The organism is Vibrio ichthyoenteri ATCC 700023 (assembly GCF_000222605.1).
Lineage (GTDB): Bacteria > Pseudomonadota > Gammaproteobacteria > Enterobacterales > Vibrionaceae > Vibrio > Vibrio ichthyoenteri.
Genome location: NZ_AFWF01000222.1, coordinates 1 through 57,671, shown reverse-complemented (window position 1 = coordinate 57,671; position 57,671 = coordinate 1). Strand labels below are relative to the sequence as shown.

General features: G+C 45.2%; 49 protein-coding genes and 2 pseudogenes (1 of these 51 running past the window's edge). 20 read left to right on the top strand and 31 right to left on the bottom strand.

The features are described from left to right. The 10 genes from mnmG to RH85_RS16225 all read right to left on the bottom strand — a co-directional run. Positions 1 to 101: the 5' portion of a tRNA uridine-5-carboxymethylaminomethyl(34) synthesis enzyme MnmG gene (gene mnmG, locus RH85_RS16265; RefSeq protein ID WP_006713794.1), read on the bottom strand. It extends 1,795 nt beyond the left edge of the window; only the first 101 of its 1,896 coding nucleotides appear in the window; the start codon lies at positions 99 to 101; its stop codon lies off the left edge, out of view. Between the two features lie 472 nt (positions 102 to 573). Continuing rightward, positions 574 to 1,008: an FMN-binding protein MioC gene (gene mioC, locus RH85_RS16260; protein WP_006713793.1), complete on the bottom strand. Its 435-nt coding sequence runs from the start codon at positions 1,006 to 1,008 to the stop codon at positions 574 to 576. 83 nt (positions 1,009 to 1,091) lie between these two features. Then, the gene (gene mnmE / locus RH85_RS16255; RefSeq protein ID WP_006713792.1) at positions 1,092 to 2,453 is read right to left on the bottom strand and encodes a tRNA uridine-5-carboxymethylaminomethyl(34) synthesis GTPase MnmE; all 1,362 of its coding nucleotides are present in this window, start codon (positions 2,451 to 2,453) and stop codon (positions 1,092 to 1,094) included. Between the two features lie 118 nt (positions 2,454 to 2,571). Continuing rightward, the gene (yidC, locus tag RH85_RS16250) at positions 2,572 to 4,191 is read right to left on the bottom strand and encodes a membrane protein insertase YidC (protein ID WP_006713791.1); all 1,620 of its coding nucleotides are present in this window, start codon (positions 4,189 to 4,191) and stop codon (positions 2,572 to 2,574) included. A 2-nt stretch (positions 4,192 to 4,193) separates the two neighbouring features. Beyond that, positions 4,194 to 4,451 carry a membrane protein insertion efficiency factor YidD gene (gene yidD, locus RH85_RS22425; RefSeq protein ID WP_006713790.1) on the bottom strand — a complete coding sequence of 86 codons (258 nt, stop codon included), beginning with the start codon at positions 4,449 to 4,451 and terminating at the stop codon, positions 4,194 to 4,196. Further along, positions 4,418 to 4,741 (bottom strand): ribonuclease P protein component, encoded by a 324-nt coding sequence (gene rnpA / locus RH85_RS16245; RefSeq protein WP_231893138.1) that lies wholly within the window; start codon positions 4,739 to 4,741, stop codon positions 4,418 to 4,420. Before rnpA ends, yidD begins: the two co-directional genes overlap by 34 nt. 46 nt (positions 4,742 to 4,787) lie before the next feature. After that, positions 4,788 to 4,922, bottom strand: a complete 135-nt coding sequence (gene rpmH / locus RH85_RS16240) for a 50S ribosomal protein L34 (protein WP_005378825.1) — start codon at positions 4,920 to 4,922, stop codon at positions 4,788 to 4,790. Positions 4,923 to 5,149: 227 nt separating this feature from the next. Then, positions 5,150 to 5,887, bottom strand: coding sequence for an amino acid ABC transporter ATP-binding protein (locus tag RH85_RS16235; RefSeq protein WP_006713789.1), 738 nt, complete (start codon positions 5,885 to 5,887; stop codon positions 5,150 to 5,152). Further along, positions 5,884 to 6,555: an amino acid ABC transporter permease gene (locus RH85_RS16230; protein WP_006713788.1), complete on the bottom strand. Its 672-nt coding sequence runs from the start codon at positions 6,553 to 6,555 to the stop codon at positions 5,884 to 5,886. The genes RH85_RS16235 and RH85_RS16230 overlap by 4 nt, the downstream gene beginning before the upstream one ends. Before the next feature lie 77 nt (positions 6,556 to 6,632). After that, positions 6,633 to 7,391 carry an amino acid ABC transporter substrate-binding protein gene (locus RH85_RS16225; RefSeq protein WP_006713787.1) on the bottom strand — a complete coding sequence of 253 codons (759 nt, stop codon included), beginning with the start codon at positions 7,389 to 7,391 and terminating at the stop codon, positions 6,633 to 6,635. Between the two features lie 425 nt (positions 7,392 to 7,816). Here RH85_RS16225 and dnaA point away from each other — a divergent pair, with 425 nt between their 5' ends. From dnaA to RH85_RS16200, 5 genes are all read left to right on the top strand, one after another. Further along, positions 7,817 to 9,223 (top strand): chromosomal replication initiator protein DnaA, encoded by a 1,407-nt coding sequence (gene dnaA, locus RH85_RS16220; protein WP_006713785.1) that lies wholly within the window; start codon positions 7,817 to 7,819, stop codon positions 9,221 to 9,223. An 86-nt stretch (positions 9,224 to 9,309) separates the two neighbouring features. After that, complete coding sequence (gene dnaN, locus RH85_RS16215; RefSeq protein WP_005597301.1) at positions 9,310 to 10,410, top strand: DNA polymerase III subunit beta; 1,101 nt, start codon at positions 9,310 to 9,312, stop codon at positions 10,408 to 10,410. Position 10,411: 1 nt separating this feature from the next. Then, positions 10,412 to 11,491 (top strand): DNA replication/repair protein RecF, encoded by a 1,080-nt coding sequence (recF, locus tag RH85_RS16210; RefSeq protein WP_006713784.1) that lies wholly within the window; start codon positions 10,412 to 10,414, stop codon positions 11,489 to 11,491. Positions 11,492 to 11,508: 17 nt separating this feature from the next. Next, entirely contained in the window at positions 11,509 to 13,929 is a 2,421-nt protein-coding gene (gene gyrB / locus RH85_RS16205) for a DNA topoisomerase (ATP-hydrolyzing) subunit B (protein ID WP_006713783.1), read from the top strand. Positions 13,930 to 14,296: 367 nt separating this feature from the next. After that, complete coding sequence (locus RH85_RS16200) at positions 14,297 to 14,734, top strand: Hsp20 family protein (protein WP_005597308.1); 438 nt, start codon at positions 14,297 to 14,299, stop codon at positions 14,732 to 14,734. A gap of 107 nt (positions 14,735 to 14,841) precedes the next feature. On the opposite strand, the gene RH85_RS16195 is transcribed toward RH85_RS16200, so the two are convergent. From RH85_RS16195 to glyQ, 3 genes are all read right to left on the bottom strand, one after another. Beyond that, complete coding sequence (locus RH85_RS16195; RefSeq protein WP_006713782.1) at positions 14,842 to 16,092, bottom strand: valine--pyruvate transaminase; 1,251 nt, start codon at positions 16,090 to 16,092, stop codon at positions 14,842 to 14,844. Positions 16,093 to 16,302: 210 nt separating this feature from the next. Next, a complete protein-coding gene (gene glyS / locus RH85_RS16190) occupies positions 16,303 to 18,369 on the bottom strand; it encodes a glycine--tRNA ligase subunit beta (RefSeq protein ID WP_006713781.1) in 2,067 nt (688 codons plus the stop codon). 3 nt (positions 18,370 to 18,372) lie between these two features. Continuing rightward, positions 18,373 to 19,311 carry a glycine--tRNA ligase subunit alpha gene (gene glyQ, locus RH85_RS16185; RefSeq protein ID WP_006713780.1) on the bottom strand — a complete coding sequence of 313 codons (939 nt, stop codon included), beginning with the start codon at positions 19,309 to 19,311 and terminating at the stop codon, positions 18,373 to 18,375. A 437-nt stretch (positions 19,312 to 19,748) separates the two neighbouring features. Between glyQ and RH85_RS16180 the strand changes: the two genes are divergently transcribed. From RH85_RS16180 to RH85_RS16170, 3 genes are all read left to right on the top strand, one after another. Then, a complete protein-coding gene (locus tag RH85_RS16180; RefSeq protein ID WP_006713779.1) occupies positions 19,749 to 20,306 on the top strand; it encodes a TMEM165/GDT1 family protein in 558 nt (185 codons plus the stop codon). 326 nt (positions 20,307 to 20,632) lie between these two features. Beyond that, complete coding sequence (locus RH85_RS16175) at positions 20,633 to 22,306, top strand: ABC transporter substrate-binding protein (RefSeq protein WP_006713778.1); 1,674 nt, start codon at positions 20,633 to 20,635, stop codon at positions 22,304 to 22,306. 228 nt (positions 22,307 to 22,534) lie between these two features. Next, entirely contained in the window at positions 22,535 to 22,795 is a 261-nt protein-coding gene (locus tag RH85_RS16170; protein ID WP_006713777.1) for a hypothetical protein, read from the top strand. Between the two features lie 72 nt (positions 22,796 to 22,867). Here RH85_RS16170 and tusA read toward each other — a convergent pair whose 3' ends face one another. Continuing rightward, positions 22,868 to 23,116: a sulfurtransferase TusA gene (tusA, locus tag RH85_RS16165; protein ID WP_006713776.1), complete on the bottom strand. Its 249-nt coding sequence runs from the start codon at positions 23,114 to 23,116 to the stop codon at positions 22,868 to 22,870. Between the two features lie 481 nt (positions 23,117 to 23,597). Here tusA and RH85_RS16160 point away from each other — a divergent pair, with 481 nt between their 5' ends. Further along, on the top strand, positions 23,598 to 24,539 hold the full coding sequence (locus tag RH85_RS16160; RefSeq protein ID WP_006713775.1) for a LysR family transcriptional regulator: 942 nt from the start codon (positions 23,598 to 23,600) through the stop codon (positions 24,537 to 24,539). A gap of 115 nt (positions 24,540 to 24,654) precedes the next feature. On the opposite strand, the gene acuI is transcribed toward RH85_RS16160, so the two are convergent. The 6 genes from acuI to ilvG form a co-directional block, all read right to left on the bottom strand. Then, a complete protein-coding gene (gene acuI / locus RH85_RS16155; protein WP_006713774.1) occupies positions 24,655 to 25,635 on the bottom strand; it encodes an acrylyl-CoA reductase (NADPH) in 981 nt (326 codons plus the stop codon). 215 nt (positions 25,636 to 25,850) lie between these two features. After that, positions 25,851 to 27,413, bottom strand: coding sequence for a threonine ammonia-lyase, biosynthetic (gene ilvA / locus RH85_RS16150; RefSeq protein WP_006713773.1), 1,563 nt, complete (start codon positions 27,411 to 27,413; stop codon positions 25,851 to 25,853). Between the two features lie 3 nt (positions 27,414 to 27,416). Next, complete coding sequence (gene ilvD / locus RH85_RS16145; RefSeq protein ID WP_006713772.1) at positions 27,417 to 29,258, bottom strand: dihydroxy-acid dehydratase; 1,842 nt, start codon at positions 29,256 to 29,258, stop codon at positions 27,417 to 27,419. Between the two features lie 15 nt (positions 29,259 to 29,273). Next, positions 29,274 to 30,218, bottom strand: a complete 945-nt coding sequence (ilvE, locus tag RH85_RS16140) for a branched-chain-amino-acid transaminase (protein WP_006713771.1) — start codon at positions 30,216 to 30,218, stop codon at positions 29,274 to 29,276. Positions 30,219 to 30,231: 13 nt separating this feature from the next. After that, the gene (gene ilvM, locus RH85_RS16135; protein ID WP_005597332.1) at positions 30,232 to 30,516 is read right to left on the bottom strand and encodes an acetolactate synthase 2 small subunit; all 285 of its coding nucleotides are present in this window, start codon (positions 30,514 to 30,516) and stop codon (positions 30,232 to 30,234) included. A gap of 1 nt (position 30,517) precedes the next feature. Then, a complete protein-coding gene (gene ilvG, locus RH85_RS16130; RefSeq protein ID WP_006713770.1) occupies positions 30,518 to 32,164 on the bottom strand; it encodes an acetolactate synthase 2 catalytic subunit in 1,647 nt (548 codons plus the stop codon). A gap of 502 nt (positions 32,165 to 32,666) precedes the next feature. On the opposite strand from ilvG, the pseudogene RH85_RS16125 reads away from it, so the two are divergent. From RH85_RS16125 to RH85_RS16090, 8 genes and pseudogenes are all read left to right on the top strand, one after another. Beyond that, a pseudogene (locus RH85_RS16125) lies at positions 32,667 to 33,569 on the top strand (YifB family Mg chelatase-like AAA ATPase); the annotation flags it as partial. A 147-nt stretch (positions 33,570 to 33,716) separates the two neighbouring features. Beyond that, positions 33,717 to 36,059, top strand: a complete 2,343-nt coding sequence (locus RH85_RS16120) for a hypothetical protein (RefSeq protein WP_006713768.1) — start codon at positions 33,717 to 33,719, stop codon at positions 36,057 to 36,059. Beyond that, positions 36,053 to 38,464: a hypothetical protein gene (locus tag RH85_RS16115; RefSeq protein WP_006713767.1), complete on the top strand. Its 2,412-nt coding sequence runs from the start codon at positions 36,053 to 36,055 to the stop codon at positions 38,462 to 38,464. Before RH85_RS16120 ends, RH85_RS16115 begins: the two co-directional genes overlap by 7 nt. A gap of 10 nt (positions 38,465 to 38,474) precedes the next feature. Then, positions 38,475 to 39,005 (top strand): hypothetical protein, encoded by a 531-nt coding sequence (locus RH85_RS16110; RefSeq protein ID WP_006713766.1) that lies wholly within the window; start codon positions 38,475 to 38,477, stop codon positions 39,003 to 39,005. Then, the gene (locus RH85_RS16105; RefSeq protein ID WP_006713765.1) at positions 39,005 to 40,372 is read left to right on the top strand and encodes a tyrosine-type recombinase/integrase; all 1,368 of its coding nucleotides are present in this window, start codon (positions 39,005 to 39,007) and stop codon (positions 40,370 to 40,372) included. The genes RH85_RS16110 and RH85_RS16105 overlap by 1 nt, the downstream gene beginning before the upstream one ends. A gap of 280 nt (positions 40,373 to 40,652) precedes the next feature. Beyond that, on the top strand, positions 40,653 to 41,531 hold the full coding sequence (locus RH85_RS16100; protein ID WP_006713764.1) for a hypothetical protein: 879 nt from the start codon (positions 40,653 to 40,655) through the stop codon (positions 41,529 to 41,531). Between the two features lie 5 nt (positions 41,532 to 41,536). Beyond that, complete coding sequence (locus RH85_RS16095; RefSeq protein WP_006713763.1) at positions 41,537 to 42,778, top strand: hypothetical protein; 1,242 nt, start codon at positions 41,537 to 41,539, stop codon at positions 42,776 to 42,778. A 369-nt stretch (positions 42,779 to 43,147) separates the two neighbouring features. Continuing rightward, a pseudogene (locus RH85_RS16090) lies at positions 43,148 to 43,777 on the top strand (magnesium chelatase subunit ChlI family protein); the annotation flags it as partial. Between the two features lie 75 nt (positions 43,778 to 43,852). Here the strand turns inward: RH85_RS16090 and RH85_RS16085 are convergent. The 6 genes from RH85_RS16085 to RH85_RS23190 all read right to left on the bottom strand — a co-directional run bounded on the left by RH85_RS16085 (position 43,853) and on the right by RH85_RS23190 (position 49,372). Beyond that, complete coding sequence (locus tag RH85_RS16085; protein WP_006713761.1) at positions 43,853 to 44,833, bottom strand: DUF2860 domain-containing protein; 981 nt, start codon at positions 44,831 to 44,833, stop codon at positions 43,853 to 43,855. Positions 44,834 to 45,360: 527 nt separating this feature from the next. Further along, positions 45,361 to 45,963 carry a thiol:disulfide interchange protein DsbA/DsbL gene (locus RH85_RS16080; RefSeq protein WP_006713760.1) on the bottom strand — a complete coding sequence of 201 codons (603 nt, stop codon included), beginning with the start codon at positions 45,961 to 45,963 and terminating at the stop codon, positions 45,361 to 45,363. Between the two features lie 34 nt (positions 45,964 to 45,997). Beyond that, a complete protein-coding gene (locus RH85_RS16075) occupies positions 45,998 to 46,984 on the bottom strand; it encodes a serine/threonine protein kinase (RefSeq protein ID WP_006713759.1) in 987 nt (328 codons plus the stop codon). Between the two features lie 54 nt (positions 46,985 to 47,038). Then, on the bottom strand, positions 47,039 to 48,457 hold the full coding sequence (ccoG, locus tag RH85_RS16070) for a cytochrome c oxidase accessory protein CcoG (RefSeq protein WP_006713758.1): 1,419 nt from the start codon (positions 48,455 to 48,457) through the stop codon (positions 47,039 to 47,041). A 301-nt stretch (positions 48,458 to 48,758) separates the two neighbouring features. Beyond that, positions 48,759 to 49,025, bottom strand: a complete 267-nt coding sequence (locus RH85_RS16065; RefSeq protein WP_006713757.1) for a YihD family protein — start codon at positions 49,023 to 49,025, stop codon at positions 48,759 to 48,761. Positions 49,026 to 49,204: 179 nt separating this feature from the next. Further along, on the bottom strand, positions 49,205 to 49,372 hold the full coding sequence (locus RH85_RS23190; RefSeq protein ID WP_086027082.1) for a hypothetical protein: 168 nt from the start codon (positions 49,370 to 49,372) through the stop codon (positions 49,205 to 49,207). A 411-nt stretch (positions 49,373 to 49,783) separates the two neighbouring features. Here RH85_RS23190 and RH85_RS16060 point away from each other — a divergent pair, with 411 nt between their 5' ends. Continuing rightward, positions 49,784 to 50,581, top strand: coding sequence for a sporulation protein (locus RH85_RS16060; RefSeq protein WP_006713756.1), 798 nt, complete (start codon positions 49,784 to 49,786; stop codon positions 50,579 to 50,581). 86 nt (positions 50,582 to 50,667) lie between these two features. Beyond that, positions 50,668 to 51,321 carry a PAQR family membrane homeostasis protein TrhA gene (gene trhA, locus RH85_RS16055; protein WP_006713755.1) on the top strand — a complete coding sequence of 218 codons (654 nt, stop codon included), beginning with the start codon at positions 50,668 to 50,670 and terminating at the stop codon, positions 51,319 to 51,321. Here trhA and RH85_RS16050 read toward each other — a convergent pair. The 5 genes from RH85_RS16050 to def form a co-directional block, all read right to left on the bottom strand. After that, positions 51,318 to 52,763: a TrkH family potassium uptake protein gene (locus tag RH85_RS16050; protein ID WP_006713754.1), complete on the bottom strand. Its 1,446-nt coding sequence runs from the start codon at positions 52,761 to 52,763 to the stop codon at positions 51,318 to 51,320. The two genes, trhA and RH85_RS16050, sit on opposite strands and share 4 nt — an antisense overlap. A gap of 13 nt (positions 52,764 to 52,776) precedes the next feature. Next, positions 52,777 to 54,153, bottom strand: a complete 1,377-nt coding sequence (gene trkA, locus RH85_RS16045; protein ID WP_005597349.1) for a Trk system potassium transporter TrkA — start codon at positions 54,151 to 54,153, stop codon at positions 52,777 to 52,779. 159 nt (positions 54,154 to 54,312) lie between these two features. Beyond that, a complete protein-coding gene (gene rsmB, locus RH85_RS16040; protein WP_006713753.1) occupies positions 54,313 to 55,593 on the bottom strand; it encodes a 16S rRNA (cytosine(967)-C(5))-methyltransferase RsmB in 1,281 nt (426 codons plus the stop codon). 122 nt (positions 55,594 to 55,715) lie between these two features. Next, positions 55,716 to 56,663: a methionyl-tRNA formyltransferase gene (fmt, locus tag RH85_RS16035; protein WP_006713752.1), complete on the bottom strand. Its 948-nt coding sequence runs from the start codon at positions 56,661 to 56,663 to the stop codon at positions 55,716 to 55,718. A gap of 18 nt (positions 56,664 to 56,681) precedes the next feature. Then, complete coding sequence (gene def / locus RH85_RS16030) at positions 56,682 to 57,191, bottom strand: peptide deformylase (protein WP_006713751.1); 510 nt, start codon at positions 57,189 to 57,191, stop codon at positions 56,682 to 56,684. Positions 57,192 to 57,361: 170 nt separating this feature from the next. On the opposite strand from def, the gene RH85_RS16025 reads away from it, so the two are divergent. Next, a partial coding sequence (locus RH85_RS16025) for a hypothetical protein (RefSeq protein WP_006713750.1) occupies positions 57,362 to 57,671 on the top strand: 310 nt, incomplete at its 3' end.

Here is a 57,671-nt window from a genome sequence, read left to right as displayed (position 1 = left end):
AAGAGGGTTTTTTGCCCTGTACGCGCTGATGCGAGTGCGGCTTCCGTTCCTGCGTGACCGCCACCAACAACAATGACGTCAAAGTTTTCGTGATAAAGCATGAACTGACCTCTGGTATTCAGAAAATTCGGACAGATAAAAGAGCGGTATTCTACCTGCTTTCGTGTAGAGAGAAAAAGGCTTTTGTGTTTTTTAAGTTTAGTGGCTGAAAGCTAATATATATAAGATCTATATATATGATCTTTTATTAGATCTATTATTAGGATCGACGATCTCTGTGGATAAGTGAAAAATGATCAACAAGATCATGGATCTTTTATGGATCATATCATGTGATCTTACTTTGATCATGATGAGGATTAGCTGGGATCAAAATAGGTAGTTATACACAGGGGTAGTTGACGATCAAAGTTGTTATTGGGATAACTATAGGTTAATCACCGGATAACCGACTAGTTATGCACAGTTCGCTTGGTTGTTTTTTGTTCGATCGGAGAGGTCATGATTGGCAATTTCTATCCACAGAGGAAAAAAAAGGCCAGCAAGCGCTGACCTTATAAAGCAAATTGATGCTTAAAACTGGCTAAGATTATCGCTTAACCAAGCTTCTGCAGCATCTTCCGGAACGGAATGTGCCAATATATCGATGGTAAAACAGTCAGAAATGGCATTTGCCCCGATATCTAATAGCAGTTCATGGGCATGTTTACCGGCGGCACAAAAGGTATCGTAGCTTGAATCACCAATCGCCAGTACGGCAAATTTAACCTCGGCCATCTTTGGAGGAGTCGTTTGTAGCGCCTCAATAAATGGACGGATATTGTCAGGATAGTCACCGGCACCATGGGTTGAAGTGATGATCAACCAAGCACCATCATTCTTGATCTCATCCAATTTAGGCTGATTGTGAATGGTCGTTTCAAAGCCTTTTTCTATCAGCAGATCACTAAGATGATCACCGACATACTCAGCACCACCTAGGGTACTGCCAGTAATGATATGAATCATTTGATTTCCTTATTGCCAATGCTTCGTTATGAAAACGTTGGTGAGACAAAATAAAAAACGCGCCTCAAGGACGCGTGATTCGATTATTTACCGATACAGAATGAAGAGAAGATACGTCCAAGTAGGTCGTCAGAGCTGAATTCACCGGTGATTTCATTGAGGTGCTGCTGAGCGATACGCAGTTCTTCCGCTAAAATTTCCCCCGCCATGTAGCCTTCAAGCTGCTCTTGACCGATATCGAGGTGATTGGCGGCTTTTTCTAGTGCCTCTAAATGACGACGACGAGCCATAAAGCCACCTTCGTGGCCACCAGCAAAGCCCATGCACTCTTTTAAGTGACTACGCAATGCATCGACCCCTTCGCCTGTCTTCGCGGATAGACGGATAAGTGTTGGCATGTTGACATGGCAGATACCAAGATCTTCACCGGTTTGATCCGCTTTGTTGCGAATGACCGTCATGCCGATGCTATCAGGTAAACGATCAACAAAATCAGGCCAGATTTCTTTTGGATCGGTTGCATCCGTGGTGGTGCCATCAACCATAAAAAGGACACGATCGGCTTGTTTTATTTCATCCCAAGCGCGTTCAATACCAATTTTTTCTACTTCATCGGACGCTTCACGCAATCCGGCGGTATCAATAATGTGTAACGGCATGCCATCAATATGGATATGTTCACGTAAAACATCACGTGTTGTACCGGCAATATCAGTCACAATGGCAGATTCTTTACCTGACAAGGCATTCAGTAGGCTTGATTTACCCGCGTTAGGACGGCCTGCTATCACCACCTTCATGCCTTCACGCATGATAGAACCTTGGTTAGCCTCTTGGCGTACGGCTGCGAGGTTATCAATGATGGCCTGTAAATCAGCAGAGACTTTGCCGTCTGCCAGAAAATCAATTTCTTCTTCAGGGAAATCAATCGCGGCTTCGACATAGATACGCAGATAGATAAGGGAATCGACCAAGGTATTAATACGTTGTGAGAATGCACCTTGCAGTGACTGAAGTGCTGATTTGGCGGCTTCTTCCGAGCTGGCATCAATAAGGTCTGCAATCGCTTCGGCTTGCGCCAAATCCAGTTTGTCATTCAAGAAAGCGCGTTCTGAGAACTCTCCTGGACGGGCGGTGCGAATGCCGTCAATTTTTAGAATGCGCTTAATCAGCATATCCATGACTACTGGACCACCATGGCCTTGTAGCTCTAAAACATCCTCACCAGTAAAAGAATGAGGGTTCGGAAAATAGAGCGCGATGCCTTGGTCTAGTTGGTTGCCTGCTTCATCGCAAAATGGCAGATATTCCGCGTAGCGAGGACGCAGAGTTTTGCCTGCGACTTCAAGTGCGACTTTCTCGGCCAACGGGCCTGAGACGCGAATAATACCGACACCGCCACGACCAGGTGCGGTAGCTTGAGCGACAATGGTATCTGTAGTCATAAAGAGTGCCTGTGGTTCAATGTGCCATTTCGGCATGATAAAAACATGATTAGCTGAATTGTAATCAGCTCAAATAAAAAAGGCGACCTTTTGGCCGCCTTTGTCTTTGATTTATTGCTTACTTAGTGTGTAAGCCTTTCTTTTCCAGCGCTTTATAAATTAGCGATTGCTGGATAAGCGTCACGATGTTCGATACCAACCAGTACAGAACTAGGCCTGACGGGAAGAACAGGAAGAAGAAAGTAAACATAACCGGCATAAAGGTCATGATCTTCTGCTGCATTGGGTCAGTAACGGTTGTTGGGCTCATTTTTTGAATCATGAACATTGATGCACCCATCAGTAGCGGCAAGATGTAGTAAGGGTCTTGCGCTGATAGATCGTGAATCCAACCGAAGAATGGCGAGTGACGAAGCTCAACCGATTCCATTAGTGCCCAGTAAAGAGCAATGAAGATAGGCATCTGTAGAATTAGAGGTAAACAGCCGCCTAGCGGGTTTACTTTCTCTTTCTTGTACAGTTCCATCATCTCTTGGCTCATACGTTGACGGTCATCGCCAATACGTTCACGCATTGCTGCCAACTTAGGTTGTAGCATGCGCATTTTTGCCATAGAGGTGTATTGCGCTTTTGTTAGTGGGTACATAGCACCACGAACAATGAACGTTAGGAAGATGATTGCCACACCCCAGTTACCCACGAAACCGTGAATAAATGACAATAGTGAGTGCAGTGGCTTCGCGATAAACCATAACCAACCGTAGTCAACTACTAGGTCTAGGTGCGGAGCAACTTCAGCCATTTGAGTTTGTAGTTTAGGACCAACCCATAATGTTGCTGTGAAGTTTGCGGTATCACCTGTTGCGATGGTTTTATTTGGCATGCGCACACCGATGTCAGCAAGGTTGCCAATCACACGGGTGTACAAGTTAGTACCAGGTTCATCACGAGGAATCCAAGCTGATGCGAAGTAGTGCTGGATCATTGCTGCCCAACCTTGACCATCAGTCAGGTTAAGAGACAGGTTGCGATCTTGCATATCGTCAAAGCTGTATTTCTTGTAGTTAACGTCTTGCGTTGAGTAAGCACCGCCACGGTAAGTTGGCATTGTAATGCTGCCGCCGTCATCCATTACGTTTTGACGTAGATGAGCGTACATACCGAAAGTGGCGTTGTTACCAGAGTTGTTGACTACATCGTATTCAACGTTAACAGCGTAGCTGCCGCGTTTTAGGATGATAGTTTTTGTGTACTCAAGGCCGTTTGCCGCGTAAGTCATTGGGATGCGTAGTTCATCTTGACCATCCGCGAGCGTAAAGCTGTCAGCGCTAACTGTGTAAGCAGGACGATTAGTGCTGCTTAGATCGATGCCTTGTGGGCCAACAAGGCCACTTTGAGCAATAAATTGATGACCAGGTTCGTTTTTCAGTAGCTCAAAACGCTCTGGAGAATCTAATTCTGCTGAGTATTGGTTTAGATCAGCTTGAACAACATCACCACCAACCGCATCAATAGACAGAGTTAATACATCCGTTGTTACAGTAATGATTTTTGCAGCTGCCTGTTGAGATGGCGCTGGGTCAAGCTCATCGGCAAAAGATGGTGCAGGTAGGGAGCTGCTTGATTGAGCCTGTTCAATCGCTTGCGGCGCTGGATTCTTAGCTACATTCCATTGCTGGTAAAGTAGAAAGGACACCAAAGCCAGAGCGATTAACAGGATATTACGTTGAGAATCCATCGTTATTTATCTCTGTCTTGTTTTTGAATTGGTGGAACGGGGTCAAAGCCCCCTTCACTTAGAGGGTGGCATTTTAATAGACGTTTGCTGGATAACCAACATCCTTTTACAAAACCGTGAGCTTTCAGCGCTTCTACAGCGTAAGTAGAGCAAGTTGGATGGAAACGACAGCGTGGTCCGATTAGAGGACTAATGAGGCCTTGATAGAGTCGGACGACGCCGATGGCTAGCCACGTGATGGGCGAGACAGACGCTGCCATAGCTTTTCAAATAGGTTAAACATTTCGTCATTGCTTAAATCTTGCGCAGATTTCTTGGCAATTACAACAAAATCTTTGTTTGGAAGTTGATGTTGATGATTACGGAAACTTTCACGAGATAGACGCTTAAAGCGGTTGCGACCAACAGCAGTTTTGATTTGCTTCTTAGGAACAGCCAAACCTAGTCGAGGGTGAGATAGGTTATTATTGCGTGCGATGATGGTGAAATGAGGTGAGCCTGCTCGATGAGCTTGCTGGAAGACGTTTTGATAATGCTCGGGAGTTAACAAGCGTAACTCCCGATTGAACGCGTACGTATTCAAAATAAATTAATTATTATTTTGACAGGCGCGCACGGCCTTTTGCACGACGTGCATTGATAACCTTACGGCCGTTCTTAGTAGCCATGCGTGCACGGAAGCCGTGAGTACGCTTGCGCTTTAGAACTGTAGGTTGAAAAGTGCGTTTCATGATTAATACCTTACTGATCAGTAGTTTTAGGTTCTTTAGTTAACCCGGCGTGGGCATGTAGTCTTCTTTATATATATAGAGGACAACCGACGCCTCTCAACAAAGAGGCGGAATTGTAATCACACTCACAAATTGTGTCAACGACTCATGTGTGTGAAATTCCGCGTCGAGCGATTATACGTAGTGTGAGCAAAATCTCAAGGATCAAACGATCCTTATCTTGATCTTTATTCTGCGGCCACTTGATTGAGAAATTTTTTCAATCTTGGATCTTGTGGATTATTGAACAGCTCTTGAGGCGATCCTTGTTCAACAATATGACCATCTGCCATGAAGATCACGCGATCCGCGACTTCCTTAGCAAATTGCATTTCGTGTGTTACCACCAACATGGTTTGATGTTGAGTGGCGAGTTGCTTCATCAACTGCAATACTTCTCCGACCCATTCTGGGTCGAGTGCGGAAGTTGGCTCGTCAAATAATAGCAATTCTGGCTGCAATGCCATTGCTCTACCGATCCCAACTCGTTGCTGTTGACCGCCAGAAAGCGCGGCTGGATAACTATCTCCTTTGTCACCAAGTCCAATATTATCAAGGATTTGTTGCGCTTTTTTTAATGCTTCACTTTTTTTCCAACCCCGAACTGTGATCAAACCTTCGGCAATGTTTTGTCGTGCCGTCATATGGGCAAATAGCGCATAGTTTTGAAACACAAAGGCAGTTTTTCGTCGTAGTGATAGCACTTCTGCTTTGGTGTGTTTAACGCTATCTACCGTCACATCATCAATTTGAATCGAACCTTGGTCGGCCTGCTCTAAGAAGTTCACACAGCGCAATAAAGTCGATTTACCGGTGCCACTTGAACCAATAATGACAATGATCTCACCTTTGCTAATCTCAAGATTGATGCCTTTTAGCACCTCGGTATTAGCAAAATGTTTATGAATATTATTTAATCTGATCATCGTAGATAGGCCCTATTTAATTTTACTTCCGCCCATGTTTGCACACGGGTCAAAATCACGACTACGCCCCAATAAATCAAAGCAACGGCTAAAAATGCTTCAAAAAAGCGAAAACTGGACGAGGCTTCCATCTGCGCTTTGGCCATGATTTCCGCCACACCTAAGGTAAATGCCAGCGAAGTTGATTTGATCATATCGATAAAATAATTCATCAATGATGGCAGAGCGACTCGGGTTGCTTGCGGCAAAATAATGCGACGCATTGCCTGTGAAGTCGTCATCCCAACCGACAAACTCGCTTCCATCTGGCTGCGATCAATGCCAATAATCGCAGCTCGTATGGTTTCTGCCATATACGCAGCAAAGTGCAAAGTCAGGCCAATAACAGCAGCGCTGAATGCATCAACCCCCACCATGATTGGAAAAATTTGCGGCAAGCCATAGTAAAGTAGGAATAATTGCACCAGTAGTGGTGTGCCACGGAAAAAACTAATGTAGAGCTGACTGAGTTGATCAAGCACTGGAATGCGAAACACACGAATATTGGCCAATATCACCGCTAAAGTGAGGGCGAAAACCAATCCTAGCGTGGCCATTTCCATCGTGGTACCGAGATATTTAAGCAGGATCGGTATCAGTTCCAGCATGTAGTTAAAATCGAATCCCATAAATTCCTACCTAAAAGAGAAAACAAAAGGTGGAATCAGATTCCACCTTTATTGTTGTTAATGGTGCTGCTGGGGGCTTAATGAGTGATATCAGCACCAAACCATTTTTCAGAAATGGTTTTCAGGGTGCCATCGGCACGCATGTCAGCCAAAGCTTGGTTTACTTCGCCTTGTAATTGCTTACCTCGAGCGTTGTCGATAAATGGCCAAGCGTTTTCGATGGTTTCAAATGGTTCACCAGCAAGTTGCAGCGGTAATCCGGTCTTTTTAATTAACTCTAGTGCAGAGAGACGGTCCATCACAAATGCATCGGCGCGACCTAACGCGACATCGTGCTCGATACCGGTATCGTAGGTTTTGATCGTAATTTTATTTTCTTTATCGTAGCTACGCAGTAGCTGCTCAAAGTTCGATCCTAGATTGACCGCCACGGTTTTGCCTGCGAGATCATCGACTGATTGAATACCGTCATTGCCTTTACGAACGGTGATTTGTGCGCCATCAACCACATACGGATCGGCAAACAGGAACTTAGCCTGGCGCGCATCCGTTATAGTAATTTGGTTGGAAATGGTATCGATTCTTCCGGTTTCCAGTAAGCCAAATAAACCAGAAAAACTCGCCGTAACGTACTCTATTTGATAACCATTTCGTTGACCTATTTCATCCCATAAATCCACTTCAAACCCTTGTAATTTATCTTTTTCCACAAAGGTAAATGGGAAGTAACGGCCCGACATACCGACCTTAACCTCAGTAATGGCGGCATCGGCAGCTTGAACGGTGGCAGCAGAGAGAGCGATGGCAGCAACGGCTGCTTTAATCCAGTTTTTCATATTGTGACTCCATGTAATTATGGAAATAAATACTACTGTCTAGCGGCTTGATTAGATAAATAACCAAGAGTGATAACCTAGACAGGTTAGTAATAAGTTTATTGATAGATATTTATCCACCATGAAGTGAATCAATGATTAGACGCTACGGATTTAGTTAAGACGACGTTGTGGATAACGTGCTAAAAAAAACATTCATTCACAGAGTTATCACCAAAGTGATGATCTGGGGAAAAAAGCCCAAATGTGGATCAAATTGTGGGTAAGGCTGGGGTGAGGTGTGATGATCCAGCGAATAATGACAAAAAAATTGTGAATAACTTGGATCTTATTCACTGGATCACCGATCAATCGCTGGTGATCTTGGTTATCAACAGGTAAAATCGCCAATCTTTTCCGATCTATTTACTTCGAGTGGGGGCACTGTGTCATCTTCGCTTTGGTTGCAATGTTTGCAACAGCTTCAAGAAGAGCTACCAGCTACAGAATTCAGTATGTGGGTACGTCCGCTACAAGCGGAGCTCAGTGATAATACACTTACCTTATTTGCACCTAACCGTTTTGTATTGGATTGGGTACGCGATAAGTATCTCAATAGTATTAATCGTCTACTGCAAGAATACTGCGGTAACGATATCCCGAACTTACGTTTTGAAGTAGGTAGTCGTCCAGTCGAAGCGCCAAAACCTGCGCCGACCAAACGCACACCAGCGGATGTGGCGGCTGAATCTTCAGCTCCAGCGCAGCTACAAGCGCGTAAGCCGGTACATAAAACTTGGGATGATGACAAAGCGTTGGCGGATATTAACCACCGTTCAAACGTCAATCCAAAGCACAAGTTTAATAACTTCGTGGAAGGTAAATCTAACCAACTTGGTTTGGCTGCGGCTCGTCAGGTGTCAGATAACCCAGGTACGGCGTACAATCCACTGTTTTTGTATGGCGGCACTGGTTTGGGTAAAACCCACCTATTGCATGCGGTTGGTAATGCGATTATTGATAACAAGCCAAACGCGAAAGTTATCTACATGCACTCAGAGCGCTTCGTACAAGACATGGTGAAAGCATTGCAAAATAATGCGATTGAAGAATTCAAACGCTACTATCGCAGTGTTGATGCATTACTTATCGATGATATTCAATTCTTTGCCAATAAAGAGCGATCTCAAGAAGAATTCTTCCATACCTTCAATGCGTTATTGGAAGGAAACCAACAGATCATTCTAACGTCTGACCGTTACCCGAAAGAGATCAATGGCGTAGAAGATCGCCTAAAATCACGTTTTGGCTGGGGTCTTACGGTTGCGATCGAGCCACCTGAGCTTGAAACGCGCGTGGCGATCTTGATGAAGAAAGCGGAAGATCACCAAATTCATCTCGCCGATGAAGTGGCGTTCTTTATTGCGAAACGTCTACGTTCAAATGTTCGTGAACTAGAAGGCGCATTGAACCGCGTGATTGCTAATGCCAATTTTACCGGTCGCCCAATCACGATTGATTTTGTACGTGAGGCATTGCGTGACTTGCTGGCTCTGCAAGAGAAGCTGGTTACCATCGACAATATTCAAAAAACCGTAGCGGAATACTACAAGATTAAAGTGGCTGACTTACTGTCAAAACGCCGCTCACGTTCTGTTGCGCGTCCTCGTCAGTTAGCAATGGCACTATCGAAAGAGTTGACCAACCACAGCTTGCCTGAAATTGGCGATGCATTTGGTGGTCGTGACCATACAACGGTACTGCATGCATGTCGTAAAATCGCTCAACTGCGTGAAGAAAGCCACGATATCAAAGAAGATTACTCTAACTTGATTCGTACCCTTTCATCGTAATTCGCGGTATTCTAGACAGTTGCTAATATTGGCTAAAGAATCGTAGCCAAACGTAAAGCCATAACGAATTCAAACAAGAGCGCATTATGAAATTTTCCATTGAACGTAGTCATCTACTTAAACCCCTGCAACAAGTGTCGGGTGCTTTAGGTGGGCGTCCAACACTGCCTATCTTAGGTAACCTCTTGCTTAAGGTTGAAGAAAATACCTTATCCATGACGGCCACCGATTTAGAAGTAGAGTTGATCAGCCGTGTCACGCTCGAAGGGGATTTTGAAGCCGGTAGTATTACTGTGCCATCGCGTAAGTTCCTCGATATTTGCCGTGGTTTGCCTGATGACTCTGTAATCACCTTTATTTTAGAAGGCGATCGCGTTCAAGTGCGCTCTGGCCGTAGTCGCTTCTCATTGGCGACATTGCCAGCGAATGATTTCCCTAATATTGAAGATTGGCAAAGTGAAGTTGAAGTATCACTGACCCAAGCAGAACTGCGCGGTTTGATTGAGAAGACACAATTCTCTATGGCGAACCAAGATGTACGTTATTACCTTAACGGCATGCTGTTTGAAATTGATGGTACTACACTACGTAGCGTGGCGACCGATGGTCACCGTATGGCGGTTTCTTTAGTTTCTCTAGGCGCTGATTTTGCTACTAAGCAGATCATCGTTCCGCGTAAAGGCGTACAAGAATTGGTGAAACTGCTGGATGCACCTGAGCAGCCGGTTGTTTTGCAAATTGGTAGTTCAAACGTCCGCGCAGAAGTGAACAACTTTGTCTTCACCTCTAAGTTAGTGGATGGCCGTTTCCCTGATTATCGCCGCGTAATGCCGCAAACTACCACTAAAACGCTAGAAGCGGGTTGTGATGAGTTGCGCCAAGCCTTTTCTCGTGCGGCGATTCTTTCCAATGAAAAATTCCGTGGTGTGCGCGTTAATCTCGCTGATAACGAAATGCGCATTACGGCGAATAACCCAGAGCAAGAAGAAGCGGAAGAGATGTTAGACGTGACCTTTGAAGGTGATGCGATCGAAATCGGCTTTAACGTGAGTTATGTTCTGGATGTGCTCAATACGCTTCGTTGCGAAAAAGTACGCTTATCAATGTCAGATGCCAACGCCAGTGCGTTGATTGAAAACGCTGATGATGACAGCGCACTCTACGTGGTGATGCCAATTAGACTCTAGCATGCCGCTTTCTCGTCTTATTATTCAGCAATTTCGAAACATTAAAGCCTGTGATATTGACCTATCAGCAGGCTTTAACTTTCTTATTGGCCCGAACGGCAGCGGTAAAACCAGTGTCTTGGAAGCGATTTATTTGCTCGGACATGGCCGCTCTTTTAAGAGTTCGCTAACTGGACGCGTGATCCAAAATGAGTGTGACGAGCTGTTTGTACATGGCCGTTTTTTGAACTCGGATCAATTTGAGCTACCAATTGGCATTAATAAGCAGCGCGATGGCACGACAGAGGTTAAAATAGGCGGTCAATCTGGGCAAAAATTAGCTCAGTTAGCTCAGGTGTTACCATTGCAACTTATTCATCCTGAAGGGTTTGATTTGTTGACCGATGGGCCGAAGCATCGCCGTGCATTTATTGATTGGGGTGTCTTCCATACCGAAAGCGCCTTTTTTGATGCTTGGGGTCGTTTTAAGCGATTAAACAAGCAACGCAATGCGTTACTGAAAACCGCGCGTAGTTATCGAGAACTCAGTTACTGGGATCAAGAGATGGCGCGTTTGGCTGAGAATATAAGCCAATGGCGGGCTCTGTATATCGAGCAAATGAGCGCCAAAGCTGAGCAACTATGTAAGCTATTTTTGCCAGAATTTGATATTCAATTGAAGTATTATCGAGGGTGGGATAAGGACACGCCTTATCAAGAAATCCTTGAGAAAAACTTCGAGCGTGATCAATCGTTAGGTTACACCTTTAGTGGGCCAAACAAAGCAGATCTACGCATTAAGGTAAACGCAACACCAGTTGAAGATGTGCTATCACGTGGTCAACTTAAGTTGATGGTGTGTGCATTGCGCGTCGCGCAAGGACAACACTTAACGGAAATGACCGGAAAGCAATGCATTTACCTCATTGATGACTTTGCATCGGAATTAGATAGTCAACGTCGTAAGCGTCTCGCAGACTGCTTAAAGGAGACGGGGGCTCAAGTTTTTGTAAGTTCTATAACCGAAAGCCATATTGCCGACATGCGCGGTGAGAATGGCAAGATGTTCCATGTGGAACATGGCACAATAGAGCAACGATAAATAGCGGAAGATAATTCATGTCTGAAAATTACGATTCATCGAGTATTAAAGTACTGAAGGGTCTGGATGCGGTTCGTAAGCGTCCAGGTATGTACATCGGCGACACGGATGATGGCACCGGTCTTCACCACATGGTTTTTGAGGTGGTAGATAACTCAATTGATGAAGCGTTGGCTGGTCACTGTAAAGACATCGTTGTGACAATCCATGAGGATAACTCAGTTTCAGTCAGTGATGATGGTCGTGGCATTCCAACCGAATTGCACCCAGAAGAGAACGTTTCAGCAGCTGAAGTTATCATGACGGTTCTTCACGCTGGTGGTAAGTTTGATGATAACTCGTACAAAGTATCGGGCGGTCTACACGGCGTAGGTGTTTCAGTAGTAAACGCACTATCAGAAAAAGTAGAACTAACGATTTGGCGTGGTGGTCATGTTCATACACAGACTTACTGCCATGGTGAGCCTCAAGCGCCTCTTGCGGTGATTGCCGATACCGAAAAAACCGGTACAAAAATCCGTTTTTGGCCAAGTGATCAAACGTTTACTAACGTTCTTGAATTCCATTACGATATTCTTGCCAAGCGTCTACGCGAACTCTCTTTCTTGAACTCAGGTGTATCAATTAAATTGATCGATGAGCGTGAAGAAGATAAGAGTGACCACTTTGAGTTTGAAGGTGGTATCCAAGCTTTCGTTGAGCACCTAAATACCAATAAAACGCCAATCATTGATAAAATTTTCCACTTCGATTTCGAACGTGAAGATGGCATCACCGTTGAAGTAGCGATGCAGTGGAACGATGGTTTCCAAGAGAACATCTACTGTTTCACTAACAACATCCCTCAACGCGATGGTGGTACTCACCTTGCGGGTTTCCGTGCAGCACTAACGCGTACGCTAAACTCATTCATGGATAAAGAAGGCTTCTCTAAGAAAGCGAAAACTGCGACTTCAGGTGATGATGCACGTGAAGGTCTAACTGCGGTTGTTTCAGTGAAAGTGCCTGATCCAAAATTCTCAAGCCAAACCAAAGACAAACTGGTTTCATCTGAAGTGAAATCTGCAGTTGAATCAGCAATGGGTGAGAAACTGGCTGAGTTCCTAATTGAGAACCCAACTGAAGCTAAGATGGTTTGTTCAAAAATCATCGATGCAGCGCGTGCTCGTGAAGCCGCTCGTCGAGCTCGTGAAATGACTCGTCGTAAAGGCGCATTAGATTTAGCCGGTCTTCCAGGTAAATTGGCAGACTGCCAAGAGAAAGACCCTGCGCTTTCTGAACTCTACATTGTGGAAGGGGACTCTGCTGGCGGCTCAGCCAAGCAGGGGCGTAACCGTAAGAACCAAGCGATTCTGCCACTAAAAGGTAAAATCCTAAACGTAGAGAAAGCGCGCTTCGATAAGATGCTTTCTTCTCAAGAAGTGGCAACGCTTATCACAGCACTAGGCTGTGGTATCGGTCGTGACGAATACAACCCAGATAAACTGCGTTACCACAACATCATCATCATGACGGATGCTGACGTCGATGGTTCGCACATTCGTACGCTACTGTTGACCTTCTTCTACCGTCAAATGCCAGAGTTGATTGAACGTGGTTACATCTACATCGCTCAGCCACCACTTTACAAAGTGAAGAAAGGTAAGCAAGAGCAGTACATCAAAGATGAAGATGCAATGAACCAGTATCAAGTGTCGTTGGCACTGGATAACGCTGCACTGCACGTTAACCCAAAAGCGCCTGCACTATCTGGTGAATCACTAGAGAAGCTAGTTCAACAATACAATGCGACGATTAAGCTAGTTGATCGTATGAGCCGTCGTTACCCTCGTGCGATGATTCATGAACTGCTTTACATCCCGCGCATTACGGTTGAACAGTGTAAAGATACCGCTGCAGTTCAAGCGTGGACTCAAAACCTCGTTGATCAACTTAATGCAAAAGAAGTCGGCGCAAGCCAATACAGCTTTGAAGTGGAAGCAAACGAAGAGTTGGGTATCTTCTTACCTAAGATCGTTGTTCGTACTCACGGTGTGACGCACTACTACCCATTGAGCGCAGATCTACTGAATTCAAAAGAATACGGTAAACTAGCCTCTCTTTCTGAAGCGTTAGATGGCCTGATTGAAGAGGGCGCGTACATTAAACGTGGTGAGCGTACTCAGCCAGTGACAAGCTTTGCTGCTGCACTAGAGTGGCTAATCAAAGAGTCGCGTCGTGGCCTAAGCCTACAACGCTACAAAGGTCTAGGTGAGATGAACCCAGATCAGCTTTGGGAAACCACTATGGACCCAGAAACGCGTCGCATGATGCAAGTAACAATTGAAGATGCGGTTGGCGCAGACCAGTTGTTTACTACCTTGATGGGCGACCAAGTTGAGCCACGTCGTAACTTCATCGAAGAGAACGCACTGAAGGTTGCCAACTTGGATGTGTAGACGCTGATTTGTCGTCTAAATTTAAAAACGCAGACAGTAATGTCTGCGTTTTTTATTGAAGAAGAACGAGATAAAAGAGTCAGGGATCTTGGGTTACAAAGAAAAAATTTTCAGCACATCGCTTGAAAGTGGTTGGATCGGGTCATATATCTATTAATGAAGAGCGATGGCTAGCTTGCTCAACAAGAGAAGAACAGCCCCTCTGGAATAACCAACTAAGATCGCTCAATAGAGGATTTGTCGTTGGCCAAAAATTTACACTAATTTGAACCCATGTCCCCGAGTCCCACGTGGCCTGAGGAGTGTGGTTACAAATCCCTTAGCTCATTTAAGAGCTAAGACTATTGCTTATTAAGAGGATAGGTTTATGCGTAATGTTGATTTCTCACCACTATACCGCAATGCAATTGGTTTTGACCGTCTGTTCAACTTGATGGAAAACCAAACAGCGAAAAACACATCTGGCGGTTACCCTCCGTATAACATTGAACAAAAAGATGAGCATAACTTCCGTATCACTATGGCGGTTGCTGGTTTTGCTGAAGAGCAGCTTGATCTGACTCAGAATGAAAATATGTTGATCGTAAAGGGTGAGCGTAAAGCGGAAGAAGGCAAAAACTACGTTTATCAAGGCATTGCTGAGCGTGATTTTGAACGTAAATTCCAATTAGCGGATTACGTTAAGGTGGCCGGTGCTTCGATGGAAAATGGCTTACTGCACATTGATCTTGTACGCGAGATCCCAGAAGCAATGAAGCCTCGTAAGATTGCCATTGGCGGCAGCCAGCTGATTGATAACAATTAATCACTAGCCAAAGATCGCCAATATTTGCGAAAGTCGCAGGTCATAGAATGAGAAAGAGCGCCATTCCGAGAAGGAAAAGGGCGCTCTTTTAGTATTGGTGCTTTGGATTACTGGCCTAAGTAAGCCTTTGTCACTTCTTCTGCGATGATCGTAATGCCGTTTTGCATCATCTCATCCTCTTGCACATAATTCATACGTAAGCATTGATGGGCATGATCCCAACCTTCCTCTTGGCCAATAAAGAAATACTCTCCTGGCACAATCAATACACCACGTGCTTTCAAACGCGCATACAGTTCCATGGTCGTGATCGGCAGTTCATCAAACCATAACCAAAGGAATATAGCGCCTTCTGGTTTATGGATGCGAAAGCGCTCGTCGGTGATCGCTTGTTGTAATAGCTCGACCGCACGCAGGGCTTTCTGTTGATAAAAAGGCTTGATCACATCGGTACTGAGCTTGAGTAAATCGCCTTTCTCGATCATATGATTGGCATAGGCAGGGCCGACACTGCTTGGCGCTAAGCTGATGATGCCATTCATATTGGTCATTGCTGAAGTTATGGCTTCATTGGCGATCACAATGCCACAACGCACGCCGGGGAGGCCCAGTTTCGACAAGCTCATGCACAAGATGGTGTTTTCATTCCAAAATGGCTGCACATCTTCAAAAATGATATTTGGGAACGGCAAGCCGTAGGCGTTATCAATGAGCAGTGGGATATTGTGTTGGCGCGCCAATTTATCCAGTTTGTGAATTTCTTCGTCGGTCAGTACATTACCGGTTGGGTTGGTTGGGCGTGATGCGCAGATCGCGGCAATCGAATCATCTACCGTTAGCTGTTCAAAATCGACGTGATATTTGAATAAGCCGTTATCCAGTAGCTCAATCTCCGGTTGGTAGGAGATAAAGATATCTTCATCGATGCCTGCATCGCCATAGCCGATGTATTCTGGTGCAAGTGGCAGTAAGATTTTTTTGTGTGACCCATCAGTTTGTGTGCCTGCCAACAAGTTAAACAGGTAGAAAAAGCCACTTTGGCTACCATTGGTCAGACTGATGTTTTTCTCACTGATGTCCCAGCCGTAGGTTTCACGGAACAGGTGCGCCAACGATTTTACAAAGGCGTCTTTACCTTGTGGCCCATCATAATTGGCCAAGGCGGCGATGAGTTCTCCGTTGGCGAGCATCTCGTCACTGGCTTGATGAAAGTAATCGAGCATGTCTGGAATGGCGGCTGGATTGCCCCCACCAAGCATGATGGCACCAGGCGTGCGCAGGCCATCGTTAAGATCGTCCATTAACTGGGTAATACCAGAGTACTGATTGAATTTTTCACCAAATTTAGAGAACTGCATGTGCTGTTAAACCTAATACATTGTGTTTGCTTTCATGTGCGTGGCGTCAGTACATTGCTGACGAATCGAGTAATCCTTGAACATACCGCAATGAATAAGAGACGCAAAGCACAAAATGGCGATTCAATAAAAAAAGCCCAACTCAATGAGTTGGGCTTTTATCACACCAGAATATCGCGTACTTAATTACAAGCCCGCGATCTTGGTTGACTACTTTTGCAGTAGAGAAATATCTGCAATTTGTAGGAATAGGTTACGTAGGTTGTTTAGCAACGTAAGACGGTTGGTTTTCAACGCTTCGTCATCTGCCATTACCATAACGTTGTCGAAGAATGCATCTACTGGCTCACGTAGGTCTGCCAGTTTGCTTAGTGCTTCTTGGTAGTTACCCGTTGCGAATGCAGGTTCTAGTGCTTCTGTCATTACTTCAACACTTTCAGCCAGAGCTTTCTCTGCATCTTCTTGAAGTAGAGCTAGATTGATTTCAGCTGCTAGTTCGCCATCGAATTTCGCCAGGATGTTACCTACACGTTTGTTCGCGGCTGCCAGTGCTTCTGCTGCTTCTAGTTCACGGAAGTGAGATACCGCTTTAACGCGTTGATCGAAATCAGCCGGTTTAGTTGGACGACGTGCCAATACCGCTTGAATGATGTCGATGCTAAAACCTGCGTCTTGGTACCATGCGCGGAAACGACCTAGCATGAATTCAAGTACGTCAGCTTCAACGTTAGCGTTAGTTAGTTTGTCGCCAAGTAGCGATTTCGCTTTAGCAATCAAATCAACGAGGTCTAGGTTGTAACCGTTTTCAACGATGATACGTAGTACACCAAGAGATGCACGACGTAGTGCAAACGGGTCAGAACCTTTTGGTGCTTGGCCAATACCGAAGATGCCCACGATAGTGTCTAGCTTGTCTGCCATTGCGACCGCTGAAGAGATACCCGTGCTTGGTAGGTCATCACCAGCGAAACGAGGCATGTATTGCTCGTAAAGTGCCAGTGCAACTTGCTCATCTTCACCATCATGCGTTGCGTAGTGCATGCCCATAACGCCTTGGGTATCGGTAAATTCGAATACCATCGAGGTCATTAGGTCACATTTCGCTAGCAGGCCAGCACGTTGAGATTTCTCAACGTCAGCACCGATTTGCTCAGCAATGTAGCCAGCAAGCTCAGTGATGCGGTCTGTCTTGTCTTTGATCGTACCAAGCTGCTTCTGGAAGATAGCCGTTTCAAGTTGCGGCAGGCGATCAATCAGTGGGCTCTTACGGTCAGTATTGAAGAAGAATTCCGCGTCCGCTAGACGTGGACGAACGACTTTCTCGTTACCTTCGATAACGTGGCGAGGTTCTTTCGACTCAATGTTTGATACAAAGATGAAGTTTGGTAGTAGCTTCTTGTTGTCATCGTAGACAGGGAAGTACTTTTGGTCACCTTTCATGGTGTAAACCAACGCTTCAGAAGGGACTTTTAGGAACTCTTCTTCAAATTTGGCGGTTAGCACAACTGGCCATTCAACCAATGAAGTTACTTCTTCAACCAAGTCATCTTCTAGATCCGCGACACCACCCACCGCTGCTGCTGCTTTTTGAGCATCAGCAAGGATGATGGCTTTACGCGCATCGTAATCTGCCATTACTTTACCGCGCTCTTCGAGAATTGCAGGGTATTGATCGGCAGAATCAATGGTGAACTCACGCTCACCCATGAAGCGGTGACCACGTAGAGTACGTGCAGACGCCACGCCAAGGATTTCACCTTCGATTAGCTCATCACCAAGCAGAATCGTTAGCGTTTTTACTGGGCGAATAAATTGAATGTCAGAGTTACCCCAGCGCATCGCTTTAGGGATTGGTAGGTTTGCGAGTGCTTTCGCAGCAAAATCGACCACAAGCTCTTTAACTGGCTGACCTTTCACTTCTTGTTTGAACAGTAGCCATTCACCTTTATCTGTCACCATGCGCTCTGCTTGGTCAACAGTGATGCCACAACCACGCGCCCAACCTTGAGCTGCTTTGGTTGCGTTGCCTTCTGTATCAAACGCTGCAGAAACAGCAGGACCACGTTTTTCAACGATTTTGTCTGCTTGGCTTGCTGCTAGGTTTGCCACTTTAAGCGCAAGACGGCGAGGGGTCGCGTACCATTTAAGATCGTCAAATGCGATTTCAGCATTGTTTAGCTCTGCTGCAAAGTTTGCGGCAAACGCTTCTGCTAGTGAGCGAAGTGCTTTCGGTGGCAGCTCTTCGGTACCTAGTTCAATTAGAAAATTGTGTGCCATGGGTTACTTCTCCTCGTTATTCGCTTTTTGTTCTGCAGAGCGGCACATTGGGAAACCCAGTGCTTCACGCGATGCGTAGTACGCTTCTGCGACTGACTTAGTCAAATCGCGGATACGGAGGATGTAACGTTGACGCTCAGTTACTGAGATGGCTTTACGTGCGTCTAATAAGTTAAAAGCATGGCCTGCTTTTAGGATGCGCTCGTAAGCTGGTAGTGGTAGCGGCTTCTCAAGTTCTAGTAGCTGCTTACACTCTTTCTCACACTGTTCGAAGAAGCTGAATAGGAATTCAACATCTGCGTGTTCAAAGTTGTAGGTTGATTGCTCAACTTCATTTTGGTGGAAAATATCACCGTAAGTGACGTTTGAACCGTCTGGTGCGACGTTCCATACTAGGTCGTAAACAGAATCTACTTCCTGAATGTACATTGCTAGACGCTCGATACCGTAAGTGATCTCGCCAGTTACAGGCTTACACTCTAGGCCGCCAACTTGTTGGAAGTAAGTAAACTGCGTTACTTCCATACCGTTTAGCCAAACTTCCCAGCCAAGACCCCAAGCACCCAATGTTGGGTTTTCCCAGTTGTCTTCTACAAAGCGAATATCGTGAACAAGCGGATCGACACCAAGAACTTCAAGTGAGCCTAGGTACAACTCCTGAATGTTATCTGGAGATGGTTTTAGAGCTACTTGGAATTGATAGTAGTGCTGCAGACGGTTCGGGTTTTCACCGTAGCGACCATCGGTCGGACGACGTGAAGGTTGAACATACGCCGTTGCCATTGGCTCAGGGCCAAGTGCACGTAGACATGTCATTGGGTGAGAGGTGCCAGCACCTACTTCCATATCTAGCGGTTGAACAATCGTACAACCATTTTGAGCCCAATAATCCTGCAGCGCGAGGATCATTCCCTGGAAGGTTTTGATATCGTATTTTTGCATAGTCAGGTTCGCGCGATTCTTCTGAATGATTTAAAAAAAATAACAATCAAGTATACCCAGATATTGTAGATGGGAGTAGAGGCAATGTTGCTTATTTCATAGCCAGAAAGGTTAACTTTGCCCATTTCTCCGCATATTTAACGTTAATCTGCTTAAATCGAATTCAAAGGGCCATTTTTAGTTACATCTCGGGGGTTGCGGTGGGTTACTGGACTGACTAAAATTGCGCGGTCTTTGGGGAGTAGCTTGCTGAATTCATCGTCTGATGAGTTTGGTTTGTTCGTCAACATAATTGGTGCAAAATCACCATGGCGTCCAAGACTTGTCAACCTCGACAAGTTTAGCAAGACCTTAGACAAATCATCATGAACCAGGGTGGGGAGTGAGGTTTGTCTTTGGTATTAATTATAATAATCCCCGCCCTGAATGAGCATGTTGTGAGTGTATTAGTTCTATCTTTAACCACGGTTGCGATCGCGGAAATCGGCGACAAAACCCAATTATTGTCCTTGGTTCTTGCCAGTCGTTATCGTAAACCCATTCCGATTATTATTGCGATTCTCTTTGCGACCTTGATTAATCATGCCTTAGCCGCGTGGCTCGGTGTCGTGATCGCCGATTATTTGTCACCACAAGTTTTACGCTGGGTTGTGGTAGTGAGCTTCTTATTGATGGCGGGTTGGGTTTTGATTCCCGATAAACTTGATGAGGAGAAAACCTACTCTGGCCGCAGTGCTTTTCTCACTAGCTTTGTAGTCTTTTTCATTGCAGAGATCGGCGACAAAACTCAAATTGCCACCTCAATCTTAGGCGCTCAATACGCTGATGCATTGCTGATGGTTATCATTGGAACCACCTTAGGAATGATGTTGGCGAATGTGCCTGTCGTATTGATGGGTAAAATGTCAGCTAACAAACTACCTTTGGCTCTTATTCGTCGTATTAGCGCGGTGCTGTTTGTTGGTTTGGCGATTGGCGCGGCATTTTATGCTTAATAAAGAGAGGTTTTATAAGTCTTAGAAACAAGCATGAATGGCAATAATTGAGTGTTGAAATTTTAATCAGCTCGCATTTATTGCTAATGAGTAAGCGTTTGGGTTTTTATTTGATTGTTGTAATTTTATACCATTTTGAAACATAAAATTTGAATTGAATCGCTTATTTATCGCTCAGAGAGAGAAAACTACGTCGCTCAAGTATCAAATGAGAGGTTGGATGTAACAACGGTGCAACCTTCTGTTTTATTTGGTGATTTTGGTTGGATTGCTGCTGGTTTAGAAAGTGGTTATTTTGTGTGCGTATCCATTCATAAGGTATCGCTATGAAAACCACTCTACTCTCTGCAGTGATCGCCTCTGCATTGACTCTATCAGCGCAATCTGTGGTTGCTGCTGATTTGGATAGCCTGTCTAAATTGACGATTATCCCAAACCATAACCCTTCATTGATCCGTAACTTTAACCCGTACGCGGTTTCACGTTTGCATACCGCGCGTGATTTCATTTTTGAACCGCTGGTGGTGTTTAATGAACTAAAGGGTAATGTTCCAGAGTTTCGTCTCGCAACCAACTATGAAATGAGCAAAGATTTGCTCAGCATTACCTTTGATTTGCGTGAGGGGGTGAAATGGTCTGATGGTGAAACGTTTGACGCTGATGACGTCGTGTTTACCTTTAACCTTGTTCAAGCGAACCCAAATATTGATGATCGCGGTATCAATACCAAAATTAAGTCTGTGGAAAAGCTAGGCCAGTACCAAGTGCGCTTCCATCTTAATGAAGTGAACACCAACATCAGCTACGAAATTGCTTTAGTACCGGTTGTGCCAGAGCATCAATGGAAGAGCGTTGACGATCCCGCGGCATTTATGAACCCGAACCCAATTGGTACTGGTCCATTTACCGAGCTGCCTCAATTTACTTCAACCTTGTTCTTGCAGTGTCGTAACCCGAATTACTGGGATAATGCCAACCTAGATGTTGACTGTTTGCGTGTACCGCAAATGAATCATAACGACCAAGTGTTGGGTGAGTTGATGAACTCAAACATTGACTGGGGTGGCTCGTTTGTTCCTGATATTGATCAAACCTACCTTGCTGCGTCACCTGATCATGGTTACTGGTATCCACCAGCAGGCACACAGGCGTTCGTGTTTAACTACGAGTCAAAAGATAAAGTAAAACACGAAGTATTGAGTGATATCGAGTTCCGCCGAGCATTCTCAATGGCTCTGGATCGCCAAACATTGATCGATATTGCTAACTACGGTAACGCAGTGCTTAATGATTTTGCATCAGGTCTAGGTTACGCGTTTGAAACGTGGTCTGATGAAAAAACGCATAACAAGTACAAGCCATTTATGACTTATTCAGCAGAAAAAGCCAAAGCGGCTTTAGCAGAAGCGGGCTATAAAGATATTGATGGCGACGGCTTTGTAGAATCACCATCGGGTGAGAAGTTTGAGTTGAGCATTCAATCACCGCAAGGTTGGACTGACTTTAACAACACCGTTATGTTGGCGACTGAGCAGTTAGCTGAAGTGGGCATCAAAGTGAAAGCTCGTACACCGGACTTCTCTATCTACAATAATGCGATGATTAATGCAGATTACGACATTGCTTACACCAACTACTTCCATGGTCCAACGCCTCATACTTATTGGGATAGTGGTTACCACTCACGCTTACAGAGTTCTGAAGGTATGCCGCGCTTTGCAATGCACCATTGGAAAAATGCCGATTTGGATAAGTTGCTAGACAGCTTCTACAAAACAGCAGATAGCCAAGAGCAACGTCAAATTGCGCATAATATCCAGGCGTTGATTGCGGAAAATCAAGTCACGGTTCCGGTCTTGTCTGGTCCTAACTTCTACCAATACAACACTAAGCGCTTTACTGGTTGGTGGACAAAAGACAACCCGAAAGGTCGTCCTATGATTTGGGAAGGTACGCCTGAACGTCTATTGCACGTGTTGGATTTAAAACCACGTAGTTAATAATCGCTCGATTAAAGTGACCTAAATTCGATTAGGCTCTAACCTTTGGTTAGGGCCTTTTTTACGCTGCTTTTATTGTGGTTCACTTGGTTTGATTCGCCGAGCGACTGAGTCATAAATAGACACAAAACCAGCAGGTAGAATCGGTGAAATGCGTGACCGATGACATATAAGTGTCATCATTGTCATGCTACTTTAACCATAGCAATAGTGGTGGAGGGCGATATTATGCTGACACGTTATATGGGGATGTCCCCGAAGAGTCAAAGCTATCTATTTACTTTTGGTTTGGTGCTGACACTTCTAGGAATGATGCTCACCGACATGTGGTTGCCGATGGTGGCTGGAGCGATAATTTTAGCTGGGTTAGCGGTGGAATCGTGGATTCGCATCGCTCATATTATTCCGATGCATGAAGAAATGCGCTCGATGCAAAAACAAATCCATAAGCTGCAATCCGAAATCCGAACGATAGAATACGACGAATAACCAAACGGCTGCCTAGGCAGCCGTTTTTCATTCTATGCTTTTATCACCACGCTCGATAGCAATGATATGAGCTTAATCTAATCCTTTCTTGATCAGATATTGGTAAGGCAACTGTTCGGTTTGCGCTGCCATTAATTGGTGATCCATAAAGCGGCAAAAACTTGGAATATCACGAGTCGTAGAGGGGTCATCGGCTTTCACCAATAGCACATCACCAACTTGCATGTTACGGATTGTCTTCCTGACCATCATCACTGGTTCTGGGCAGCGTAGTCCTTCTGCCTCTAGAGTATGTGTAACCTGTTCTGGATTGAATGTCATGGTCGTCACTTGTTTGCTTTATGAGGCGGTAGATAATACTCGTGGAGAAAAAATATTCAATAATCACTTGGCAAAGTGATCATTTTGTTTTAATTTAATTAACAAGTTGATAACAATAGCTGTAATCAAGAAGTTTCATTCTGTGCTTTTTATCGTCTGCCGCGATAATGAGTCGATGAAATCTTCACCGCATTAAGCATGCAGTATTGAATTGACGACTCTCGCCATAATTGTAGGGATTTGGCTTAAGGAGTCCAGAGACAAATATTGCTTTATCGCGCTGGTTATATACGCACAGGTATTGTTTCCACACTACTACATTCCGACACTATCCCCAGTTTTCTTGGGCTTCCCCGCCGAAAGGCGGGATTTTTTTATCTAAAATTTGCTCACAAAGTCTTGTTGATATCGTGATGATGGCTCGATAACTTCTACTTGTTAATAGTACACTTAGATCATTAATCGAGCTTGGGTGCCAGTAGTGGAACTAGAAGATATCTATCGTCGTGACTTGAATTTGTTGGTTGCCCTACGGGTGCTGATTGAAGAAAGCAGTGTTAGCAAAGCGGCGACTCGCCTTAATTTAAGCCAATCAGCAATGAGCCGAGTCTTAGGCCGTTTACGTACTTTGCTTAATGACCCTCTGTTTACTCGTCAGGGTCAGCAACTCATTCCAACCGAAAAAGCATTAGAAATTAACGCCCGTTTGGGTGACCCATTGGAATCATTGCGTCAATTACTATCTCCACGTGAGTTCGATCCACAACGTTGTGAGCAAACTTTTACCATCGCGACGACGGATTACGCTATGCAAACCATTTTGCCGTTTGCTTTGCCGCGTATCTATCAAGAAGCGCCACTGGTTTCGTTGAATTTTTTGCCGTTGCAGCATGACCGATTGGCTGATCAGCTCACGTACGAAGGCGCTGACCTTGCGATCTGTCGTCCTATCGGGGAAGTTGATCCACTGTGTAGTGAAGTGATTGGTCGTGTAGGGGTGTTTTGTTTGCTTTCTAAACACCATCCATTGGCTGATACCGAGATGAGCTTAGAGGACTACCTCAGCTATCCTCACGCGATGATTGCAGTGAGCGATGGCGTTAAAGCGTTAATAGAACAAGCTCTCGTTGATCATCCTCAGCGCCGCATGGTATTGCGTGCTTATCATCTTGAGGCTGCGTTGGCGATTGTTGATACCATGCCTCTTATTATTACTGTTCCAGCTGATTTGGCCTACTTGGTGGCTGAGCGTTATGAGCTCGTGGTTAAACCTCTACCGTTCCAGTTTACGCCATTTGATTACTCGTTGATTTGGCATCCTCGGTGCGAGCATTCTCCTGCGCAAGAGTGGTTGCGGGCGATTGTGAAGGAGGAGTGTAGCCGCTTGATTGCCAAACGTATTGAAGATATGGGACTGGATTGATCGAACAGAATTAGAAATGTTATTGCGGAATTGAGGAACGAAATGTCCGGAATCTCTTGGGTTTAGAGATTCCTTACTCGCTCGTTCCTCACGCTAAGGAATAACGCAGAAGCGATTACAGCTTGATCACAACACGACCAGTCACTTGACCGTTGGTGATGTCTTCAGCGTATTTCGGTGCTTCAGCCAGTTCTACTTCAGTACATGCTTGTTCAAAGTAGCTGTCTGGTAGTAGCTCAACCAGTTTTTCCCAAGCGGCGATGCGTTTTTCAAATGGGCATGAAACTGAATCTACCCCTTGTAGACGCACGTTACGTAAGATAAACGGCATAACAGTGGTTGGAAGATCGAAACCACCGGCAAGACCACAAGCGGCTACTGCACTGTTGTAATCCATTTGCGCCAGTACTTTTGCCAGTACGCTGCTGCCAACAGTATCAACTGCACCGGCCCAGATTTGTTTTTCTAGTGGGCGAGCTGGTTCGGCGAACTCACTGCGATCGATAATACGGCTAGCGCCAAGTTTCTCTAGTAGTGGGCCATTTTTTTCAACGCGACCTGTAACAGCAGCCACTTTGTAGCCTAGCTGAGCCAGTAGCGTTACCGCTACAGAACCCACACCACCACTTGCGCCAGTAACCAGCACTTCACCCGCTTCTGGTTTAACACCCGCATCAAGTAGTGCTTGTACGCAAAGCATCGCGGTAAAGCCTGCAGTGCCCACCATCATTGCTTTTTTGCTATCTAAACCTTGTGGCAGTGGTACTAGCCAATCTGCTTTTAAGCGTGCACGTTGTGCCATGCCACCCCAATGGTTTTCACCAACGCCCCAGCCAGTTAGTACCACTTTATCACCCGCTTGGTAACGGTTATCTTCTGAACTAACAACAGTACCGGCAAGGTCGATACCAGGCACCATTGGGAAGTTACGAATGATTTTACCTTTACCGGTGATCGCTAGGCCGTCTTTATAGTTTAAAGATGAGTAATCAACCTCGATCAATACATCGCCTTCAGGCAGCTGTGATTCATCGATCTGCTCAATGGCAGCAATAGTACGTTTTTCTTCTTGGTTCAAAATCAGAGCGTTAAACATAGGTTTCTCCACTTAGGGACAGCAATCAATTAACTACCGCTAGTGTAGTCTGGAATAGGGTATGACGAAAATGAAACTTTAGCATTGAGTCTATGCGTTAAGTGCATAATTATAACGGTTTCACTTAGTTAGAATAGAACAAAGTCAGCCGCAGGGACTGACTTTGTCGAAGGTATGTGTGGCTCACTAAGTAATGGCGTACTTAGCGTGCACACTTAAGATAAGAAGAACTGATAGGACGGGTTATTGGTCTCGTCTTTACATTGATAGCCAAGCTCTCTTAAATGCAAAGAGAAACGGGCGAGGTCTTGCTCATCTAGCTCAAAACCACATAACACTCGACCATAGTCAGCGCCGTGATTGCGGTAGTTGAACAGGCTGATATTCCAATGGGTACCCAGAGTGCTGAGAAATTTCAGCAGTGCGCCGGGATATTCTGGAAACTCAAAGCTGTATAACCGCTCTTTAAGTTGTTTCGATGGTTTGCCACCAATCATGTAACGTACGTGCAGTTTGGCCATTTCGTCATCGGAGAGATCAACCACAGGGTAGCCACCAGCACGCAGATCTTGAATGATATTGTCCAATTCCGCTTGGCCTTCATTGAGGCGCACACCGACAAAAATGTTGGCGAGTGAATCATCGTTGTAACGGTAGTTAAATTCCGTCACCGCTCGGCCACCAATTAAGTTGCAGAATTCAAAGAAAGCGCCTTGGCGTTCTGGAATCGTTACTGCGAGTAGGCCTTCACGTTTCTCACCCAGTTCGCAGCGCTCAGAGACGTAGCGTAAACCGTGGAAGTTGGTGTTAGCCCCTGACAAAATCGTCCCTAAGCATTTACCGTTTAATTGCTGCTTATCGACATACTTCTTTAAACCGGCAAGGGCCAGCGCACCAGAAGGCTCTGCGATCGCTCGAGTGTCTTCGAAGATATCTTTCACGGCGGCACAAATTTCATCGCTTGATACCGTGATATGACCATCAATGTATTGTTGGCATAAACGGAAGGTCTCTTCACCAATGCGTTTTACCGCCACGCCATCGGCAAACATGCTGACTTGATCCAGTACCACCGGCTCACCAGCATCCAGCGCCGCTTTTAAGCAGGCTGAGTCTTCTGGCTCTACCGCAATGATTTTGATCTCTGGCATCAGTTGCTTGACCAATACCGCGACACCAGCAGCCAATCCGCCGCCACCCACCGGTACGAAGATATAATCTAAATGACTATTTTGCTGCAGCATTTCCATGCCTATCGTCCCTTGGCCTGCGATCACAAGAGGGTGATCAAAAGGTGGAACGAAGGTATAGCCATGCTTCTCAGCGAGACGCTCGGCTTCTGCTTTCGCTTCATCAAAGTTATTACCGTGTAGGACCACTTTGCCACCAAAGCTACGCACCGCATCAACTTTGATATCTGGGGTGGTTTTGGGCATCACGATGGTGGTTTTGATGCTCAACTTGGTGCCTGAGAGAGCCATCCCTTGGGCGTGATTACCTGCCGATGCTGCAATCACGCCAGCAATTTTTTGTTGTTCAGTTAAGCTTGCGACCATATTGTAGGCGCCGCGCAGTTTAAAAGAATGGACAGGTTGGCGATCTTCGCGCTTAAGCTGCACCTGATTATTTAATCGAGCAGATAAGCGAGGCATCGCTTGTAGAGGGGTGACGGTCGCTACTTCATATACCGGCGCGCGCAGCACCTGACGCAGATAGTCTGCGCCAGATGGTAGGGCTTGGTCGGGCGATAGAGTCTCTACCAATCCTTTCATGACCATTGATTAGCCCTCTAGTTTGCTTTTATCACGTACCGCGCCTTTATCGGCGCTGGTGGCTAAACTGGCATAAGCTTTTAGGGCTAATGACACAGTGCGTTGGCGATCAACAGGTTTCCAACCGAAAGTCTCTTGCTTAGCACGGCGTTCTGCCAATTCTGCTTCACTCACTTGCAGTGAGATTGAACGGTTCGGAATATCAATGGCAATCATATCGCCATCGTTCACCAAACCAATCGTGCCGCCACTCGCCGCTTCTGGTGAAACGTGACCGATCGATAAACCTGAGGTACCACCAGAGAAGCGGCCATCGGTTAATAGTGCGCAAGACTTACCCAGTCCCATCGATTTTAAGTAGGTGGTTGGATAGAGCATTTCTTGCATACCCGGGCCACCTTTCGGGCCTTCATAACGGATCACCACCACATCACCCGCTTTCACTTTTCCACCTAAAATGCCATCAACCGCGGTATCTTGGCTCTCAAATACTACCGCAGGGCCTTGGAAGACCAAGCTTCCTTCATCAACCCCAGCCGTTTTAACGATACAACCATCAAGCGCGATATTGCCAGAAAGCACCGCTAAGCCACCTTCTTGGCTAAAGGCGTTTTCTTTAGTGCGAATACAACCCTCTACGCGGTCATCATCAAGGCGATCCCAGCGACAATCTTGCGAGAAAGCTTTGGTGGTGCGAATGCCGGCAGGACCTGCGCGGAAGAACTTCAGCACCGCTTCATCTTCGGTTTGCATAATGTCGTATTGTGCGAGCTGTTCTTGCATGGTTAGACCAAGCACGGTACGAGTTTGGTTGTTGAGTAATCCAGCGCGATCGAGCTCGCCGAGAATCGCCATCACACCGCCTGCACGGTGAACATCTTCCATGTGGTATTTTGGCGTTGATGGTGCCACTTTACATAAATGCGGCACGCGACGAGACATCTGATCGATGTCGTTCATATCAAAATCAATCTCACCTTCTTGCGCTGAGGCGAGCAGGTGCAGAACGGTATTACTTGAGCCACCCATCGCAATATCTAGCGCCATTGCATTTTCAAACGCGGCGCGGTCAGCGATGTTGCGTGGTAGTGCTGAGGCATCATCTTGCTCGTAGTAACGACGAGTCAGATCGACGATGCGCTTACCGGCATTGATAAACAGTTGCTCACGATCGGCGTGCGTCGCCAACATTGAGCCGTTGCCTGGCTGAGATAAACCCAGCGCTTCGGTCAAACAGTTCATCGAGTTGGCGGTAAACATGCCTGAACATGAACCACAAGTTGGACATGCAGAACGCTCTACTTGCTCACTTTGTTCATCGGAAATGGTTGGATCGGCGCCTTGGATCATCGCATCAACTAGATCTAGCTTGATGATTTGATCGGACAGCTTGGTTTTGCCCGCTTCCATTGGGCCGCCAGATACAAAGATTACCGGGATATTTAGGCGCATCGCAGCCATCATCATCCCCGGAGTGATTTTGTCACAGTTAGAGATACACACCATGGCGTCGGCGCAGTGGGCGTTAACCATGTATTCCACTGAGTCGGCGATCAGTTCACGTGATGGCAGTGAATACAGCATGCCGCCGTGGCCCATCGCGATTCCATCATCAACTGCAATGGTATTGAATTCTTTAGCTATACCGCCGGCTTTTTCAATTTCGCCCGCAACCAGTTGGCCCATATCTTTGAGGTGAACGTGGCCGGGTACGAACTGAGTGAACGAGTTCACCACTGCGATTATTGGTTTACCAAAATCTTCTTCTTTAACGCCGGTGGCACGCCATAGCGCGCGTGCTCCTGCCATGTTACGACCATGAGTGGTGGTGGCAGATCTATATTTAGGCATATCCTTATTCCTCTACTACTTTGCGGCTTCTTGTGAGTAAACGTAATCTAACCAACCCCACTTATCTTCCGTGGTGCCATTAAATAATCCAAAGTACGCTTCTTGCAGCGCTTTGGTTATTGGGCCTCGTTTACCACAGCCAACTTCAATTTTATCCACGGTGCTAACGGGAACCACTTCTGCTGCAGTTCCGGTCATGAAGACTTCGTCTGCGAGATATAGTGCTTCGCGAGCAATATTAGTTTCACGTACTTCATAACCCATATCTCGCGCTAGAGTCATGATTGAATCACGGGTAATACCCGGTAGGATTGCGCTGGTGGTTGGCGGGGTTAAAATGATGCCATCCTTGATAACAAAAATGTTCTCACCTGCGCCTTCTGAAAGGTAGCCATCAACGCTGAGTGCAATACCTTCGTCATAACCATGGCGACGAGCTTCACCGCCAACTAGCAGTGATGAAAGATAGTTACCACCCGCTTTAGCTGCGGTTGGGATGGTATTGGGCGCGGCGCGGTTCCAACTGGAAATCATTGCATCAACGCCATTTTCTAGCGCTTCTTCACCAAGGTATGAACCCCATGGGAAGGCGGCGATGATTAATTCCATTGCGGTATCAGCGGGAGGGCAAACACCTAAACCTACATTGCCGACAAAACCTAATGGGCGAATATAGGCACTTTCAAGCTTGTTCTGGCGTAGAGTTTCTCGGGTTGCTTCCATGATTTCATCCACCGTGTATGGAATAGGAAAGCGATAAATTTTTGCTGAATCTTTTAGGCGCTGCGCGTGTTCGCGGTGACGAAAAACAATCGGACCTTTTGGGGTGTTGTAGCAACGCACACCTTCAAAAACGGAGGTGCCGTAGTGCATTGCGTGTGTGAGTACGTGCACGTTCGCTTCTGCCCAAGGCTTCATCTCGCCGTTAAACCAAATATAATCTGCCGTATTTGTAGCCATTGTATTGCCTTCCTTATGCACAAACTTTTTGTTGTAAGTTGTTATTTGGTAGTTGATCACGAGCGATTTTGGTTACATCGACAGTGCGAACATCCCACAGTTTTTCAATTTGATTGGTAATAAAGGTGATCGGGCGATCACTGTCGACGATGATCTCGACACTGGCGACATGGCTTTCATGGTTTTGGGTTGCCGCCACTTGTTTAATGATGAAACCACGATGGCGAATAACGCGAAGAACACGCTCAAGTAGCACCGGTTTATCGTCTGCTTTGATATCGAGTAAGTATCTTTCCATGTTAAGTGTTCTCCAGCATTTCACTGTTCGACGCACCCGGTGGAACGAGTGGCCATACGTTTTCTTCTTCATCAATTAATACATGAAGTAAGTAAGCGGTTTTACTTGCTAGCATCTCTTTTAGAGCCGGTTCAACTTCTTCTTTCTTCGTGATGGTTTTACCCGGAATATCAAACGCTTTTGCCAACATCACAAAGTCAGGGTTGTCGTCCAAAATAGTTTCGCTATGGCGACCATCAAAGAACAGCGATTGCCATTGGCGCACCATGCCTAAACGTTGGTTGTTGAGCAGGACGATCTTGACGGGAATTTGGCGACGCTTAAGCGTGCCTAGCTCTTGCACATTCATCATGAATGAGCCATCACCAGTAATTAGGATAGATTGGTCATCAGGGCGACCAACAGAGGCGCCCATGGCTGCTGGCAGACCAAAGCCCATCGTGCCCAGACCTGCTGAAGTGATGAAATTTTGTGGTTCGCGTGGCTGGATGTGTTGCGCTGCCCACATTTGGTGCTGGCCAACATCCGTCGATACGATTGAGCTATCAGGCATCATGTCGGACAGTTGTTTGAGCAATGCTGGAGCGAAAATAAGTTCACCAGGATGGTCATAACGCCAAGTAAATCCAGTGCGCAAGCTCTCGCTGTGGCTAAGCCATGGGGTAATATCATGCGTTAAAGCGAGTTGAGGCAGCACTGCTTTAACATCCCCGCGCAGTGGCGCGTTGGCGGTTCTGAGTTTATTGATTTCTGCGGCATCCACATCAATATGAATTACCTTGGCATTAGGTGCAAAGGTATCGAGTTTGCCGGTTACTCGGTCATCAAAGCGTGCACCGACAGCGATCAGTAGATCCGCTTCTTGTACGATGAGGTTGGCGGCTTTAGTGCCGTGCATGCCTAACATGCCAAGGTAATGGGAGTCATGACGCTCGATGGTGCCCAAGCCTTTTAAGGTGCTGACTGATGGCATTGGATTGAGGCGTAAAAACTCTCGAACGGTGTCTGTCGCATTACTCAGTTGTACTCCGCCGCCGACGTATAGGACTGGGCGAGAGCTATCGCTGAGTATTTGTTGGGCTCTGCTCAGGGCATCGTTGCTCACAACTGGATGAGCTGGTGGTGTGCAAGGCGGTAGAATAGAAGTGGGTGCTTGTGCGAGTTGGACATCTTTGGCGATATCAACAATGACAGGGCCGGGACGACCGGTTTTTGCTACCTCAAACGCTTCGGCAAGTGTCGGTGCCAAATCATGGATATCGGTGACTAGATAGCTGTGCTTGGTGCAAGAGAGTGACATGCCGATCACATCCATCTCTTGGAAGGCATCGGTACCAATGTGGGAACTGGCGACTTGGCCGGTGATAGCAACTAAAGGAATGGAATCCATAAAGGCATCAGCGAGGCCTGTGACAAGGTTGGTCGCTCCCGGTCCGGAAGTTGCCATGCATACAGCAACGTCTTGTGTTGCGCGTGCCATACCAATCGCAGCCATTGCTGCACCTTGTTCATGACGACAGAGTATGTGCTCAACACCACCGTCATAGAGGGCATCGTAGATCGGCATGATGGCCCCGCCAGGGTAACCAAATACGGTTTTAATTCCTTGTTGCGCGAGTGCGGCAACAACTAACTCTGCACCGGTCATTGACCACCTCCTGTGCTACCTTGGTAGCTGTCCTTGTGTTGTTTGCACTTCATGTGCGCTCCCATTCTTCCTGTACTCTCTCGCCATGTGTCTTGCTCGTTCAATGAGCGCTAAGCGGAGAGTTTGATTATAATTTGCTGGCCTTGCCTGCCTAATTTTCATCCCAATTGATTGAAAAAAACCCCCGAACTTTTCAGTGCGGGGGTTTATCTAATTCTTGGCTTTCTTTAGCCCACTAGACCCCGCGCAATCTAATAATGACCACGATAATCAGGGCAATCAGTGCATGTAAGCGGGCGTTTAATGTCATTATTAATTTCTAATGGTTGTGTTTGCGTAATATGGTACGTAATTGTTTGCGTCACTAGTGGTATCACACATTTCCGTTAAATGACAAGCAAAAACTCATTCTTTTTTCACATTATCTCAGCAAGTCGCCACGCTATATAACAATGGCGCTATAAAAATAGCCGCCTTAAAAGTGAACATAATAAGGGAATGTATGGGTTTAGCTGTGGTTTACAGCCGAGCATCAGTGGGCGTGGAAGCGCCGTTGGTGACGGTAGAGGTGCATATCAGCAATGGCATGCCAGGATTTGCATTGGTGGGTCTGCCGGAAACCACCGTGAAAGAATCTCGCGATCGGGTACGCAGTGCGATCATTAACTCGCGCTTCGAGTTTCCCGCCAAGCGGATTACGGTCAATTTAGCCCCTGCCGATTTACCCAAAGAGGGTGGCCGTTTTGATTTACCGATTGCCTTGGGTATTTTGGCTGCTTCACAGCAAATCCCCATTCATCCGCTTAGCCAACGTGAGTTTGTCGGTGAATTGGCATTGTCGGGCGAGTTACGCTCGGTGAAAGGTGTGTTGCCAGCCGCGTTAATCGCGCAGCAGTTGGTGGTGCCACATGGCAATGGTGATCAAGCCGCGCTGGTGGGTAAAGAGATACATAAATCGGCGCAAAGCTTGCTCGAAGTGTGCGCAGATTTGTGTGGTCAACAAGCGTTAGCATTACACCAAACCGATGCTCAACCTCAAGTGCACACGCATTCACGAGATCTGCGCGATATTATTGGCCAGCAACAAGGTAAACGAGCGCTAGAAATCGCAGCGGCGGGCCACCACAATTTACTTTTTCTTGGTCCTCCCGGCACGGGTAAAACCATGCTAGCGTCGCGTTTGCGCGACCTACTACCTGACATGTCGGACGAAGAAGCGATGGAATCGGCGTCCGTTGCCTCATTAACCCAACAAGAAATTAATCAGTTCAATTGGAAATTGCGACCATTTCGCTCGCCACATCACTCCAGTTCGATGGCGGCGCTGGTTGGGGGCGGTTCAGTACCTAGGCCCGGCGAAATTTCACTTGCTCACAATGGCTTGTTATTTCTCGATGAGATTCCTATAATCCTAATAACTAAAAATCATCAGATTCATATTAAGTTGTTGAATGTTATTGGATTAAATGTGTTTTAGCACCTTTTCTTACATTGACAAGAATTACTCTGACAACTAATCTAATTTTGAGTTGTCAATTTATGAGGTTTGGTTGTGAATGTAAAAACACTAAATGAGCTTTCTTTATTAAAAACTGCACTGTCAGTCGAATACTCTAACTACCTAGCGCTTGCTGCTGAATCCTCAGTCACCCCAACGTCTATACAACCAACATTGAATCTTTATGCAGCTTACTGCTACTTGGTTAAACAAGGTAACTACAGTGCATTGGAAATACTGAATGATTCAAGCTCACTTAATGCACACTTCCAGTCGCTCATTGGCTTTGTTTATAACTATGATGATACCACTATCAAGCATAGATATAAGATTGGTAATCAACTCAAAAATCTTTTCTGCTACATTGCGCAAGATAAACATTTAACTCTTGATGAAGTAAAGCTTTCGAGTTTAAAAATCACAGAAGACGTTTCGACCTGTCTAGCTCAGTTCAGAGAGCTTAATATAGATAAATCAAAGTCTGACTACCTTGATGGTTGGCGGGTGTTATCAAAAGAAGGCAAAGAACATGAGGCTCATCTGGATACGCTTTATGTTAATTTTGGTGAGGCGTTTACCAACAAGGTTCATCTTGCTCTAAAAAACTATGCTTTTACACAAAAATCATCATCTCTGACCCACGCATTAAAGGGACTCAAAAAACTTTTTGTAGGTATCTCCACTGTTTATACCGACCGAGACGGGCTGACAATAGAAGCCCTTTTAAGCCGTAATCATGTGCAGCTATTCTTCCATAAGGTGTTTAAAGTGCTATTTGTGCGCTCTCAAGCAGCCGATAACTGCCCAAAAGATTTTCATGCTAAGTGGCGAAATACCATTAACTATTATACCGAGTGCTTTATCAACACGGGTGTTTTTGCTGAGCCTCACAAACCATTCATCGTTCCAGACTGGAAAGACCCAAAAGATGCAGCACCCACCTTTTCAATTGGCGGCAATGCTACGCAGCCAGAAAACCTTCGATGGTTTGCTAACATTCCACTCAAAATTAAAGATGAAGAGGCTGTTTCAATTATTCAGCAACGTGTAGAGCGAGATATGGCGCACATCAGGCATGTGTGTCTCTTGAAATTTTATGAGCTTTTAGAGCGAGAGAAGAGAAATAAAGCATTTCAGAGCACAGGCTTAGTTAAACCATTGAGCGGCACGCTAGGCAATAGAGAATATACGAACTTTGTCGGTGAAGATAAGTTAGATAATACAGTAGCAACCTTTTATGCACATGGCATCGCTGCAAAAGACGCTAGCTATCTATCATTTTTGGGGTTTTACGGTAACGCTAGCCAACTCAAAACAGAGTTAAATTTACCAACCAAATCAACACTGAACGTTCTTTTGACGCTGCTTGTGATAGAACATCCTTTGATAACACCTTCTTGGTTAGCAAAATGGGACTTATTTGATGTAAATGGCAATATGGTGGGCTATAAGCAAGTTGGTAATCAGCACATTGCGGTCAGTCACAAATCACGCAAAGGGTCTACCAATGCGCAGCAAGAAGTAGTGCTCAATGAGTTTTCTAAATCTATAGTTGAGTTCCTGATACAGCATACTCGCATGAGCCGTGAATACCTGAAGCAAAAAGGGAATGTGAATTGGCGAAAGATGATTTTGACTGCAACCGCTACCAATGTGATAAGTCCAAGCGATCTCAATAATACTCTTCATTCGGCAAATGATTTTTATAATTGGCTTCAAAGTGAAACACTCTTTGATAAGAGCAGCGACATAACCTTGGAAGATGCCCAAGCCATTTCCGATATCCATTCGTTACGTTCCATTAGACGACACCGAGGCTTTCAAATTTATTTGGAAACACGCTCAATGGATGCCGTTGCCGAGGCGCTTGGTCATGAAAAGAAAGACGTAAATCTACTGACCTCTTACCTCCCCAAACCACTCATGGACTTCTTTAATGCACGTTGGATACGTCAGTTTCAGAACGCCATTTTGCTTGAAGCCATGAAAGACTCGGTGTACCGACTAGATGCTGTGAACATGAGCGCTCAGGACATCGAAGAGTTCTTGAATAATCACGGCATAAGCAACATTCCAGAGCATTTCGACCACGGTTTTGTTCAAAAGACCGCAACTGATAATGAAACCTCTGAATCCTTAGTGTTCGACCAGTTGACATACACTATCTCGACATCACTTTTGCAGTTGTTGATGGCGATACGCTTTGTTGTTGAGAGCAGTGATGATGAGGACTCTTTTTTAGATATTGTGGCTCACTGGTATCAATCAGCGGTGTTTGTTTTAGATACCCTGAGTTCAGGCAAGCATAGTGCGGATGATGATTTGATGGGAATGCTTGATATTGCCACCAAGAACAAACTAGATACTGACTCGATTAAGGGAGCGCTGCTATGTTAAGTGTTGCTATCGACAATTCCTCTATTGCTAACCTCATTGAAAACATCCAGGAAGACCATTCGGTTCTAAATGGTTTAAGCGCCGAGACTCTTGAAGAAATTATCAATTTCTCAGTAGCAAATGATGACTATCGAGCATTAGATATCATCACGAATATCCATACTGGCATCTACGGTTACGATGACAGACAGCCTGAATGGTTAGAATCCAGCTTTCCTGAAAACAAGTGGGTACTAACATTTGGCAAAACCCCAAAAACGATACATTGGGACTCGGTTTACTTAGATGACGGTAAGAAACTCACGGATAAAAAACACCAAAAGCTGTTAAACAGCTTTAAATACTGGATTACGGCAGCAGATAATCCACTTGAAAACGGTGGGAAGGTTATCAGTCCAACAACTGCTTGCCGCAAAGTTAACAAAGTTATCGCTCTCATCAATGCGGTCTTGTTGCACTCAAAAGAATTGAAGCTAGCAAAATATCACCTTCTGAATGTGAATGATGACTTTTGGTTGAACATCTTGACGAAAGTCGCCGAACACGGAAATTTTCAAGGTGTGTATGAAATTGATAAACATACCAAGGTATTACTTAATAACGCTTCTCAAAGCATTTCTGATACGGACGCACAAACATTTAAAGAAAATTTCCCCTACATTACACAAGACATTGCGCAAGATGAAAGTTTCTTATTTCTAGCAGAGAGAGAGAAGGCGTGTGCTTGGCTTTTTGAGCAAAGTTATTATCACTCTGGAAAATACATAAAATACACTGGCAACGGTGCTGTGCTGGGTGAGTTGTTGTTTAAAGGTAAGATGCTTTACCACGACATCAATATTCCCAACTACGCAGAACTTCACCTCAAAGCGCCAAGGCGAAACTCAGAGTATCGAGCGGTTGAGAATAAAGACACCTCAACAGGCACTAATCAACGGACTATCTCAATATGGATTGAAACAATTCGATTGATTCATACCAACCTTGAGCGTGAAGATGCGGCAACCCCTTCAATCTTGTCCGAGCGTGTCAGCTCAGGTCACATTAGCCAGTTAGTTAGCTTAAAAAAAGCAGGACGCACCCGCACCTTGCCGCCTACCTTTGTGTTTAATTTAATTCGTCAGTGCTATGAGTTTGCCAAAGAGCATCTACCTATAGAGGAAGGCGTTGTTACTTTACTGGATGAAACATTAACACTGCTATCTAAAGCAAGAAGCAAATCTGCTGCAACAAAACCCAATACACTCCGCCCACAAGAATCCACCCGAGCTTGGGATGAAGAGTTGCATCGAGAGATGTCTGGTTCGGAGCGAGGTTACTGGTTTCAAACGGAGGCAATCAACTGTCTGAGTAGTGAATACCTCAAAAAAGGGGTAACGCAGATTCAAGGCTTTGCAGAAAGTGTGGAAAGTCGCTTTGAGCGGATTCGAGCTAATGAGAGCTTGTTTGATTTGTTCTCTGTACTGCAAGGCGCAATGCAAGTCTTAGTGGGTGCAATCATGGCTCGAAGACAAGATGAATTAATCAAGTTGAAGTCACATGGCAACCTTTCACCTAATGTAAGTCCCTTTTCAGAAGCGGGTGCAAAAACAGAGTACAACCTGATATTTAAGGTAAAAAAAACGGGCTCAAAAGGGGTGAACGCAACAATAGAAAGACCTATTCCCTTATCTATCGCAAGGTTCATTTGGCAACTGGAGCAATTTAACATCAAAGCGAGTGAGTTGAGGTTATGCAAAGGAAAGTTATCTTTGTTTAACAACCTCAATTCAAAGTGCTCGCAGTTAAGTCAGGTTTCTCACAATACATATAATGCTCACCTTGATGCCTTATGTGATTACTTAGAAACGGACTTGGTGGAGTACGATAACGGAGAGTATCGCCGTAATTATGTCCGTCAGCACCAATTGAGACGCTTCTTTGCTATGGCGTTCTTTTGGTCAAAAGGATTTGATGGAATGGATGCTCTGCGCTGGATGCTCGGACATTCTGATATGGAACACTTATACCATTATATCTCTGAGTCGGAAACTGGGGCGGTTCTAAATGGAGCTAAAGCTAGTGTAATTGTTCGTGGCGTGGTCGATTCCACTTCTGAACTTGCGAAGCTAGAAGGAATCGAAGAGGTTCGCAAAATCATTGCAGAACGCCTGACAGGTGATAGTTCAACACCCATCACGATAGAGTCAGTGAGTGAAGCCGCAGAAGATTACGATGATGAGTCTTATCTAACCGTCCCTCACATAAGCCAACTTCAAAAAGAGCAGGACATCGAAACAGAGGTTATTCAGCTTTTAGAGGAAGGTCGAATCACGCTTGAGCCAGAGTTCTTCACCATCGAAGATGATGATGGAAATACAACTCAAACTTTTAATCTAATTTTAAAAATCAAAGACCTCGATTGAGGAATGGGCAATGAAAGTGTTAGAGAAAAACCAAACTAAGATACTTGAAACAGAAAAGCTGTTGAAGGAAATCATCACAGCCCCAACTGAGTTTAAAAATGATGAAGAACTATTAAAGGCGCTCAAGTCTCAATCTGGTATCGCTAAATACCAGAATCAAGAGCGTAATATCACATCATGCTCATTAAACACGGTCAAAAGCATCTCAGAATCACTTCTGGAAAGAGGCTTCTTATCATTAGATGAACTTCGTATAAATGCAAAACTGGCGATAGAGGCTGCACGTCTCGATGAGAAAGCTTCCAAAGGCAACAAGCAAACCGTCGTGGGTTTAAAGCACAAAGTTTCTGAGCTTGAATCGGAGCTGGATGCAGCGCAGCGCAGCAATTCTTTACTGACCGTTATGGTTTCAGAGTTGCGTTCTAGATTAAAGCAACTAGCGAATCATGAAGGAACAGTAGAAGAACGACAGGAGCTTTATCGAGAGCACAATAGGAAGATTGAAGCGCAGATGAACTTCACTTTGAATGGAGAGCTATGATGGCGGTTCGTAAGCTTAAAAACTTTGAGCAATGGAGTCATCTTGGGTTTGATGGGAAGCTTGTCTTTCGTAAGCCACTGGATATTCCTTTCGTAACCTACAGTAATCATACTCCTTGCTATGAAGCCAATGCCTACATCCATAGTTTGATGGTGAGAAACTTAAAAAGTGACACTATTCGAGGATATGCCCACGATATCATCCACTTGGTTCACTTTATTGAAAAACAGCCATTATTGAGCCAATTTAGTCAACTTACTGATGCAACATTCACTCTTTTCATTCAATCACTACAGGCGGAGAGAACACCACTTGGCGAGCTAAAACGCAAGAATAACTCCGTTATAAAGATTGCGCATACCTGTTTGGATTTTTTGCAGTTTATCCAAGAGTTTCATGATTTGAGTGCTTTCATTGGCAAAGATAAAGGTAACTCAATTCAGATACTTGAGAAGCATTACAAACGCAAACAGGAAGGCTATAAAGGGTTCATTGAAGGCACTAAAATTACGCATTCTGCTGTACCAACTAAAGACGAGATAAAGAAACGTCACCCTGTTTCGGAAGATGATGCGTTGCGTGTGTGGGAGTTTATAAAAACACAGAAAAATAAAGATAAACGCAAAAGGGACATGGCGTTATATACTGCAATGGAACAACTTGGCGCTCGTGTAACGGAGCTTCATTTGATTAAAATGAGCGATTATGAAGAAGCGAGACGTACAGGTATGCTCACGCTTACCACTTTAAAACGTAAAGACGACAATGCCACTCGAAAGATACCTGTTCCACATCTTTTGTTATCAGTGATTGCGGATTACATCAAAGTTCGTAAGAAAGTCATGAGGAAGAAAAAAAACCAGCATGATTATCTGTTTGTCAGTTTAAAAACAGGTTTACGCTTATCCGCAGATTCATGGACAACTTACATTAACTCATGGAAAAAAGAGCTTGGTATCGAGGGAGAGTTACACCCGCACTTATGGAGACACGCATTTATAACAGATAAGCTCAAAGAGCTTATTCTTGCCACTAAAGAAGTGAATGATAAGGACGATTTCCGAAAGCACTTACTTCACACGCAAACGTTTAAAATGCAGCTTCAGCAGTGGACAGGTCATACGAATCTTAGCTCTTTAGATACTTATATTGATCTCGCATTTGCAGATATTCACGGCTACACAGAGGTTTATAATGCAGTATCTCTAAAGTCGAGTGTTGATTTGGCAAAGCGTCAGATTGAGCTGTTAGAAGAGCAGATAGCAAGGAAGGAGTTAACGCCTACAGCAGCACTTAGTGAAATGAAGAAGCTATTGGTTGCTTTTCAATCTGATATAGATAAAAGCATTGTATCTTCGGCACAGTAAAAGCCCATCACCAAGCGGTCATGTAACTCGTTTTTGGACAAAAATGAGTCAGTTACTAAGCAAAGCTGTATTAGTTGAGGTATTGCAAACCTTGTGGCTATCTAAAACTAACGGTTTTCGCTTAACTAAAGGTTGATTGTTCTCAAAGCAATATTTAGGGCACCTACTTTCCTTGATCTGGGTTACACACGATACTCACCAATCTGCACATCCATATTCACGGTGCGTTGTAAAAAAATGATATAATTCGTCATCTTACATATCTTCATGGGGTAACAAAGTGCCAGAATGGATTCTAAAGCTTGTAACAGCAATAACTTCAGTTAAGACAGCCTTAAAGCTATTTGTTTTTGTGTTGTTCCTAGTGTTTTTTTGGAGCTTCACAAGTGCTTTCATGGCTTCAAAAGGACTACCAAGCGAATACATTCCTTACATACTCATGCTGACCGCTTACAGCCTTTCCCATATATCCATAGAGCTTTTATATTGGCTCAAGTCTTGGAACAAGAGTAGAAGAGACAAAAATGAAGAATCGCGTCTGCACGAACAGGCACAAGAGGCTGCAAAGAAAGAAGCCCAAGATAAAGCCTTGGCATTTAGACGAGAAGTAGAATCAACACTACCCCACCTTGAAAAGGGTCATCTGTCACTACTCGAAAGCATGTTAAATGATAACGTAGCTTTACATAGGAGAAGAGACCCTGCCCAACACTTCGAAACAACTGGTTACATCCTTGCTATTGGTAGGAAAAGCTTCCAAGAGCATGTATACAAATTACACCCCACGGTAAGAGAGTGTTTGATTGAATACCTAGCTAAAGTTAGGGAGCAGAGTTTGATGGAGTTTTCTAAAGACCTGAATGAAAACCAAAAAGGATTTTTACGAATTTTCTTTGAAGAAGTGATTCCTTTTGGTGTACCAGAGCAAGAGGAGAAGATGCCCTCTGCCATGTTCAATACTCATTACAGCATGGTCACCAAAGATATTGTTAACAAAGATAATAGCTCCTTCACTCTCCCAGAAGATACCAGAGACCAACTTCTTCATGATGGTCACTTCGAAACCTGCTTTCGGACTGTAGCTAATTTGGATAACAATTTTATTCTAGCGACCGCCTCACGAGGTGGTATGGCGATAGGTGGTTCAATAAGAAGGTAGAGCCAATGTCAGATAACAAAAAACTATCTCAAACTAAGTTATTCAAAGCTGCAATAGGAGTACCGATTTTAGGCTCGCTAGCACTGGGTTACGTGCTCCAAACCTATGAAGATGCGCCCAAGCTACTAGCTGACTTCTGGACTACCTTCAAGATTCCTATGACTATCGCCTCTTTGAGCATTCCTTTAGTTGCGTGGGTAACGGCTAACCACCGTTCAGAGCAGACAATGAAAGGATTAGAGTTACAAAAAGACAAACGTCTTTATGAAATGTATTACGAGCAACAAAAGCATTTTGAAAAGGTCATGGGAAGACGGGTAAACAATGCGAAGTTCAAGTACATCACTGAGGAAGATTTACCTGTAATTTTCTCAGAACTGTACGAGTTCAACCGCATTCAAGAAAAAGGCGAAGTCACGTTAAAACCGACTGCTGTAGCGGAAATTAATAGATTCATAACTGATACGGGTGAAATCCTTTATAGCTTTTATGAGCATTTCTCAGAGCACAAAGAAAAGAACCCTGACCAGAGACGAGTTTTAGATAACTTCATTCAGCAAATGTACACACTCCTACAAAATAACCTTCACAAGCTAAGTGATGATATAGGGGTAAAGTTCATTGACTTGTCAGATTCTAGCGTGGAAATCTTTAGTAGAGCTTACTCAGAGGTTTTGCACCTCGCATATTACATGGGTGACGACTTCAAAGAGGTATGGGATGTACCGCCAGAAGAAGACGGAAGCTCTAGAGACCAAAACATACTAAATACTTTCAGTGCAATTGAAGAAGTTATTCGTGGTCATATGGGTGTAGTTGGAGAGGCGAGCTTTACCAACCTACAGTATGACGTGTCATCTAGAGAAGTTATGAAGATGTTCAATGCGACACCATTACAGAATCTCGTTAAAGAGTCATGTCAGAAGTTACTGGAAGACCTAACCAATCGCTTTGAGTTTGACGACATAGCCGTAGTTGAAGGTAAATACGAAAAATTCCAGTTCCCTATGAGGGAAGAACTACCAACACTTGAATTGTGGTTTGATGAAATCTCAGATAGTGAGGGTGATTTAGTGCTAACTGCACCAGACAGCGAGCATAGAGCTAGATTCACTATCCTAGATGAAAAGGTTGAAGTTGATGGAAAAGAACAGACTAAATACACCATTGATGACGATATGGGTGAGAAGTTCATAAAGCTATCTTTACAATCTCTTAGCTCTGTTTTTTGTAGTTCGGCAGACTAACTTTGATAAAACCTACAGACTTGTAGATGTTCTAGGGTTAGAAAAAGTAAGTTATTGCACCACTTTATCTGCGCTATTAATAGATTTAACTAAAACGTTTTGGGGCATAACTGTTTTAGTTGGTAGTTTCGCTCTCCATCTGAATTCTGTGATTGAATCAGTTGTTGCACCTGACGATTAAGTGAATACTCATTCATGGGAAGGGCTAAGTGAAGAAGTCAGATTGAACGGATAACATAGCGACTTGCTCGACTAAATAGAAAAATGAATGACCTATCTTTCCGCTAGCATCTGAAGCGATGCGCTCCACTAACTCGGACAACACTCACAACATTCAAAGCCTCAAATTGACAATATTTATTACTCAAACTCAATATTAGGAAAATGCCTGAGTTTGAACGCAAAGTGCTGGATGCGTTACGCGAGCCGCTGGAATCTGGCGAGATTATTATTTCACGCGCACAGGGCAAAACCCGTTTTCCGGCTCGCTTTCAATTGGTTGGAGCACTTAATCCAAGCCCAAGTGGCCATTACGATGCCAAGCAAAGTCACGGCAATTCTCAGGCTGCGTTACGTTATTTGGGTCGTTTGTCTGGGCCGTTGTTGGATCGTTTTGATATGTCGTTAGAAATCCCAGCCTTGCCGCAAGGTACTTTGGCCTCTGGTGGTGAGCGAGGTGAGGCGACGGAAATGGTGAAAACGCGAGTCGAGCAAGCTCGTGACAAGATGCTTACGCGCAGTAGTAAAGCCAATGCTTTGCTGGGTAGTCGTGAGATCGAGCGTTATTGTCAGTTGAATAAGACCGACGCGCAGTTTTTAGAGCAAGCGTTGCATCGTTTAGGGCTATCAGTGCGGGCTTATCATCGCATTATTAAAGTGGCGCGCACCATTGCCGACTTGGCTGGAGAATCAGACATTACCCGTGCTCATCTTGCAGAAGCGTTGGGGTATAGAGCGATGGACCGACTGATGCGTCATCTGCATGCGCAATCAGTGTAGGGTTATTATCTTTTCGCTTGCAGGCACAAAAAACCCACCATGATGGTGGGTTTGCTTTGTCGTTAATCAGCCAGATTAGAATTGGTAGTTCATACCCACTGACATGATGTAATCTTTCTTATCGTAGAAGTCGATGTTTGAATCGCTGTTGCTGAAGCCTACTAGCGAAATCAGTGACCAATCTTGCCAATCCATGATGTTTGCGTATTCGTAAGCGGCAAATAGGCTGAATTCATCATCTTGACGAGTTTTATTAAAAACTGCGTTGTTTGCATCGTAATCACGCGTTTTGAAACCACCGGTTAGGGCAAACTGGTGACGGTCTAAAAGCTTGAAGTAGCTTAGCTCTGCACCGTAGCCAGTGAATGAGTTCGCATCGCCGTCAGCATCTGAACTGATGTAAGACAGACGTGGTGTTAGGATGGTTTGTTGATCCAAGAACAATTTGTAATCAGTTTTGAAAATGAACGCGTTTGAATCACGACGTAGGCTGTCCATATCATTAGGTTCGCGCGCTGCGCCTGACTTTTCATTATCAATGTCTTTAGTTGCGTATGCCATATCAACTGTGAACTTAGAACCTGCAATGTTCTCAAGCTTTAGACGGTATGCGTTGCCATCTTCATCGGTTGTTTGACGATTTTTTGCTTGGTATGGGTCAGCCCAAACTTCACCAGACATGATGGTTGGTAGCATAGAGGCATTGATGATCATGCCCGATGCTAGTTGGTATTTATAACCCAGTTCAAACGCCAGTGTACCTGTTGCGATATCTTCACGAGAAGTACCCGCGTAAAACTGTTGGTTTAAGCCGTTACCAAATGTGTAAGCAACGTTACCTAGTGGCAGAATTAGTGCACCAGAAACTGCGTCACTTGGCGCGCCTAAGTTGCTGTCGATATTTTTGTTGTCATCATGAGTATTCAGGTTTGACTCAGTTGAGTAGAAACCTGTGCTGATTGACACTTCACCACTAAAGCCTGCTTTATCAGATAGTTGAGCAAAGCTTGAGCCACTTACGATAGCAAGAGCTAGTAAGCTGTATTGTAATTTCATGTATTCATCTCTCCGCGCAACTTACCGAACCGACATGGCTTCGCTTGGACAAAAAAGTGATCAATAAAAGAGTGTAGTGCAACAAATTTGATCAATCTGCTCGATATTCCAAACGGCTTATGGGGTTGTGTAATTGCATATTGTTGTTTTATTCGGCGCGGATTTTACTATTTTTTTTCGGCTTGGCGAATCTATTATTTTCCAATAATGCATTATCGGTTGTTATTTATTTGCCAGATGAGCTATTGATGGCTTGTATGGTTGTTATTTTGCCACTGTTTATGTTGTCGGCTACGTTCGTTCTCTTTTTACACAAAAATGCAACAAGCAGTAGAGAAATTGTTGTTATGTTAAGCTGCGTTGAATGTTGTCAGCATCATCAATGGGGCGCAATTGACTGCGGTGTTTGATATTTTAATCATGAGGTTGTCATGATTAAAATAATAGTGGCTAGATCGGTTGGATTAAATAAAAAGGGAGCTAACGCTCCCTTATAGAAATGAGTTCAATGTCGCTCTAAATGACGCTTATTTTAGTGTCACTAGGTAATTAACCAACGCAAAGTATTGGTCAATACTTTCAATTGATTGTGCTTGAACTAGGTACTTATTGTTGACGACGACCGCAGGAACGCCAGTTAAACCAGCATCTTGAAATTGTTTGTCGTAACGGCGTGCCATAGAGTCAACCGTAAAGCCGTTGTATGCCGCATCAAATGTTTTCGCATCGATGCCTTCATCAAGGAAGATTTGGCGCACTTCTTCTGCACTGTTTGGTGCTTTACGCATGGTTTGAATGCGGTTAAACATCACTGGAGCCATTTTGTCTTCAACTTTAAGCACCACCATCGTTGCGAAAGCTTTGTTGAGCTCTTTACCCATCGCGCCGCCCATCAGAGATACGTGCGCTTTGTTGAGCTTAACGCCTTCTGGCAACTGCGCTTTTAGTTGGCGAATGATTGGGTCAAAAGTTTTGCAGTGTGGGCAGTAAAATGAGAAAAACTCGGTGACCGTTGGTTTTTTTGATGCTTCAAGATCAAGAACCTTGTAGTGCTCACCTTCAGAAAACGGCGCTGCGTGAACAGAAAGGCTCAGCAGTAAAGTGGTTACAAGTGCAAACAGCTTTTTCATTATTATCTCCATATTATTTATTATTTTTTGAGCGTTACCATTGTGGCATTAGAGTCAATGGTGCTTCATTCAACGCCGCAATTTGTTCTTTAAATGCCAGTACCTGACTTTCCCAATATTTTGGATCATCAAACCAAGGAAAGGCAATTGGGAAGGCGGGATCCTGCCATCTTTTTGCCAACCATGCCATATAATGCACCATACGTAGACCGCGCAAAGGCTCAATTAGTTTCAACTCATTCATATTGAAATCGCTAAATTCTTGGTAAGCCTCAAGCAAAATATCAAGCTGCATAGTTTTGTCGGCACGATCGCCGTTAAGCAACATCCATAAATCTTGTATTGCAGGGCCGTTACGCGAATCATCCAGGTCGACAAACATCGGCCCATCACGCCATAGAATATTGCCCGGGTGACAATCCCCGTGCAGGCGAATGATTTGTGATGGTGTTTGCCAATGCTCTTCTAAGCGGCTGATCAGCAAATCAAGGTCGCTAAAAAAGGCATTCTCAAGGTGCATGGGGATGAAGGTCGATTGCTGCAGCAATTGACGTGGTTGATAGAGATATTCGTCTAAGCTTAATGTTGGACGGTGCACAAATGGCGTGCGTGACCCGACTTTATGGATGCGACCTAAAAATCGCCCAACCCCTTCTAGTTGCTCAAGATTATCCACTTCAAATTGACGTCCACCAACGCTGGCAAATAGCGCAAATAAATAGCCTTGGTAAAAGTGTAATGTCTTGCCATCAATACGACATGGCGGTGCAACCGGAATGTCTGATTCAATAAGCTCTAAAGTAAAGTTGTGCTCTTCTTGAATTTGCTCACTCGACCAACGTTCTGGGCGGTAGAACTTCACCACATAACGTTGACGTTCTTCGTCGGTAAACTGATAAACGCGGTTTTCATAACTGTTGAGCGGTAAAAATCCCGACTCAGCTCGAATCCCGATACTTTCCAGTGCATACCACATGAAATCTGGGGTAAGCGCATCAAAGTTAAAGGCGGTTTCTGACATAAATTAAAGGGCTCATTACTGAGCCCTTACCGTAAATTAGGGGCGAGGGCAGCTTTATAATTTTTTGATAAATCTGCTTTCTACCGAAATGGTAAATTGTTCACTGTCGGACAGTATAAACTGTATTGTTGAAACAGGAGAGCTGAGATTGTCCGCTTGCATACCCAAACTCATTGGCAGTGTTAACACTTCTCCTGGTGCGACGGTGACGCTTTGTTTTCCGTACCAAGATACGTCATCAAGTCCCGTTACACTCAGTTTATATTGCTGTGATTGCTGAGTTTTATTGATGATTTTTAAGGTATAGGTATTTTCAATTTCACCCGAGCTGTTTTCTCGATAGAGCTGGCTTCGGTCGCGTAGAACATTCATTCCCGCAGGGTCCACACTGGCAATTTGGACAAAGAACAAGCCGGTGATCAGCAGTAATACCGCCCCATAACCCAGCAGTTTAGGCCGCATTATTTTGGTCGATTTGCCAGACAGTCGATGTTCCGTGGTGTAACTGATTAAGCCTTTTTCATAGCCCATTTTATCCATGGTTTGATCACAAACATCGATACAAGCACCACAGTTAATGCATTCATATTGTAAGCCATCGCGAATATCAATACCGGTTGGGCACACCTGCACACATAAATTACAGTCAATGCAATCACCCAAGCCTAAGGCTTTGTGATCCGTTTTGCGTGAGCGAGGGCCGCGGTTCTCTCCCCGCTGGCTATCGTAGCCGACGATAAAGGTGTCTTTATCAAACATTGCCGATTGAAAGCGCGCATACGGGCACATGTGAATACACATAATCGAACGCATCCAACCAGCATTGCCATAGGTACAAATGGCAAAAAACATCACCCAGAACACTGGCCAAAAACTGGCATTGAAGGTAAAGAAGTCGACGACTAGCTCACGGATTGGTACGAAGTAGCCGGTAAAAGTAAAACCGGTGGCGAGGGCAATAGCAAACCAAGCTAGGTGTTTAAGGGTCTTTCGGATGATGAGGGAGCGAGTCAGTTTGCCTGAATCTTGTTTGCGGCGCTTATTGGCATTGCCTTCCAGTTTTTCTTCAAACCAGATATAGATAAACGTCCATACCGTTTGCGGGCATAAGTAGCCGCACCAGACTCGACCCAAAAAGGTGGTGATAAAAAACAGACCAAAGGCGGCGATCACCAGCAAGGTTGCGAGTAGAGTCAGATCTTGCGGATAAAGCGTGGTGCCAAAGAAGTTGAATTGTTGATTGCCAATATCGAGCAGAATGGCTTGGCGTTCAGCAAAAGGAATCCATGGGATTAGGGCAAACAGCAGTAATAAAAACCATCCGCCATAGCGACGTAGCAACTGGTAGGTGCCTTTACTTTCGCGAACGTAAATGCGGTTACTGGGATTAAAGCGATCGCCTTGGGTTTTATGGGTTTTGGGATTAAACGTTTTGGGCGTCACATCTTTAATGTCAATTTTATCCTGACTCATTGCGCTTCCTTTTGGGCGATGTAGGTGCAATTTCTTTTGATCGCACTCTGGTTGTAGGTGAAGTCAGGCTCAATAAAATGAGGATACAGGTCGTTGATTAAGCCCTGAGTACTTCTGATCTTGCTCGGTAGACTGTATTTTTAGTTTAGGTGTGAAAGTATACAATTAATAACAATTCTATTTCTTTGACAACATTAACTTTTAACAATAATTGCGGTGGTTATTTATCTGGAATCGGGCGTAGGTCGATCTCTGGGTAATAAAAAAGGCAGCCTGAGCTGCCTTACGGTGTTTGATTGGATTACTTAATGATGCCGCGAGCACGAAGGATGGCGGTTTTAAAGTCATCTTCCTGGTCTTTTTTCAGACCTGGGATCATTTCATCTTTGCTGCTGTTGCGCATTTTAAGATGGTAGATAAGTACGTCGTCCGTCAGATCTTCAAGTGGACCTTGGTAACCGGCTTCTTTTGCTAGCTTAACCAAGAACTGCAGCATGTTCATTTCTTGGTCTTTTTGCCACTCAGGGCCTAGAAGCTCGAGCAGCTCTTCAATTCGATGGCAATTCATCAACTTTCTCCACAATAATTATAATGATTTGTCGATAAAGGTAACAAATGCGGGTGGGAAATAGCAATCATGATTAACACATGATAGTGAAGATTTTGGCGTGATAATGGTAAGTAGATTAGCGTAAGTGGCGATGTTGATACGACAAAGAAAAAAGCGCAGAGATCTGCGCTTTTTAATTATGCCGCCTTGATATGCTCTGTAGGAGTAGGAGCCAAAATGGTGTTCTTCTCCACAAGAGTCATGCTAGGCGAAAGTTTTTTCGCGACAGGCGCAGCGGCAAAACCACTACGACGACGCATTGCACTACGGTTAGTGTGCGAAAACCTGACGGTAGTTGGGCGCATCTATTTACCGAACTGTCAGGCATATCCATTGCCGATGTAATGGCCTACGGGGACATGAGTTGAGCTTCATTGCTGAAGTTTGGCTCTTTCTGGCTCTCGCCAATCCAAATGCCCGAGTAGGGTTAATGATATGCAAAACATATCAAAGATAGGTTAGCACCAAGCGATATATTGGTCGATATCTAATCACTTTAAAAGATAGCGCTGTCACCTAATTTTGGCGCTTAATGCATGATTTAACGCCTTAAATTAAACAATATGTGATGCAAGCGAGATCTTGCTATGACAAAGCGTGACTGGTTAACAGGCAATTTATGTGCGATCGTCTATAGAGATAAAGAGAGAACGCTTTTGCACTATTAACGTACCAATGATTGTCGGTGTGAATGATGCGTTTCATGGAGGATTAAGATGTCATTTTTTAAGAAGACCCTAGCCAGTTTTGGTATTGGCTCCGCGCAGGTAGATTCGGTACTTAAGCAAGAAGTGCTTTATCCAGGGCAGAAGGTCAATATCACCATCCATGTCTATGGTGGTGCGACAGAGCAAGAGATTGATAATATTGATCTTAAACTCTACTGCCGCTATATCAAAGAAGTGCCCGCTGATCACAATAAAAACCAGCAAACTGCCCATCGTATGCGCCGCATGCCACAAAACTATCCTCTTGCAACATGGAGCTTGCCTTACGCTTTTACCATTCACCCCGGCGAAGCTCGTGAGTTTGAAGTTGAACTGGATGTGCCGTGGAATACTCCAGTCACTATTGGCGATTCAAAAGTGTGGCTTGAAACCGGCTTGGATATATCGATGGCTAAAGATCCGAGTGATACCGACATCGTCACGGTTCGACCTGAGCCGCTGCTTGATGGGGTACTTAGCGCTTTGGAGGCACAAGGCATGCGAATTCGCCAAGTAGAATGTGAAGCGGTGGAGGGTTTTGAGTTGCCCTTTGTACAAGAGTTCGAGTTTGTGCCGACGACTGGGCCTTATCATGGCCGTTGGCGTGAGTTGGAGCTTGTTGCCCATCGCGGTGAAGAGCAATTGAAACTGTGGTTTGAAGTTGATCGTCACCGTGAAGGAGCCAAGGGTATGTTGGCCAGCTTATTGGGTGTTGGCCAACTGAAGCGTGAATTAACCATTCCGCTCAACGCAGACCCGAGCGACGCCGGTCAACAGGTACTCGATTATCTCGAATCGACCTGTTAAGACCACGGATTATAATTTGAGCTTACACGTGTAAGCTAAATGTGACATACTCAGGTTGAAATGTTCATACACCTGAGTAGATTATTATGTCTGGAAACAGCAGCACGGCGTACAGTGTCAAAGAAGAGATCGCCAATACCATCACCCATGCCATTGGAATGGTGCTGGGCATCATTGGCTTAATCTTATTGTTGCTTAAAGCTCATGCCTACCATGCTGATAGTCTGACCATCGCTAGTTTTAGTGTTTATGGTGCCAGTATTATCGTGCTGTTTCTTGCTTCAACGCTGTATCACGCCATTTCTTCACCGAGTGCCAAGCGCGGATTAAAAACCTTCGACCACTGCGCGATTTATCTGTTGATTGCAGGTAGCTATACGCCGTTTTTATTGGTCAGTTTACGCACACCTTTAGCGATTGGTTTGATGGTGGTGATTTGGGGAATCGCCCTGATTGGCATCATCATGAAAGTTGCGTTTGTTTATCGTTTTAAGCGTTTGTCATTGGTGACGTACTTATTGATGGGGTGGCTATCATTGGTGGTCATTTACCAATTGGCCCTGCATGTACAGTTGGGTGGTTTGATTTTGCTCGGCGCAGGAGGGGTGATTTATTCGCTGGGGGTGATCTTCTATGTCGCCAAGCGCATCCCTTACAATCATGCCATTTGGCATGGCTTTGTATTGGCAGGATGCGCCTGTCATTTCTTAGCGATTTATTACTACGTGACGCCGGTTTAACGACGCCAGAAGGCTGGGAAGAACAGCACCAAGATGGTTAATATTTCTAGCCTTCCCATCAACATACCGAAACTCAATATCCATTTCGCCGTATCAGGCAGTGAAGCAAAGTTACCGGTTGGGCCGATATGTGCCCCCATACCAGGGCCGACGTTAGCGACGGCCGTCACCGCACCAGAAATACTGGTGGTTGGGTCAAGGCCAAGTGAGCTTAAGCAACCCGCAACAAAGATAATTGTCAGGAAGTAGACCAGACAGAAGGCCACCACGGAGCGCACGATGTCGTCGTTCACCGGGCGCTGGTTATAGCGCTGAACAAACACCCCTGATGGATGTACCAATTTCATCATCTGCTTGTGTAGCAAGGTCATGGCGATCTGGATACGGAATATTTTAATCCCGCCCGAAGTCGAGCCCGAACAAGCTCCGACCATTAATAAGAATGCGAAGATTGTGGTTGGTAATGCGCCCCAAGCCGTGAAATCTTCCAAACCAAAGCCGGTTGTGGTTACCACTGAAACAATGTTGAACATCGACACGCGTAACGCATCTAATACCGCATAATCGTTGTGGATTACCAACCAAGCGCTGACGATCAGACTGCTGCCTAAGAACAGGTAGGTAAAGCCGCGAACCTGCGCATCCTTGAGTAAAATACTTGGATGGCGCTTAGTTAATGCAGAAACAAACAGTAGGAAAGGTAAGCCACCTAAAAACATAAACAGCGTCGCATTCCAATGAGCGCTGTGTGAGAAGTGATTCATTGAACCATCCGAGGTTGAGTATCCCCCGGTTGATAGCGTGGTAAAGGAATGGTTAATGGCCTCAAACATTGTCATGCCAGAGAGCAAGAAACCAATCATGCATAGACCGGTGAGGATCAGGTAAACCAGAACGATGTTCTTCGCGACGGTTTTGGCGCGTGGGCTACTTTTGTCTGACCAATCGGATGATTCCGTTTGGAACAACTTCATACCACCAACGTTAAGCATTGGTAGCACCGCGACCGCCATCACGATAAAACCAATACCGCCGAGCCATTGCAATATTGAGCGCCACAGCAAGATACTTGGCGCCATATTGTCGAGTCCACTCAGAACCGTTGATCCGGTTGTGGTGATACCAGACATGGTTTCAAAGTAAGCGTCGGTAAAGCTGATGTGGTTGATAAAGACAAATGGCAGTGCCGCGAAGGCACTGGCAATGGTCCACACTAGACTGGTGATAAGGAACATATCACGCACACTGAGTTTAAAGTTGGCGGTTCGGCCTACGGATAAACAAAAGAAAGCGGCGACATGGGTGATTAATAACGACTGACCAAACTCAATAAAACCCGAGGTGCCAGAAAAGAATGCCACAAGTGTGGGTACGTACATGAATAGGGCGAGTTTAGACAGCACTAACCCTATTACGAACAGTACGGGACGAAAGTTAACCATGTTACATCATGCCTTAGAGGAAAAACGGGCTCGGCTGGAAGAGTGCTTCTACATCCGGAACGTACTTCTTATCCACTAAGAACATTACCACGTGATCATCCTGCTCGATCACGGTGCGGTCATGAGCGATCAATACTTCATCACCACGCACAATTGCACCAATGGTGGTGCCTGACGGTAAGCGAATTTCGCCAATCGCGCGACCCACGACTTTTGAGGTGGTTTCATCACCGTGGGCAATGGCTTCGATGGCTTCTGCTGCACCACGACGCAGAGAAGATACGTTAACGATATCAGCGCGACGCACGTGGGTTAATAAGGCTGAAATGGTGGCTTGTTGCGGCGAAATCGCGACATCAATCGCGCCACCTTGCACCAAATCCACGTAGGCACCACGTTGGATCAGTACCATTACTTTTTTGGCGCCCATACGTTTGGCCAGCATGGCTGACATGATATTGGTTTCGTCTTCGTTGGTGAGAGCGATGAACACATCAACTTGGTCGATGTTTTCTTCAGCCAACAATTCTTGGTCAGCGGCGTCGCCACAGAATACGATGGTATTTTCAAGCTCTTCAGATAGGCGTTCAGCACGTTGATAACTGCGCTCAATCAATTTCACGCTGTAGTTTTGCTCTAAGCGTCTTGCCAAGCTCGCACCAATGTTACCACCACCAACAATCATGATGCGGCGGTAAGGTTTTTCTAGGCGTTGTAGTTCACTCATCACCGAGCGAATGTGGTTACTGGCGGCAACGAAAAAGACTTCGTCATCGGCTTCAATAATGGTCGTGCCTTGCGGGCGGATTGGACGGCCTTGGCGGAAAATCGCCGCCACACGGGTATCAATGTGCGGCATGTGTTCACGCAAAGCAGAAAGGGCATTACCCACCAGTGGGCCACCGTAATAGGCTTTGACCGCCACTAGGCTGACTTTCTGTTCGGCAAAACTCACCACCTGCAGTGCTCCAGGGTATTGAATTAAGCGTTCAATGTAGCTGGTGACCAATTCTTCTGGGGCGATAAGGTGATCGACTGGCACGGCACCAGATTGGAATAAAGCTTCTTTTTCAGCGAGGTATTGAGGAGAGCGTATGCGGGCGATGCGGTTAGGAGTATTAAATAAAGAGAACGCGACTTGGCAGGCTGCCATGTTGGTTTCGTCGGTATTGGTGACCGCGACCAGCATGTCGGCATCTTGCGCCCCTGCTTCTCTGAGTACATCCGGATGGCTTGCGTGACCATTGATTACCCGTAAATCATATTTATCTTGTAGCTCGCGCAGGCGATCGCTGTCTTTATCGACGATGGTGATGTCGTTGTTTTCGCCAACAAGGTTTTCAGCTAGTGTGCCGCCAACCTGACCTGCACCAAGAATGATGATTTTCATATTCTTATCTCATTTTACTGCTGATATACCGGCAAATATGTGGCGTATAAATGCTGTTTGCCAGACATGTTCGGTATAGAGCTTTTTTCAATGCATTGAAAATAATAGTGAAGCTGGCAAAGTGCAAGCTTCACTTTCATTACTCCGCGTGATGGCGTGTTATGCGCGCTTAGTCATCACTGCGTAGTAGAAGCCATCCATATCTTCTTCACCCGGCAGAATTTGACGGCCTGGGTTTTCGATATCAGAACCTTGCAGCTCTGCATTGGCAGTACGAGCAAGGAAGGCTTTGACCTGATCTTTGTTCTCTTGCGGTGTGATAGAACACGTTGCGTAGACCAGTGTGCCGCCAACTTTTAGCTGTTGCCACATTGCGTCTAGGATTTCACTTTGCAGTGCCGCTAGCGCTTCAATATCGTTAGCACGACGTAGCCATTTGATGTCAGGGTGACGACGGATTACGCCGGTTGCTGAACATGGTGCATCAAGTAGGATGCGATCGAATTGCTCACCTTGCCACCACTCTTGAGGGTAGCGAGCATCACCACAAATGACATCAGCGCGAAGTTGTAGACGCTCAAGGTTGTCATAGACGCGGTTTAGACGAGTTGCATCACTATCAATCGCAACCACTTCCGTATCAACGGTGTGCTCAAGAATATGTGCGGTTTTACCACCAGGCGCGGCACAACAATCTAGAATTAGCTCGCCATCTTTTGGTGTTAGGTAATCAACCGAAAGCTGCGCTGCTGCATCTTGTACTGATACCCAACCTTTATCAAAACCCGGCAGCAGAGTGACATCGCAAGGGGAATCTAGCTTGATAGCGTCTGCAGCGTAAGCATGTACGCTACAACCGATCTCAGCTTGTTGCATCAGTGCTACGTACTCATCACGCGTGTGGTGCTGGCGGTTGACGCGCAGCCACATTGGCGCTTTGCTGTTGTTCGCTTCAACGATGTTTTCCCACTGTTGTGGGTAGTGTTCTTGCAGCAGTTTTAGTAACCAACTTGGGTGACCGTATTTACCTGCGTTGTGGCTAACGGCAATTGCATCAAGTTCTTCTTGGTTACGTAGGTAGTTACGTAATACCGCGTTAATTAGACCGCGTAGGCTTGGGCCACGGAGTGTTTCCGTGCCTTCTACCGTTTCGGCAACCGCTGCGTGTGAAGGAATACGCATGAAGCTCAGCTGATAAATGCCCACCAAGATCAAGTGGTGGAACACACGCTTTTTACCTTTTAACGGGTTCTCCATTAGCTCATTAGCAATAGATTCAAGACGCGGTAAATAGCGCAACGCGCCGTAACAGATCTCTTGAAGCAGTGCGTGGTCGCGTGGGCGAATGGTTTTTTGAGCCGCAGGAAGTGCGTGTGATAGTGAGTGACCTTTGTCTACCACTTGGAATAGGACGTTGGCAGCAGCAGCGCGAACATTCATGGTGAATACCTTAAATTAGATGGGGACATCTCTGTCCCCTAAAATGTACTGACAGTCATGCGACTGCGATTACGTGTTTGTCATGGTGAAGCGAGTGCACTATGTTATTAGTGCGCCACTGATTAATTCAGCTGGCTACCCACTTCAAACCAAGCGGCACGTGAGTTCAAGATGTCTTGAACTGACATGGCTTTCTTGCCTGGAACTTGCAGTTGTTCCAATACCAGCACGCCGTTACCAGTGGCAACATAGATACCAGTTTTATCTGCTTGGATAATAGTCCCAGCAGGCTGATCACAACTTTGATCTGCAACACGGCTTTGCCATACTTTGATGCTGTTTTCCGCAACTTCAAAGTGGCTCATTGGCCATGGGTTGAAAGCACGTACACAACGCTCGATGTGCGCTGCGTCGTCATTCCATTCAATACGCGCTTCTTCTTTGCTGAGTTTTTTGGCGTAGTTCGCCAATTCATCGTCTTGCTTTACTGCCACAGCAGTACCAGCTGCGATGTCGTTTAAGCATTCAACTAGCGCCACCGGGCCAAGTTCGGCCAATTTTGCGTACATTGAAGTACTGGTGTCTGTTGCTTCAATCGGTAGCGTCGCCACTTTTAGCATGTCACCAGTATCAAGACCGATATCCATCTGCATAATAGTCACGCCAGTTTCGGCATCGCCCGCCCAAATTGAACGCTGGATCGGCGCGGCACCACGCCAACGTGGCAGAATTGAACCGTGTACGTTAATACAACCGAGTTTTGGTGTATCAAGCACCACTTGCGGTAGCAATAAGCCGTAAGCAACCACAACCATGATGTCAGCATTCAGATCGGCTAGCTGTTGTTTCGCTTCATCTGATTTGAAGTTTTCAGGTTGATAAACCGGAATGTTGTGTTCAAGTGCAACATTCTTCACCGCGCTGGCGGTCAGTTTTTTACCACGACCCGCTGGGCGGTCGGGGTTGGTGTATGCTGCAATAACTTCGTGCTCCGAAGACAACAACGCCGCCAAATGAAGGGCGGCGAAATCCGGAGTACCAGCAAATACAATACGTAAAGGTTTGCTCAAGGTACCTTCCTTTTGAATTTATTGTTTCTCGTTAAAACGTTTGATCTTAGCCAGTTTGTCTTGAATGCGCTTACGCTTTAGTGGCGATAAGTAGTCAACAAATAGCTTGCCTTGTAGGTGATCAAGTTCATGTTGAACACAGATTGCCAATAGGTCATCTGCTTCAAACGAGAACTCCTCGCCGTCACGATTCAGTGCTTTAACGGTAACTTCTGCTGCGCGAGGCACAAGGGCGCGAGCACCAGGTACAGAAAGACAACCTTCTTCAATGCCGTCTTCACCGCGTTTTTCGATGATTTCAGGGTTGATAAGAACCATTGGCTCGTCGCGTGTCTCAGAAATGTCGATCACGACAATACGCTGGTGGACGTCAACTTGTGTCGCTGCAAGGCCAATGCCTTCTTCGTCATACATGGTTTCAATCATGTCATCGACGATTTTTTGAATTTCAGGGGTGACCGCTTCGACAGGTTTTGCCACTGTGCGAAGGCGATCATCTGGGAATGTTAATACTTGTAATACAGACATATACACTCGATATATTGATTTGTGCCGAATCGAGATAAACCTCGTTGGCTCAATTCTAGACATTTTATAGGGCAAATGACAGCATCATTACGCTTTTTGAACTTCAAATGTGCCGATAAAGTAACCATTTTTACTTCGCTGTTCGCCACGAAAAACATAAGGATTGAGGTATGTATCGAATACTACCTGCGATGGTTTTCGTTGTCATAGCAATGCTTTCTGCCACCCAATCGCAAGCAATCATACGATTTGAGCCGCCGTTACTCACCGTCAAAACCAGTCATAGTGGCGTTGAGAGCAACGCGTGGCATAAGGTGGCTGGATACTTCGCACACACTAAGCGTGATCTCGTCAATTTACCGCTATCGTGGTGGTTAGGCGATACAGTCAGCGTTAATAAGCCGCGTATTAACTTAACCCCCCAAGTTCGTCAATCTGCCGCGAAGTTACCTGAACTACGATCAAGCTCTGTTACGGTTC

Bases quoted from the DNA above. Each gene is read 5' to 3' on its own strand.
- RH85_RS16060 (WP_006713756.1), top strand. From the start codon at position 49,784: ATGTCATTTTTTAAGAAGACCCTAGCCAGTTTTGGTATTGGCTCCGCG.
- RH85_RS16170 (WP_006713777.1), top strand. From the start codon at position 22,535: ATGCTGACACGTTATATGGGGATGTCCCCGAAGAGTCAAAGCTATCTA.
- ilvD (WP_006713772.1), bottom strand. From the start codon at position 29,258: ATGCCTAAATATAGATCTGCCACCACCACTCATGGTCGTAACATGGCA.
- RH85_RS16075 (WP_006713759.1), bottom strand. From the start codon at position 46,984: ATGTCAGAAACCGCCTTTAACTTTGATGCGCTTACCCCAGATTTCATG.
- ccoG (WP_006713758.1), bottom strand. From the start codon at position 48,457: ATGAGTCAGGATAAAATTGACATTAAAGATGTGACGCCCAAAACGTTT.
- rpmH (WP_005378825.1), bottom strand. From the start codon at position 4,922: ATGAAACGCACTTTTCAACCTACAGTTCTAAAGCGCAAGCGTACTCAC.
- ilvA (WP_006713773.1), bottom strand. From the start codon at position 27,413: ATGGTCATGAAAGGATTGGTAGAGACTCTATCGCCCGACCAAGCCCTA.
- gyrB (WP_006713783.1), top strand. From the start codon at position 11,509: ATGTCTGAAAATTACGATTCATCGAGTATTAAAGTACTGAAGGGTCTG.
- RH85_RS16175 (WP_006713778.1), top strand. From the start codon at position 20,633: ATGAAAACCACTCTACTCTCTGCAGTGATCGCCTCTGCATTGACTCTA.
- trkA (WP_005597349.1), bottom strand. From the start codon at position 54,153: ATGAAAATCATCATTCTTGGTGCAGGTCAGGTTGGCGGCACACTAGCT.
- mioC (WP_006713793.1), bottom strand. From the start codon at position 1,008: ATGATTCATATCATTACTGGCAGTACCCTAGGTGGTGCTGAGTATGTC.
- ilvM (WP_005597332.1), bottom strand. From the start codon at position 30,516: ATGGAAAGATACTTACTCGATATCAAAGCAGACGATAAACCGGTGCTA.
- RH85_RS16050 (WP_006713754.1), bottom strand. From the start codon at position 52,763: ATGGTTAACTTTCGTCCCGTACTGTTCGTAATAGGGTTAGTGCTGTCT.
- trhA (WP_006713755.1), top strand. From the start codon at position 50,668: ATGTCTGGAAACAGCAGCACGGCGTACAGTGTCAAAGAAGAGATCGCC.
- ilvG (WP_006713770.1), bottom strand. From the start codon at position 32,164: ATGACCGGTGCAGAGTTAGTTGTTGCCGCACTCGCGCAACAAGGAATT.
- RH85_RS16105 (WP_006713765.1), top strand. From the start codon at position 39,005: ATGGCGGTTCGTAAGCTTAAAAACTTTGAGCAATGGAGTCATCTTGGG.
- RH85_RS16085 (WP_006713761.1), bottom strand. From the start codon at position 44,833: ATGAAATTACAATACAGCTTACTAGCTCTTGCTATCGTAAGTGGCTCA.
- RH85_RS16080 (WP_006713760.1), bottom strand. From the start codon at position 45,963: ATGAAAAAGCTGTTTGCACTTGTAACCACTTTACTGCTGAGCCTTTCT.
- glyQ (WP_006713780.1), bottom strand. From the start codon at position 19,311: ATGCAAAAATACGATATCAAAACCTTCCAGGGAATGATCCTCGCGCTG.
- RH85_RS16195 (WP_006713782.1), bottom strand. From the start codon at position 16,092: ATGCAGTTCTCTAAATTTGGTGAAAAATTCAATCAGTACTCTGGTATT.
- recF (WP_006713784.1), top strand. From the start codon at position 10,412: ATGCCGCTTTCTCGTCTTATTATTCAGCAATTTCGAAACATTAAAGCC.
- glyS (WP_006713781.1), bottom strand. From the start codon at position 18,369: ATGGCACACAATTTTCTAATTGAACTAGGTACCGAAGAGCTGCCACCG.
- tusA (WP_006713776.1), bottom strand. From the start codon at position 23,116: ATGACATTCAATCCAGAACAGGTTACACATACTCTAGAGGCAGAAGGA.
- mnmE (WP_006713792.1), bottom strand. From the start codon at position 2,453: ATGACTACAGATACCATTGTCGCTCAAGCTACCGCACCTGGTCGTGGC.
- RH85_RS16095 (WP_006713763.1), top strand. From the start codon at position 41,537: ATGTCAGATAACAAAAAACTATCTCAAACTAAGTTATTCAAAGCTGCA.
- RH85_RS23190 (WP_086027082.1), bottom strand. From the start codon at position 49,372: ATGCGCCCAACTACCGTCAGGTTTTCGCACACTAACCGTAGTGCAATG.
- RH85_RS16115 (WP_006713767.1), top strand. From the start codon at position 36,053: ATGTTAAGTGTTGCTATCGACAATTCCTCTATTGCTAACCTCATTGAA.
- yidD (WP_006713790.1), bottom strand. From the start codon at position 4,451: ATGGCAGCGTCTGTCTCGCCCATCACGTGGCTAGCCATCGGCGTCGTC.
- acuI (WP_006713774.1), bottom strand. From the start codon at position 25,635: ATGTTTAACGCTCTGATTTTGAACCAAGAAGAAAAACGTACTATTGCT.
- ilvE (WP_006713771.1), bottom strand. From the start codon at position 30,218: ATGGCTACAAATACGGCAGATTATATTTGGTTTAACGGCGAGATGAAG.
- RH85_RS16235 (WP_006713789.1), bottom strand. From the start codon at position 5,887: ATGATCAGATTAAATAATATTCATAAACATTTTGCTAATACCGAGGTG.
- RH85_RS16065 (WP_006713757.1), bottom strand. From the start codon at position 49,025: ATGAATTGCCATCGAATTGAAGAGCTGCTCGAGCTTCTAGGCCCTGAG.
- RH85_RS16110 (WP_006713766.1), top strand. From the start codon at position 38,475: ATGAAAGTGTTAGAGAAAAACCAAACTAAGATACTTGAAACAGAAAAG.
- dnaN (WP_005597301.1), top strand. From the start codon at position 9,310: ATGAAATTTTCCATTGAACGTAGTCATCTACTTAAACCCCTGCAACAA.
- RH85_RS16225 (WP_006713787.1), bottom strand. From the start codon at position 7,391: ATGAAAAACTGGATTAAAGCAGCCGTTGCTGCCATCGCTCTCTCTGCT.
- rsmB (WP_006713753.1), bottom strand. From the start codon at position 55,593: ATGAATGTTCGCGCTGCTGCTGCCAACGTCCTATTCCAAGTGGTAGAC.
- yidC (WP_006713791.1), bottom strand. From the start codon at position 4,191: ATGGATTCTCAACGTAATATCCTGTTAATCGCTCTGGCTTTGGTGTCC.
- RH85_RS16200 (WP_005597308.1), top strand. From the start codon at position 14,297: ATGCGTAATGTTGATTTCTCACCACTATACCGCAATGCAATTGGTTTT.
- def (WP_006713751.1), bottom strand. From the start codon at position 57,191: ATGTCTGTATTACAAGTATTAACATTCCCAGATGATCGCCTTCGCACA.
- RH85_RS16230 (WP_006713788.1), bottom strand. From the start codon at position 6,555: ATGGGATTCGATTTTAACTACATGCTGGAACTGATACCGATCCTGCTT.